This window comes from Pseudomonas sp. RC4D1, from assembly GCF_018390395.1.
In the GTDB taxonomy this organism is placed as follows: domain Bacteria; phylum Pseudomonadota; class Gammaproteobacteria; order Pseudomonadales; family Pseudomonadaceae; genus Aquipseudomonas; species Aquipseudomonas danubii.
The window spans coordinates 1-57,671 of the sequence record NZ_JAHBAW010000003.1; the positions used below are offsets into that span (position 1 = coordinate 1).

The 57,671-nt window shown below is 67.2% G+C and carries 28 protein-coding genes and 1 pseudogene (1 of these 29 running past the window's edge); 15 read left to right on the top strand and 14 right to left on the bottom strand.

The annotated features are described in order from the left end of the window. Positions 1-250: 250 nt before the first annotated feature. The 4 genes from KHO49_RS25065 to KHO49_RS25080 all read left to right on the top strand — a co-directional run bounded on the left by KHO49_RS25065 (position 251) and on the right by KHO49_RS25080 (position 31,347). Positions 251-13,366, top strand: coding sequence for a non-ribosomal peptide synthetase (locus KHO49_RS25065; protein WP_213666000.1), 13,116 nt, complete (start codon positions 251-253; stop codon positions 13,364-13,366). Then, entirely contained in the window at positions 13,363-28,086 is a 14,724-nt protein-coding gene (locus KHO49_RS25070) for a non-ribosomal peptide synthetase (protein ID WP_213666001.1), read from the top strand. Before KHO49_RS25065 ends, KHO49_RS25070 begins: the two co-directional genes overlap by 4 nt. Positions 28,087-28,234: 148 nt before the next feature. Then, entirely contained in the window at positions 28,235-29,386 is a 1,152-nt protein-coding gene (gene macA, locus KHO49_RS25075) for a macrolide transporter subunit MacA (protein WP_102882415.1), read from the top strand. Positions 29,387-29,388: 2 nt separating this feature from the next. Then, a complete protein-coding gene (locus KHO49_RS25080; RefSeq protein WP_102882414.1) occupies positions 29,389-31,347 on the top strand; it encodes a MacB family efflux pump subunit in 1,959 nt (652 codons plus the stop codon). A gap of 72 nt (positions 31,348-31,419) precedes the next feature. Here the strand turns inward: KHO49_RS25080 and KHO49_RS25085 are convergent, their stop codons facing one another. The 6 genes from KHO49_RS25085 to KHO49_RS25110 form a co-directional block, all read right to left on the bottom strand. Further along, on the bottom strand, positions 31,420-32,208 hold the full coding sequence (locus KHO49_RS25085) for a helix-turn-helix transcriptional regulator (RefSeq protein WP_123392671.1): 789 nt from the start codon (positions 32,206-32,208) through the stop codon (positions 31,420-31,422). A gap of 316 nt (positions 32,209-32,524) precedes the next feature. Continuing rightward, positions 32,525-33,991 carry a GDL motif peptide-associated radical SAM/SPASM maturase gene (locus KHO49_RS25090; protein WP_102863592.1) on the bottom strand — a complete coding sequence of 489 codons (1,467 nt, stop codon included), beginning with the start codon at positions 33,989-33,991 and terminating at the stop codon, positions 32,525-32,527. A 136-nt stretch (positions 33,992-34,127) separates the two neighbouring features. Then, entirely contained in the window at positions 34,128-34,736 is a 609-nt protein-coding gene (locus KHO49_RS25095) for a DUF1842 domain-containing protein (RefSeq protein ID WP_102863591.1), read from the bottom strand. Positions 34,737-34,788: 52 nt separating this feature from the next. Continuing rightward, entirely contained in the window at positions 34,789-35,418 is a 630-nt protein-coding gene (locus KHO49_RS25100) for a DUF1842 domain-containing protein (protein WP_102882411.1), read from the bottom strand. Between the two features lie 36 nt (positions 35,419-35,454). Then, positions 35,455-35,643, bottom strand: a complete 189-nt coding sequence (locus tag KHO49_RS25105) for a DUF1843 domain-containing protein (protein ID WP_102863589.1) — start codon at positions 35,641-35,643, stop codon at positions 35,455-35,457. A gap of 1,331 nt (positions 35,644-36,974) precedes the next feature. After that, the gene (locus tag KHO49_RS25110) at positions 36,975-37,595 is read right to left on the bottom strand and encodes an HAD family hydrolase (RefSeq protein WP_213666002.1); all 621 of its coding nucleotides are present in this window, start codon (positions 37,593-37,595) and stop codon (positions 36,975-36,977) included. A gap of 164 nt (positions 37,596-37,759) precedes the next feature. Here KHO49_RS25110 and KHO49_RS25115 point away from each other — a divergent pair, with 164 nt between their 5' ends. Continuing rightward, complete coding sequence (locus KHO49_RS25115) at positions 37,760-37,966, top strand: DUF6021 family protein (RefSeq protein ID WP_102880259.1); 207 nt, start codon at positions 37,760-37,762, stop codon at positions 37,964-37,966. A gap of 92 nt (positions 37,967-38,058) precedes the next feature. Beyond that, positions 38,059-38,244 carry a DUF2188 domain-containing protein gene (locus KHO49_RS25120; protein ID WP_110597080.1) on the top strand — a complete coding sequence of 62 codons (186 nt, stop codon included), beginning with the start codon at positions 38,059-38,061 and terminating at the stop codon, positions 38,242-38,244. Between the two features lie 67 nt (positions 38,245-38,311). Here KHO49_RS25120 and KHO49_RS25125 read toward each other — a convergent pair whose 3' ends face one another. From KHO49_RS25125 to KHO49_RS25145, 5 genes are all read right to left on the bottom strand, one after another. Further along, on the bottom strand, positions 38,312-38,926 hold the full coding sequence (locus tag KHO49_RS25125; protein WP_102880261.1) for a hypothetical protein: 615 nt from the start codon (positions 38,924-38,926) through the stop codon (positions 38,312-38,314). Between the two features lie 50 nt (positions 38,927-38,976). Next, positions 38,977-39,582: a hypothetical protein gene (locus KHO49_RS25130; protein ID WP_110597081.1), complete on the bottom strand. Its 606-nt coding sequence runs from the start codon at positions 39,580-39,582 to the stop codon at positions 38,977-38,979. 47 nt (positions 39,583-39,629) lie between these two features. Then, the gene (locus KHO49_RS25135; RefSeq protein ID WP_213666003.1) at positions 39,630-40,043 is read right to left on the bottom strand and encodes an LIC_13387 family protein; all 414 of its coding nucleotides are present in this window, start codon (positions 40,041-40,043) and stop codon (positions 39,630-39,632) included. Between the two features lie 120 nt (positions 40,044-40,163). Beyond that, positions 40,164-41,936, bottom strand: coding sequence for an acyl-CoA dehydrogenase C-terminal domain-containing protein (locus KHO49_RS25140; RefSeq protein ID WP_213666004.1), 1,773 nt, complete (start codon positions 41,934-41,936; stop codon positions 40,164-40,166). 258 nt (positions 41,937-42,194) lie between these two features. Next, positions 42,195-43,817: an acyl-CoA synthetase gene (locus KHO49_RS25145; RefSeq protein WP_110597082.1), complete on the bottom strand. Its 1,623-nt coding sequence runs from the start codon at positions 43,815-43,817 to the stop codon at positions 42,195-42,197. Positions 43,818-43,997: 180 nt separating this feature from the next. Here KHO49_RS25145 and KHO49_RS25150 point away from each other — a divergent pair, with 180 nt between their 5' ends. Further along, complete coding sequence (locus KHO49_RS25150) at positions 43,998-45,887, top strand: PAS domain-containing sensor histidine kinase (RefSeq protein WP_213666005.1); 1,890 nt, start codon at positions 43,998-44,000, stop codon at positions 45,885-45,887. Beyond that, the gene (locus KHO49_RS25155; RefSeq protein ID WP_102880268.1) at positions 45,884-46,519 is read left to right on the top strand and encodes a response regulator transcription factor; all 636 of its coding nucleotides are present in this window, start codon (positions 45,884-45,886) and stop codon (positions 46,517-46,519) included. The genes KHO49_RS25150 and KHO49_RS25155 overlap by 4 nt, the downstream gene beginning before the upstream one ends. Positions 46,520-46,522: 3 nt before the next feature. Here KHO49_RS25155 and KHO49_RS25160 read toward each other — a convergent pair whose 3' ends face one another. Further along, positions 46,523-47,119, bottom strand: coding sequence for a TetR/AcrR family transcriptional regulator (locus tag KHO49_RS25160; protein ID WP_213666006.1), 597 nt, complete (start codon positions 47,117-47,119; stop codon positions 46,523-46,525). Continuing rightward, on the bottom strand, positions 47,112-47,963 hold the full coding sequence (locus KHO49_RS25165) for a 3-hydroxybutyryl-CoA dehydrogenase (protein ID WP_213666007.1): 852 nt from the start codon (positions 47,961-47,963) through the stop codon (positions 47,112-47,114). The genes KHO49_RS25160 and KHO49_RS25165 overlap by 8 nt, the downstream gene beginning before the upstream one ends. A gap of 171 nt (positions 47,964-48,134) precedes the next feature. On the opposite strand from KHO49_RS25165, the gene KHO49_RS25170 reads away from it, so the two are divergent. Continuing rightward, positions 48,135-49,148 (top strand): AraC family transcriptional regulator, encoded by a 1,014-nt coding sequence (locus KHO49_RS25170; RefSeq protein ID WP_123392688.1) that lies wholly within the window; start codon positions 48,135-48,137, stop codon positions 49,146-49,148. A 145-nt stretch (positions 49,149-49,293) separates the two neighbouring features. On the opposite strand, the gene KHO49_RS25175 is transcribed toward KHO49_RS25170, so the two are convergent. Then, complete coding sequence (locus tag KHO49_RS25175) at positions 49,294-51,162, bottom strand: sigma-54-dependent Fis family transcriptional regulator (RefSeq protein ID WP_213666008.1); 1,869 nt, start codon at positions 51,160-51,162, stop codon at positions 49,294-49,296. Between the two features lie 355 nt (positions 51,163-51,517). On the opposite strand from KHO49_RS25175, the pseudogene KHO49_RS25180 reads away from it, so the two are divergent. The 6 genes and pseudogenes from KHO49_RS25180 to KHO49_RS25205 form a co-directional block, all read left to right on the top strand. Then, a pseudogene (locus KHO49_RS25180) lies at positions 51,518-52,593 on the top strand (ATP-NAD kinase family protein). A 2-nt stretch (positions 52,594-52,595) separates the two neighbouring features. Next, on the top strand, positions 52,596-53,573 hold the full coding sequence (locus tag KHO49_RS25185) for a thiamine pyrophosphate-dependent dehydrogenase E1 component subunit alpha (RefSeq protein ID WP_110597089.1): 978 nt from the start codon (positions 52,596-52,598) through the stop codon (positions 53,571-53,573). Positions 53,574-53,748: 175 nt separating this feature from the next. Continuing rightward, the gene (locus KHO49_RS25190; RefSeq protein WP_041117135.1) at positions 53,749-54,762 is read left to right on the top strand and encodes an alpha-ketoacid dehydrogenase subunit beta; all 1,014 of its coding nucleotides are present in this window, start codon (positions 53,749-53,751) and stop codon (positions 54,760-54,762) included. Next, a complete protein-coding gene (locus tag KHO49_RS25195; RefSeq protein WP_213666009.1) occupies positions 54,762-55,874 on the top strand; it encodes an acetoin dehydrogenase dihydrolipoyllysine-residue acetyltransferase subunit in 1,113 nt (370 codons plus the stop codon). Before KHO49_RS25190 ends, KHO49_RS25195 begins: the two co-directional genes overlap by 1 nt. 88 nt (positions 55,875-55,962) lie before the next feature. Then, positions 55,963-57,036, top strand: coding sequence for a 2,3-butanediol dehydrogenase (locus tag KHO49_RS25200; protein ID WP_249735900.1), 1,074 nt, complete (start codon positions 55,963-55,965; stop codon positions 57,034-57,036). A 142-nt stretch (positions 57,037-57,178) separates the two neighbouring features. After that, positions 57,179-57,671, top strand: partial view of a hypothetical protein gene (locus KHO49_RS25205; protein WP_170004158.1) — the 5' portion only. The gene runs 233 nt beyond the window's last position; only the first 493 of its 726 coding nucleotides appear in the window; its start codon is at positions 57,179-57,181; the stop codon falls past the right edge of the window.

A 57,671-nucleotide genomic window follows, 5' to 3' on the forward strand; every position in this document is an offset into this window, starting at 1 on the left:
TCGCCGTGGGCGCCACAGGACGGGGGCCGGGACAACGCCGGGGGCATGTCCCGGCTTCCCATGTCAGACACTCAAGGACGGATGTTTTAGCGTCTCCAGGCTGCCGGGAGCCCTGGCGGGATCAGTGTCTGCGGCGTTTGCCCGAGCCGCTGGCCGCTGAGCGCTCGGGCCCTGCGCCGCCTCTGAAAGGTTGCATCTGAAACAAGGACGTTCTCTTCAACCATTTCCGAATTCTCAGGCAGGTTACGACATGCAGTTCAGCGAATTGATGGCCGTTCTTTCGACCCTCGCGATCCGTCTTCAACGGGACGGCGAGGATCTGCTGGTGCAGGGCGATGACGAGGCCCTGGACGACGCACTCTGGGACAGCCTGATCCAGCACAAGGCGCAGCTTCTGCAGCAGGTGAGCGAACAGGGCGGCCACTGGCTGAGCCCGGCCTTCAGGATCACCCCGGACATGCTGCCCCTGGTGTCACTGGAGCAGCCGGCCATCGACCGCATCGTCGCCGGCGTGCCAGGCGGCGCCGCCAATGTGCAGGACATCTACCCCCTGGCGCCGCTGCAGGAGGGCATGCTCTATCACTACCTGTCCGCGCCCCAGGGCGATCCCTATGTGCTCCAGGCGCATTTCGCCTTTGCCGACCGGCAACGGCTGCAGGCCTTTGCCGAGGCCTTGCAATGGGTGATCGAGCGCCACGACATCCTGCGCACCGCGATCGTCTGGGAAAGCCTCGATGAACCGCTGCAGGTGGTCCTGCGCCAGGCGCCGCTGCAGTGTGAAGCGCTACCGCTGGACGCCGCCGGGGGCGATGCCCTGGCCCAGTTGCAGCAGCGCTACGATTCCCGGCATTTCCGCCTGGACCTGCGCCAGGCGCCGCTGTTGCGCCTGGTGCACGCCGAGGACCCGGTCAACTCGCGCCAGGTGGCGTTGCTGCTGTTCCATCACATGGCCCTGGACCACGCCGCCCTGGATGTGGTGCGCCAGGAAATCCAGGCCTGTCTGCTGGGCCAGCGCCAGCAGTTGCCGCTGCCGGTGCCGTTTCGCAACCACCTGGCCCAGGCCCGCCTGGGGCAGAGCGAGGAGCGCCACGCAGCCTTCTTCCGCGAGATGCTCGGGGATATCGATGAGCCGACCCTGCCGTTCGGCCTGGGGGATGTGCAGGGCGCAACCGGCCGCATTGAAGAACACCGGCTGCCTCTGGATCGCCAGCTCAGCCAGCGCCTGCGCAGCCAGGCCCGGCAACTGGGGGTGAGTGTGGCAAGCCTGATGCACCTGGCCCTGGGCCGGGTCCTGGGCCAGCTGTCCGGGCGCGAGGCGGTGGTGTTCGGCACCGTGCTGCTGGGGCGCATGGAAGTGGGCGAGGGCGGTGAGCGGGCCCTGGGCATGTTCATCAACACCCTGCCGCTGCGGGTGGATGTGGGAGCGCAAAGCGTGCGCGCCGGGGTGCTGGCGACCCATGCTCGGCTGAGCGCCTTGCTGGCCCATGAGCACGCCTCCCTGGCCCTGGCCCAGCGTTGCAGCGCAGTCAGTGCGCCGACCCCGCTGTTCAGCGCCATGCTCAATTACCGCCACAGCCACCGGGCCGATGGCGACCAGGTCCAGGAGCTGGTGCCGGGCATCCAGGTACTGGGTGCCCAGGAGCGCACCAACTACCCGCTGACCGTCAACATCGACGATCTGGGCGAGGACCTGCAGATCACCGCCCTGGTGGACGCCAGCCTGGGTGCCGAGCGCATCAGCGGCTACCTGCTGACCACCCTGGAAAGCCTGGCCCTGGCCCTGCAGGCAAACCCCGAGGCGCCGTTGTACAGCCTGGAAATGCTCCCGGCCAGCGAGCGGCGTTACCTGCTGCAGGGCCTGAACACGCCCCTGGGGCAGTACCCCGACAGCCCGCTGATCCATCAGCAGGTGGAGGCCCAGGCCCGGGTCCAGCCTGAGGCGCCGGCGCTGCTTTTCCAGGCACAGCGCCTGAGTTACGGCGAGCTCAACCGCCGCGCCAATCAGGTGGCCCATCGCTTGCTGGCGCTGGGGGTGCGTGCGGACCAGCGCGTGGCGATCTGCGTCGAGCGCGGCCTGGAAATGATCATCGGCCTGCTGGGCATCCTCAAGGCCGGTGGCGCCTACGTGCCCATCGACCCGGCCTATCCCCGGGAACGCATCGCCTACACCCTGGAGGACAGCGCCCCGGTGGCGCTGCTGGTGCAGGCCGATACCCAGGCCCTGGTGGCCGACCTGCGGGTGCCGCTGATCGACCTCGACAGCCGCACCCTGGCCCACGAGTCCCCGGACAACCCCGACGTGCCGGGGCTGACCCCGGCCAACCTGGCCTATGTGATCTACACCTCCGGCTCCACCGGCCTGCCCAAGGGCGTGATGGTGGAACACCGCAACGTCGCCCGGCTGTTTTCCGCCACCCGCGACTGGTTCGATTTCAACTGGCGCGACGTCTGGGCGCTGTTCCATTCCTTCGCCTTCGACTTCTCGGTGTGGGAGATCTGGGGCGCCCTGATCCATGGCGGCCAGTTGCTGGTGGTGCCCCAGGTCGTCAGCCGCTCCCCGCAAGCTTGCTACGCACTGCTGTGCGAGGCCCGGGTGAGCATCCTCAACCAGACCCCCAGTGCCTTCCGCTCGCTGATTGCGGCCCAGGACCAGAGCGGGCTCAAGCATTCCCTGCGCCAGGTGATCTTCGGCGGCGAAGCCCTGGAGCCGGGGATGCTCAAGCCCTGGTACGCCCGGCTGGAGAACGTCGGCACGCAACTGGTGAACATGTACGGCATCACCGAAACCACGGTGCACGTGACCTACCGGCCGTTGCAGGCGGCGGACGCGCAATGGGTGGGCAGCAGCCCCATCGGCCGACGGATTCCCGACCTGCAACTCTATGTGCTGGACGCACGCCGCGAGCCCTTGCCCACGGGGGTGGTGGGGGAGCTGTATGTGGGGGGCGCCGGGGTGGCCCGGGGTTACCTCAACCGTGATCAACTCAACGCCGAGCGCTTCATCGCCGACCCCTTCAGCAATCGACCGGGGGCGCGGCTGTACAAGACCGGCGACCTGGCCCGCTGGCGCACCGATGGCAGCCTGGAGTACCTGGGGCGCAACGACGATCAGGTGAAGATTCGCGGTTTCCGCATCGAGCTGGGGGAGGTCCAGGCGCGGCTGGCGGCGTGCGACGGGGTGGGCGAGGCGGTGGTGATCGCCCGGGAACAGAGCCCGGGAGACAAGCGCCTGGTGGCCTATGTGATTCCCCGGCCGGGAGCGGCCCCGGGCGCCGCGCAACTGCGTGAGCAACTGCGCCAGAGCCTGGCGGAGTACATGCTGCCCAGCGCCTTCGTGCTGCTGCAGGCCTGGCCCCTGACCACCAACGGCAAGCTCGACCGCAAGGCCCTGCCGGCGCCGGACAGCGCCGCGCTGGCCCGACGCGACTATCAAGCGCCCCAGGGCGAGGTGGAGCAGGCCATCGCGAAGATCTGGCAGGAGCTGCTGCAAGTGCCCCAGGTCGGGCGCCAGGACCATTTCTTCGAGCTGGGCGGCCATTCGCTGCTGGCGGTCAAACTGATGGAGCGCATGCGCCAGGTGGATCTGTGCGCCGATGTGCGGGTGCTGTTCGGCCAGCCAACCCTGGCCGCCCTGGCGGCCGCCGTGGGTGGGCAGCGCGAGGTGCAGGTGCCGGCCAACCGCATCGCTGCCGATTGCCGGCGCATCACGCCAGAGCTGCTGCCCCTGGCGGACCTCGATCAAGCGGCCATCGACCGGGTGCTGGCCCAGGTGCCCGGTGGCGCGGCCAACGTTCAGGATATCTATGCCCTGGCTCCCTTGCAGGCGGGCATCCTGTATCACCACCTGAGCAGCACCGAAGGCGACCCCTATGTGCTCCAGGTGCAGTTCGAGTTCACCAGCGACGACGTCTTGCAGACCTTTACCCTGGCCTTGCAGCAGGTGATCCAGCGCCACGACATTTTGCGCACCAGCGTGGTCTGGCAAGGCCTCGACGCGGCGGTGCAAGTGGTCTGGCGCCAGGCTCCCCTGGAGCTGGAAGTGCTGGAGCTAGACCCCGCCCGGGGGACGATCCTCGGGCAACTGCAGGCCGGTTTCGACCCCCGTCACTATCGCCTCGACCTGGGCCGGGCACCTTTGCTGCGCCTGGTCTGTGCCCGGGACGCTGACCCGCAGCGCTGGCTGGGCATCCTGTTGCTGCATCACCTGGCCCTGGACCACAGCTCCCTTGAGGTGCTGGTGCAAGAGATCAGTGCCGTGCTGCAAGGCCACGGCGCGCAGCTGCCGCCTGCCGTGCCTTACCGCAACTATGTGGCCCAGGCGCGCCTGGGGCTTGGCGAACCGGAACATCAGGCGTTCTTTCGCCAGATGCTGGGGGACATCGACGAGCCGACCCTGGCGTTCGGCCTGCAGGACGTCAATCGCGACGGCAGCGGCATCCGCGAGCAGCAACTGCGGCTGGAACCGGCACTGTGCCGGCGTTTGCGCCAGCAGGCGCGCAGCCTTGGCGTCAGTGTCGCCAGCCTGATGCACCTGGCCTGGGGCCGGGTCCTGGGGCCGCTGTCCGGCCGCGACGACGTGGTGTTCGGCACCGTGCTGCTGGGCCGCATGCACGGCGGGGCGGGGGCCGACCGCGCCCTGGGCATGTTCATCAACACCTTGCCACTGCGGATCGGCCTGGGCCCCCAGGGCGTGGCAGAGGCCCTGCGCCGTACCCATCAGCAACTGGCGCAACTGCTGGGGCATGAGCACGCCTCCCTGGCCCTGGCCCAGCGTTGCAGTGGCGTACCGGCGGCGCAGCCGCTGTTCAACAGCCTGCTCAACTACCGTCACAGCCCCCAGCAAGCCGCCGGGGACCAGGGGCCGGCGGCCTGGGACGGCATTCGCGTGCTGGCGTCCGAAGAGCGCAGCAACTACCCGCTGGCGCTGAACATCGACGATGACGGCGAGGGCTTGCGCCTGACCCTGCAGGCGGTGGCCCAGGTCAATGGCGAGCGGGTCTGCCGCTACATGGAATGCGTCCTGGAGCACCTGGCCCAGGCCCTGGAGCAGACGCCGGACATGGCCCTGCAACAGATCCCGCTGCTGCCCGCGGCCGAACGCCGGCAACTGCTGGTGGAGTTCAATGCCACGGCCCGTGACTATCCGCGCCGACAGACCCTGCACCAACTGTTCGAAGCCCAGGCCCAGGCCCATCCGCAGCGGGTGGCGGCGGTGGAGGGCGATGCGCTGCTCAGCTACGCCGAACTCAATACCCGGGCCAACCAGCTGGCCCACCATCTGCTGGAGCTGGGGGTACAGCCCGGGGATCACCTGGCGATTCTGTTGCCACGCTCCCTGGACCTGTTGCTGAGCCAGTTGGCCATCAGCAAGTGCGCCGCGGCCTATGTGCCCCTGGATATCCATGCCCCGGCCCAGCGCCAGGGCTTCATGGTCAGCGACAGCCGCAGCGTGGTCTTGCTGACCCGCAGCGACGAGGTGCTGGATTGCCCGGCCCGGCGCGTGGACCTGGATCGCCTGCAGCTGAATGCCTTGCCCACCCACAACCCGGACCTGCCCCAGTCCTCCGAGAGCGTGGCGTACATCATGTACACCTCCGGCTCCACCGGCACGCCCAAGGGGGTTCGGGTGCCGCACCGGGCCATCAGCCGCTTGGTGATCAACAACGGCTACGCCGATTTCAATCCCGAGGATCGGGTGGTCTTCGCCTCCAACCCGGCCTTCGACGCCAGCACCATGGACGTCTGGGGGGCCTTGCTCAACGGCGGGCGGGTGCTGGTCATCGATCACCACACCCTGTTGGACCCGGTGCGCTTCGGCCAGGCGCTGAGCACCTTGGGGGCCACGGTGCTGTTCGTCACCACGGCGCTGTTCAACCAGTATGTGCAGCTGATTCCCGAGGCCCTCAAGGGCTTGCGGATTCTCCTCTGCGGCGGCGAGCGTGCCGACCCGGCGGCCTTCCGCCGGCTGTTGGCGCACGCGCCGCAACTGCGCCTGGTGCACTGCTATGGCCCCACCGAAACCACCACCTACGCCACCACCCATGAGGTCCGGCAATTGGCGGTCGACGCCGAGCACGTGCCCATCGGCCGGCCGATCTCCAATACCCGGGTGTATGTCCTGGATCAGCACCAGCAGCCAGTGCCCCTGGGGGCCCAGGGCGAGATCGTCATCGGTGGCGATGGCGTAGCCCTGGGTTACCTCAACCGTCCCGAACTGAGCGCCGAGAAGTTCATCCGCGACCCTTTCAGCGACCAGCCGCAGGCGCTGCTGTACCGCACCGGGGACCTGGGTCGCTGGCTGGACAACGGTGTGCTGGAGTGCCTGGGTCGCAACGACGATCAGGTGAAGATTCGCGGCCTGCGCATCGAACCGGGCGAGATCGAGGCGCGTTTGCTGAGCTGTCCCGGGGTCAGGGAAGGCGTGGTCCTGGCCCGCGAGGATGAGCCCGGGGACAAGCGCCTGGTGGCCTACTACAGCGTGCAGGCCGACACCCCGGAGCCGTCCGCCGAATCCCTGCGCCAGGCGCTGCAACAGCAACTGCCGGATTACATGGTGCCCCTGGCCTATGTGCGCCTCGATGCGTTGCCCCTGACCAACAACGGCAAGCTGGACCGCAAGGCCCTGCCGGCGCCGGATCAGTCGGCCCTGCTCAGCCGTGGCTTCGTCGCCCCCGAGGGCGAGGTGGAGACGGCCCTGGCACGGATCTGGAGCGAACTGCTCAAGGTCGAGCGGGTCGGGCGTCACGATCATTTCTTCGAGCTGGGCGGGCACTCGCTGCTGGCGGTGAGCCTGATCGAGCGCATGCGCCAGATCGGCCTCAGCGCCGATGTGCGGGTGCTGTTTGGCCAGCCGACCCTGGCGGCCCTGGCCGCCGCGGTGGGCAGCGGTCGCGAGGTGCAGGTGCCGGCCAATCTGATCGGCGCCGATTGCCAGCGCATCACACCAGAGCTGCTGCCGCTGATCGAACTGGACCAGCAAGCCATCGATCGGGTGGTGGCCAGCGTCCCCGGGGGCGTGGCCAATGTGCAGGACATCTACCCCCTGGCGCCGCTGCAGGAGGGCATTCTCTATCACCACCTGAGTGCCGAACAGGGCGATCCCTACCTGCTGCAATCGCGCCTGGCCTTCGACAGCCTGGAGCGTTTGCAGCGCTTTGCCGGGGCCATGCAACAGGTCATCCAGCGTCACGACATCCTGCGCACCGCGGTGCTCTGGGAGGGCTTGCCGCAGCCGCTGCAGGTGGTCTGGCGGCAGGCCGAACTGCAGGTTCTGGAGCAGGTCCTGGACCCGGCCGACGGCGATCTGCTCGAACAACTGCAGCAACGTTTCGACGCCCGCCACTGGCGCCTGGACCTGACCCGCGCGCCGCTGATCCGCCTGGTCTATGCCCGGGTCCCGGGGCAGTCGCGGGTGCTGGCGATCCTGCTGTTCCACCACCTGGCACTGGATCACACCGCCATGGAGGTGATCGGCGAGGAAATGCGTGCGCTGCTGTTCAACCACCACGAGCGTCTGGGCACCCCGATGCCTTATCGCAACTACGTGGCCCAGGCTCGGCTGGGGGCCGGTCAGGCGGAGCACGAGGGGTTCTTCCGGCAGATGCTCGGTGATATCGACGAGCCGACCCTGGCCTTTGCCGTGGAGAATGTGCAGGGCGATGGCCGGGATATCGAAGAGGTCCGGGTGCCTGTGCCCGACGCCCTGAGCCTGCGCCTGCGCGAGCAGGCGCGGCAGTTGGGGGTCAGTGCCGCGGCGCTGATGCACCTGGCCTGGGGCCTGGTCCTGGGGCAGGTGTCCAATCGCCGGCAGGTGGTGTTCGGCACCGTTCTGATGGGGCGGATGCAGGGCGGTGAGGGCGCCGACCGGGCCCTGGGGGTGTTTATCAATACCTTGCCGCTGCGGGTGGATGTGGACGCCGGCAGCGTGCGGGCCGGGGTCCGTGCGACCCATGCCCGGCTCAGTGCCCTGCTGGCTCATGAACATGCGTCCCTGGCCCTGGCCCAGCGTTGCAGCGGGGTGCCGGCCAGCTCGCCGCTGTTCAGTGCCTTGCTCAACTACCGGCACAGCGTGGCGGACGCCGGACACGGCGCTGGCCTGGATATCTGGCAGGGGATTGAGCTGCTGGGGGGCGAGGAGCGCAGCAACTATCCGCTGAGCCTGAGCGTCGACGACCTGGGCCAGGGCTTCAGCCTGTCGCTGCTGGCGCTGCCGGCGATTGGTGCACAGCGCATGGCCGGCTACATGCTCCAGGTGCTGGAGCAACTGGCCGATGCCCTGGAATGGAGTCCGGACCTGGACCTGGTGCAGCTCTCGGTACTGCCGACGGCGGAGCGCCAGCAGTTGCTGGAAGGCTTCAACGCCAGCGCCGCCGACTATCCCCGTGGACAGACCCTGCACGGCCTGTTCGAGGCCCGGGTGCAGGCCGCGCCCGAGGCCGTGGCCCTGGTGCAAGGGCCATTGCGCCTGAGCTACCGGCAACTGAATCAGCGGGCCAATCAACTGGCCCGGCAACTGCTGGAGCTGGGGGCCGGCCCCGACGAGCGCGTGGCGCTGTGCCTGCCGCGGGGGCCGCAACTGCTGACGGCCATGCTGGCGATTCTCAAGGCCGGAGCCAGCTATGTGCCCATCGACCCGAGCCATCCGCCGGAGCGCATCGCCTACCTGCTGCAGGACAGCGCGCCCCTGGCGGTGCTGGTGCAGGGGGCTACCTGTGAGTTGCCGGAGATGCCCGGCCTGGTGCGGATCGACCTGGACGGCTGCGTCTGGCAGCAGGCGCCCCTGGACAATCCCCAGGTGCCGGGGCTGACCCCGGCGCACCTGGCCTATGTGATCTACACCTCCGGTTCCACCGGCCAGCCCAAGGGCGTGATGGTGGAGCACCAGAGCCTGGAGAACCTGGTGCAGTGGCACTGCGCGACCTTCGAGCTGGGGCCGGGGCGCCACAGTTCCAGCGTCGCCGGCCTGGGTTTTGACGCCATGGCCTGGGAGGTCTGGCCGACCCTGTGCAGCGGCGCCACCTTGCACCTGCCACCGGCCGAGGTCGGCAGCCAGGACCTTGACGCCTTGCTCGGCTGGTGGCGGGCCCAGCCCCTGGATATCAGCTTCCTGCCGACCCCGGTGGCCGAGTACGCCTTCAGCCAGGGCCAGGGTCACCCGACCCTGAGCACCTTGCTGATTGGCGGCGACCGCCTGCGCCAGTTCCCGGCCGATCCGGGGTTTGCCGTGATCAACAACTACGGGCCCACCGAAGCCACGGTGGTGGCCACGTCCGGCCCAATAGCAGTGGGCGGTTCCTTGCACATCGGCCGGCCCATGGCCAATGCGCGGATCTACCTGCTGGACGAACTGCAGCGCCCGGTGCCCCTGGGGGTAATCGGTGAGCTCTATGTAGGTGGCGCCGGGGTGGCCCGGGGTTACCTCAATCGCGACGCGCTGACGGCCGAGCGTTTCCTCGACGACCCGTTCTGCGCCGAGCCCCAGGCGCGCCTGTATCGCACGGGCGACCTGGCCCGCTGGCGTGCCGACGGCAGCCTCGACTACCTGGGGCGCAACGACGATCAGGTCAAGGTCCGTGGCATGCGCATCGAGCCGGGCGAAATCGAGGCGGCGCTGCTGAGCCATCCGGCCCTCAAGGAAGCCCTGGTGCTGGTGCGCGAAGGGCGTTTGCTGGCGTACTTCACCGAGCATGCCGAGGTTTCCAACCAGGAGCTGGATCTCCAGGATTTGCGCGACCACCTGCAAGGCCGGCTGCCGGACTACATGCTGCCGGTGGCCTATGTGCGCTTGCTGGCGCTGCCCCTGACCGCCAACGGCAAGCTTGATCGCAAGGCGTTGCCACAACCGGATCAGGACGCCTGGCTGAGCCGCGAATTCGAAGCGCCCCAGGGCGAGGTGGAAAACGCCCTGGCGCAGATCTGGAGCGAGCTGCTGCAGGTGCAGCAGGTCGGGCGCCACGATCACTTCTTCGAGCTGGGCGGGCACTCGCTGCTGGCGGTGAGCCTGATCGAGCGCATGCGCCAGATCGGCCTTGGCGCCGATGTGCGAGTGCTGTTCAACCAGCCGACCCTGGCGGCCCTGGCCGCTGCGGTGGGCAGCGGTCGCGAGGTGCAGGTGCCGGCCAATCTGATCGGCGCCGATTGCCAGCGCATCACCCCCGAGCTGTTGCCGCTGATCGAACTGGACCAGGACGCCATCGAACGCATCGTCGCCACGGTGCCGGGCGGGGTGGCCAACGTGCAGGACATCTACCCCCTGGCGCCATTGCAGGAGGGCATCCTCTATCACCACCTGAGCGCCCGCCAGGGTGATCCTTATCTGCTGCAATCCCATCTGGCCTTCGCCGACCGGCAGCGCCTGGAAGACTTCACCCAGGCCTTGCAGCGCGTGGGCGAGCGCCACGACATCCTGCGCACCGCGGTGCTCTGGGAGGGCCTGAAACAGCCGCTGCAGGTGGTCTGGCGCCGGGCCCGGGTGGCGGTGGAGGAGGTCATCCTCGACCCGGCCGAGGGCGACATCCTTGAGCAGTTGCAGGCTCGCTTCGATGCCCGGCATTGGCGCCTGGAGCTGACCCAGGCGCCGTTGATGCGCCTGGTCCATGCCCAGGACCCGGTCCGGCAACGCACGGTGGCGATCCTGCTGTTCCATCACATCGTCCTGGACCACACCGCCCTGGAGGTGGTCCGCGAGGAAATCCAGGCCTGTCTGTTGGGGCAGGAGCCTGCCGGCACGGCGATTCCCTATCGCAACTATGTGGCCCAGGCCCGCCTGGGGGGCAGTCGCGAGGAGCATGAGGCGTTCTTCCGCGAGATGCTCGGGGACATCGACGAACCGACCCTGCCGTTCGGCCTGCAGGACGTGCAGGGCGATGGTGAGGCCATTGAAGAGTTGCAGCGGGCGCTGGACGCCGACCTGAGTGCGCGCCTGCGGGCCCAGGCGCGGCTGCTGGGGGTCAGTGCCGCGAGCCTGTTCCACCTGGCCTGGGCCCGGGTCCTGAGCGTCACCTCGGGCCAGGAGCGGGTGGTGTTCGGCACCGTGCTGCTGGGACGCCTGCAAGGCGGACTGGGGGCCGACCGGGCCCTGGGCATGTTCATCAACACCTTGCCGTTGCGGGTCGACCTGGACCACAGCGGCACCCGGGCGGCGGTCAAGGCGACCCACGTCCGGCTCAGCGCCTTGCTGGGGCACGAGCATGCCTCCCTGGCCCTGGCCCAGCGTTGCAGCGCCGTGGCCGCGCCGCTGCCGCTGTTCAGCGCCATGCTCAACTACCGCCACGGCAGCGACGCAGCGCCGAGCCCGGCCATGCAACAGGCCTGGCAAGGCATCCAGACCCTGCGCAGCGAAGAGCGCACCAACTACCCCCTGAGCCTCAACGTCGATGACCTGGGCCAGGGCTTCCGGCTGACCGCCATGACCCTGGCGCGGATCGGCGCCGAGCGCATCTGCGGCTACATGGAGCAGGCCCTGCACGCCCTGGTGGACACCCTGGAGCAGGCGCCGCAGCGGCCCTTGCGCCAGGTGCCGATCCTGCCGCCGGAGGAGCGCCGGCAGTTGCTGCACGCCTGCAATGCCACGACCCGGGACTATCCGCTGGAGCAGACCCTGCATGGCTTGTTCGAGGCCCAGGTCGTGCGCACTCCCGAGGCATTGGCGGTGCAGGCCGGTGAGCAGCGCCTGAGCTATCGCCAGCTCAACCAGCGGGCCAACCAGTTGGCCGGGCACTTGCTGCAACTGGGGGTGGGGCCCGATACCCGGGTGGCGATCTGCGTCGAGCGCGGCCTGGAAATGGTCATCGGCCTGCTGGCGATTCTCAAGGCCGGCGGCGCCTATGTGCCCATCGACCCGGCGTACCCCGCAGAACGCATCGCCTACATGCTTGAGGACAGCGCGCCCCTGGCGGTGCTGGTGCAGGCTGGCGGCCGGTCCCTTCCGGGCGAGCTGGAAGTGCCTCTGGTGGAACTCGACCGCTGGGTCTGGAGCGAGGCGCCCCAGGCCAATCCGCAACACCCTGGACTGAGCCCGAGCCATCTGGCCTATGTGATCTACACCTCCGGTTCCACCGGCCAGCCCAAGGGCGCGATGAACGAACATCGGGCAGTGGTCAACCGCCTGCTGTGGATGCAGGAGCAGTACCGCCTGACGGCCGATGACGCGGTGCTGCAAAAGACCCCCTTCAGCTTCGACGTTTCGGTCTGGGAGTTCTTCTGGCCGCTGTTCACTGGCGCACGGCTGGTGATGGCCCGTCCCGAAGGGCACAAGGACCCGGCCTACCTGCGCCAGGTGATCCGCGATGAAGGCATCAGTACCCTGCATTTCGTGCCGTCGATGCTCGATGTGTTCCTGGCCCATGGTCAGGAAGTGGAGGACCTCGGCCTGCGCCAGGTGATGTGCAGCGGCGAGGCCTTGCCGGGCAGCCTGGTGCGGCGCTTCAAACAGCAGCTGCCCCAGGTCGGGCTGCACAACCTCTACGGCCCCACCGAAGCGGCGGTGGACGTCACTGCCTGGGATTGCGCCGGGCCGTTGCACAGCACCCCGGACAACACCCCCATCGGCAAGCCCATCGCCAACACCCGCATCTACCTGCTGGACGGGCACATGCAGCCAGTGCCTCGGGGAGTGGTGGGCGAGTTGTACATCGGTGGGGTGCAGGTGGCCCGGGGTTACCTCAACCGTGAACAACTGACCGCCGAGCGCTTCCTCAAGGACCCGTTCAGCGAGGCACCCGGCGCGCGCCTGTATCGCACCGGCGACCTGGGTCGCTATCGGGCCGACGGCGCTATCGAGTACCTGGGGCGCAACGACGATCAGGTGAAGATCCGCGGCCTGCGCATCGAGCTGGGGGAAATTCAGGCCCGCTTGACCCAGCTGGACGGGGTCAAGGAAGCGGTGGTGCTGGCCCGGGAAGACGTGCCCGGGGATCTGCGTCTGGTGGCCTACTACACCCGCCACGAAACGCACGGCCAACTGCCCATCGACAGCCTGCGGGCGCAGTTGCGCGAGCACCTGCCGGACTACATGGTGCCGGCGCTGTTCGTGCACCTGGAGGCGCTGCCCTTGAGCCCCAACGGCAAGCTGGCGCGCAAGGACCTGCCGGTTCCGGGGCGCGACGCGGCCCTGGTGCGCGAATACGAGGCGCCCATCGGAGACACGGAGATCACCCTGGCCCGGCTCTGGGCCGAGTTGCTCAATGTGGAGCGGGTGGGGCGCCACGATCACTTCTTTGAACTGGGCGGGCATTCGCTGCTGGCCGTGAGCCTGATCAGCCGGATGCGCGAAGAAGGCATGGAAGCCGATGTCAGGACGCTGTTCGAACAACCGACCCTGGCGGGCTACGCGGCAATGACCGAACGAATGGAGATCGTCCTGTGAGCGTGACCGAACTGTTGGCGACACTGAAGGAAAAAGACGTGCAACTGGTGCTCAAGGGCGAGCAACTGGTGGTCCAGGGCAACAAGCAGGCCTTGAGCGAACCGGCCCTGCTGGCCCGGCTGCGGGAATACAAACCGCAACTGATCGAGCTGATCAAGGCCGGGAAATACTCGGCCACCAAGGCCGGGCAGGTCCAGGTGCCGGGCAACGGCATCACCCCGGCGACCCGCCACATCACCCCGGACCTGCTGCCCCTGGCCGACCTCAGCCAGGAGGCCATCGAGCGCATTGTCGCCACGGTGCCGGGCGGGGTGGCCAACGTGCAGGACATCTACCCCCTGGCGCCGCTGCAGGAGGGGATTCTCTATCACCACGTCAGTGCCGTGCAGGGCGATCCCTATGTCATGCAGGCGCATTTTGCCTTCGCCAGCCGCGAGCGCCTGGAGGCCTTTGCCGAGGCCTTGCGCGGGGTCATTGCGCGCCACGATATCCTGCGCACCGCGGTGCTCTGGGATGGCCTGGAGCAGCCGATGCAGGTGGTCTGGCGCGAAGCCGCGCTGGTGCTCCAGGAGGTCGAGACCGACCCGGGCGCGGGCGACGTCATGGCCCAGTTGCATGGCCGTTTCGACGCCCGCCACTTTCGCCTGGACATCAGCCAGGCGCCGATGCTGCGCCTGGTGCATGCCTGGGACGCCGCCGGGCAGCGGATTGTCGCCATGTTGCTGTTCCATCACATGGCCCTGGATCACAGCGCCCTGGATGTGGTGCGCCATGAAATGCAGGCGTTGCTCATGGGCCAGGGCGAGCGCCTGGGGCCGGCCCTGGCGTTTCGCAACTACGTGGCCCAGGCCCGGCTGGGCACCCGTGAAGAGGAGCACGAGGCCTTCTTCCGGCAGATGCTCGGCGATATCGACGAACCGACCCTGGCGTTCGGCCTGCAGGATGTGCAGGGCGATGGGCGAGCCATCGAGGAAGCCAGCCTGACCCTGCCGGAGCCGTTGAGCCAGCACCTGCGGGCCCGGGCGCGGCAGGCCGGGGTCAGCGCCGCGAGCCTGTTCCACCTGGCCTGGGGCCGGGTGCTGGCGACCCTGGCGGGCAAGCGCAAGGTGGTGTTCGGCACGGTGCTGATGGGGCGCATGCAGGGCGCCGAGGCCACCGACCGGGCCCTGGGGATCTTCATCAACACCTTGCCGTTTCGCCTGGATGTGGACGAACGCCCCCTGGATGAGGCCCTCAAGGCCACCCATGCGCGCCTGACCACCTTGCTGCGCCATGAACACGCGGCCCTGGCCCTGGCCCAGCGCTGCAGTGGCGTGAGCGCGCCGACCCCGCTGTTCAGTGCCTTGCTCAACTACCGCCACAGCGGCGCCGCCGTCAGCACCGAGGCCCAGGCCGCCTGGGCCGGGATCAGCACCCTGCACTCCGAGGAGCGCACCAACTACCCCCTGACCCTGAGTGTCGACGACCTCGGCGCGGGCTTTGGCCTGACCTTGCTGGCCAGCACCCAGGTCGATCCGCGACCGATCCTCGACTACCTGCTGTGCACCCTGGAACACCTGGCCCAGGCCCTGGAACAGACGCCCGGGCTGGCCCTGGAACAACTGCCGATCCTGTCCCGGGACCAGCGCCAGCAGTTGCTCGAAGGCTTCAACCACAGCGCCGTGGATTACCCCCGGGGCCAGACCATCCATGAGCGCATCCAGGCCCAGGCGGCCCGTACCCCTGAAGCGGTGGCCGCCTGGTACCAGGGCCGGGCCCTGAGCTACGCCCAGCTCAACCAGCAGGCCAATGTGCTGGCCCGGCAATTGCGCGAGCTGGGCGTGCAGCCCGACGACCGGGTGGCCATCGTTGCCCGGCGCGGCCTGGAGACCCTGGTGGGCTTGCTGGCCATCCTCAAGTCCGGGGCCTGCTATGTGCCGATCGATCCGACTCATCCCGCCGAGCGCCTGGACTACCTGCTGCAGGACAGCGGCCCGCGGGCGGTGCTGACCCAGGCCGATCTGCTGGGGCGCCTGCCGCGCGTGTCGGTGCCGGTGATCGAACTCGACCCGCGTCTCTGGCAGGACTCGGCACAGGACAACCTTGAAGTGACGGGCCTGACCCCGGCCCATCTGGCCTATGTGATCTACACCTCGGGCTCTACCGGCCTGCCCAAGGGGGTGATGGTGGAACACCAGACCCTGTGCAACCTGGTGGACTGGCACTGCCAGGCCTTCGACCTGCACGCCGGCAGCCACACGTCGAGCCTTGCCGGGTTCGGCTTCGACGCCATGGCCTGGGAGGTCTGGCCGGCCTTGTGCGTCGGCGCCACCCTGCACCTGGCACCGGCCCATGAGGGTAGCGAGGACGTGGATGCCTTGCTCGCCTGGTGGCGTTCCCAGCCCCTGGAGGTGAGCTTCCTGCCGACCCCGGTGGCCGAGTACGCCTTCAGCCAGGAACTGCAACATCCGACCCTGCGCAGCCTGTTGATCGGCGGCGACCGCCTGCGCCAGTTCAGTCATCAGCAGTCCTTTGCCCTGATCAACAACTACGGCCCCACCGAAGCCACGGTGGTGGCAACGTCCGGCCCGATAGCGGCGGGCGGCTCCCTGGACATCGGCCGGCCCATCGCCAACGCGCGGATCTACCTGCTCGATGAGTTGCAGCGGCCGGTGCCCATCGGCGTGGCCGGCGAACTCTATGTGGGCGGCGCCGGGGTGGCCCGGGGTTACCTCAATCGCAACGAGCTGACGGCCGAGCGCTTCCTCGACGATCCCTTCAGCGACCAGCCCGGGGCGCGCATGTACCGCAGCGGTGACCTGGCCCGCTGGCTGGCGGACGGGCGCATCGAGTACCTGGGGCGCAATGACGACCAGGTGAAAATCCGTGGCGTGCGCATCGAACTGGGGGAAATCGAGAGCCGCCTCAACCCGTTCCCCGGGATCAAGGAAGCGGTGGTGCTGGTCCGCGAAGACCAGCCGGGCAACCCGCGGCTGGTGGCCTATTTCACTGCGCACGAGGGGGCTGCTGCGCTGTCGGTGGCGGACCTGCGGGCCCACTTGCTGGCGCAACTGCCGGACTCCATGGTGCCGATGGCCTATGTGCAGCTCGACGCCTTGCCCCTGACCGCCAACGGCAAGCTGGACCGCAAGGCGCTGCCGGCGCCGGATCAGGCGGCCTTGATCAGCCGCGAGTACCAGGCCCCTCGGGGGCCCACCGAAACCACCCTGGCGGATATCTGGCAAGAAGTGCTGCACTTGCCGCGAGTCGGGCGCCACGACCACTTTTTCGAACTGGGCGGCCACTCTCTGCTGGCCATGCGCATGGTGTCCCAGGTGCGTCAGCGCCTGGGGGTGGAGCTGGCCCTGGGCGAGCTGTTCGCCAATGCCGAACTCTGCGCGGTGGCGGCGGTGCTCGACCGGGCCGGACGCAGCCAGTTGCCGGAGATCTTCCCGGCGTCCCAGGACCATGACCTGCCACTGTCCTTTGCCCAGCAACGCCTGTGGTTCCTGGCGCAGATGGACGGCGCCGGCAGTGCCTACAACATCCCCATCGGCCTGGGCCTGCGCGGGCGCCTGGATCGCCCGGCGCTGCAACAGGCGCTGCAGGCCATCGTCGCTCGGCACGCCACCTTGCGCAGCCGCTTTGTCCTGGGTGAAGACCAACCCCAGGTGCTGATCGGTGCCATCGAAGAAGCCCTGGAACTGGGGTTCGAAGACCTGCGGGACGCACCCCGGAACCTGGCCGAACGGGTACGGGCCGAGGCGGCCCAGGCCTTCGACCTGGAACGCGGGCCAGTGATCCGCGGGCGCTTGCTGGCCCTGGCGGACGATCATCATGTGCTGCTGCTGACCCTGCACCACATCGTCGCCGACGGCTGGTCCATGGGGGTGCTGACCCGGGAACTGGTGGCCCTGTACCAAGCCTTCAGCCAGGGCCGCCCGGACCCGCTGCCGCCGCTGGCGGTGCAGTACAGCGACTTTGCCCTGTGGCAGCGCCGCTGGCTCAGTGGCGAGGTGCTGCAGCAGCAGGGCGACTACTGGCGCCAGACCCTGGCCGATGCCCCGACCTTGCTGACGCTGCCCTACGACCGGCCACGGCCGCCGCACCAGGACTTCAGCGGTGGCAGCGTCGAGATCCTCCTCGATGGGCCGCTGAGCGCCCAGCTCAAGCGCCTCAGCCAGCGCCATGGCTGCACCCTGTACACGACCCTGCTGGCGGCCTGGGGCTTGCTGTTGGGGCGCCTCTCGGGACAGACCGATCTGCTGATCGGCATTCCGGTGGCCAACCGCATGCGCGCCGAGGTGGAAGGGCTTATTGGCCTGTTCGTCAACACCCTGGCCCTGCGCCTGGACTTGGACGCCGAGCAGAGTGTTGCCGCCTTGCTGGCCCAGGTCCGCGCCCGCAGCTTCGCCGCCCAGGCCCACCAGGACCTGCCCTTCGAACAGGTGGTGGAGATCGTCCGGCCCCAGCGCAGCCTGTCCCACAGCCCGCTGTTCCAGGTGGTGCTGACCTGGCTCGACGATTTCGCCCAGGACCTGGTGCTCGATGAGCTGACGCTCGAAGGCGTGGCCGGGGCAACTCAGGTGGCCAAGTTCGACCTGACCCTGAGCCTGGGAGAAAGCCAGGGGCAGATCCGTGGCGCCCTGGACTACGCCACCGCCTTGTTCGATGCAGCGACCGTGCAGCGTTACGTCGGCTACCTGGTGCAGGTACTGCAGGCCATGGTGGCGGACGATCAGCAACGGCTGGCCCAGGTGCAACTGCTGGAGGAGGGCGAGCGTCGACAACTGCTGGAGGCCTTCAACGCCAGTACGCAGGACTACCCCAGGGGCATGACCCTGCACCAGCGCTTCGAGGTACATGCCAGGCAGCAAGCCGATGCCACGGCGCTGCAGGCTGGGGAGCAGAGCCTGAGCTACCAGCAGTTGAATACCCGGGCCAATCAACTGGCCCACCATCTGCGCGGGCTGGGTGTGGGCCCGGATAGCCGGGTGGCGATCTGTGCACCGCGAGGCCTGGAGCTGGCCGTCGGTCTGCTGGCGATCGTCAAGGCCGGTGGCGCCTACGTGCCCATCGATCCGAGCCATCCGCCGGAGCGTATCGCCTACCTGTTGCAGGACAGCGCACCGCTGGCGGTGCTGGTGCAGGGGGCAACCCGGGCCCTGGTGGGCGATCCGTCGGTTGCGGTGATCGATCTGCAGCAGCCGGACTGGCAGCAGCAGTCCTTGGCCAACCCCCAGGTGCCCGGGCTGTGCAGCGAGCATCTGGCCTATGTGATCTACACCTCCGGTTCCAGCGGATTGCCCAAGGGGGTGATGGTGGCACACGGCACCCTGGAGAACCTGGTGGACTGGCACTGCCAGGCGTTCGACCTGGGACCGGGGCGCCATGCTTCCTGTGTCGCCGGCCTGAGCTTCGATGCCATGGCCTGGGAGTTCTGGCCGACCCTGTGCGCAGGCGCCACCCTGCACCTGCCGCCGGCCAGCATCGGTCACCAGGACCTCGACCAACTGCTGCAGTGGTGGCGCGCCCAGCCCCTGGACCTGAGCTTCCTGCCCACGCCCGTGGCGGAATACGCCTTCAGCCAGTCGCTCGGGCATCCGACGCTGCGCACCCTGTTGATCGGTGGCGACCGCCTGCGGCAGTTCAGCCAGCCGCAGAGTTTTGCCGTGATCAACAACTACGGCCCCACCGAAGCCACGGTGGTGGCGACTTCCGGGCTGATGGAAGCCGGCGGGCCCCTGGACATCGGTCGGCCCATCGCCAACGCGCGGATCTACCTGCTCGATGAGTTGCAGCGGCCGGTGCCCATTGGCGTGGCCGGTGAACTCTATGTGGGCGGCGCCGGGGTGGCCCGGGGTTACTTCAATCGCCACGAGCTGACGGCCGAGCGTTTCCTCGACGATCCTTTCAGCGACCAGCCCGGGGCACGCATGTACCGCAGCGGCGATCTGGCTCGCTGGCGGGCGGACGGGCGCATCGAGTACCTGGGCCGCAACGACGACCAGGTGAAGATCCGTGGCGTGCGCATCGAACTGGGGGAGATCGAGAGCTGCCTCAAGCGGCTGCCCGGGATCAAGGAAGCACTGGTGCTGGCCCGGGAGGATCGACCGGGACAGACCCGCCTGGTGGCCTATTTCACCGCGACCGGCACCGTGGCATTGACCCCGTCGGCGTTGCGCAGCCAATTGCTCGGGCACTTGCCCGAGTACATGGTGCCGGCGGCCTACGTGGGCCTGGAGGCGCTGCCGTTGACCGCCAACGGCAAGCTGGATCGGCGGGCGCTGCCCCGGCCCGAGCTCGATGCACTGCTGACCCAGGACTACGTGGCTCCCCAGGGCGCCAGCGAGATCGCCCTGGCCGAGATCTGGAGCGAGCTGCTGCAGGTGCAGCAGGTGGGACGCCACGACCACTTCTTCGAACTGGGCGGGCATTCGCTGCTGGCCATGCGCATGCTGTCCCAGGTGCGCCAGCGCCTGGGGGTGGAGCTGGCCCTGGCCGAGCTGTTCGCCAATGCCCGGCTCAGCGCCGTGGCCCAGGCCCTGGAACGGGCCGAGCGCAGCAGCCTGCCGGACCTGCTGCCGGCGCCGCGCAATCAGCCGTTGCCCTTGTCCTTCGCCCAGCAGCGCCTGTGGTTCCTGGCGCAGATGGAGGGGGCCAACACCGCGTACAACATTCCCATTGGCCTGCGCTTGCGCGGGCAGTTGGATGGCGATGCCCTGCAACGGGCCCTGGAGCGTATCGTCGCGCGCCATGAAACCCTGCGCAGCCGCTTTGCTCAGTACGCTGATGAAGCCGAGGTGCTGATCGCGCCCGTGGAGGCGGGGCTGGGCCTGCTGCTGGAAAACCTGCGGGGCCATCCTCAGGCCGACAAAGCCTTGCAGGCCCTGGTGCAAGGAGAAGCCTCGGCGCCCTTCGACCTGCAGCGCGGGCCGCTGATCCGTGGGCGCCTGATCAGCCTGGCGGATGATCATCACGTGTTGCTGCTGACCCTGCACCATATCGTCAGCGATGGCTGGTCCATGGGCGTGCTGACCCGGGAACTGGTGGCGCTGTACGCCGCCTTCAGCCGCGGCCTGCCCGATCCGCTGCCGCCCTTGGCGGTGCAATACAGCGACTTTGCCCACTGGCAGCGGCGCTGGCTCAGCGGCGCGGTGCTGGAGCAGCAGGCGCAGTACTGGCGCCAGGCCCTGGAGGGCGCGCCGCCCTTGCTGATGCTGCCCGGCGACCGACCACGGCCGGCCCGCCAGGACTACGCCGGCAGCAGCGTCGAAGTCCGCCTCGATGCTGCCCTGACGGCCGGGCTGCGAGCCTTGAGCCAGCGCCATGGCACCACCTTGTACATGACCCTGATGGCGGCCTGGGGGCTGCTGCTGGGGCGGCTGTCCGGGCAGGCCGAAGTGGTGATCGGCACCCCGGTGGCCAACCGCATGCGCGCCGAAGTCGAAGGGCTGATCGGCCTGTTCGTCAACACCCTGGCCCTGCGCCTGGACCTGGGCGCCGCGCCACGGGTGGAGGCCTTGCTGGCTCAGGTCAAGGCCCGGACCCTGGAGGCCCAGGCCCATCAGCACCTGCCGTTCGAGCAGGTGGTGGAAATCCTGCGTCCGGTGCGCAGCCTGTCCCACAGCCCGCTGTTCCAGACCCTGCTGACCTGGCAGAACGGCGACGGGCCGCAACTGGTGCTGGGGGACCTGCGCCTGGAAGCCATTCACGAGGCCAGCCACTTCGCCAAGTTCGACCTGTCCCTGAGCCTGGGGGAGGTGCAGGACCGGATCGAAGGCAGCCTGGAGTACGCCACGGCGCTGTTCGATGGGTCGACCATGAGGCGTTATGTCGGTTACCTGAAGCGGGTGTTGCAGGCCATGGTGGCGGACGACCAGATGCTGCTGGAGCAGGTGCCGCTGCTGGACGCCGCCGAACGTCGGCAACTGCTGCACGGCGTCAACGCCACCGCCCGCGACTACCCCCTGGAACAGACCCTGCACGGCTTGTTCGAGGCCCAGGTACTGCGCACCCCCGAGGCACTGGCGGTGCAGGCCGGTGAGCAGCGCCTGAGCTATCGCCAGCTCAACCAGCGGGCCAACCAGTTGGCCGGGCACCTGCTGCAACTGGGGGTGGGGCCGGACAGTCGGGTGGCGATCTGTGTCGAGCGCGGGCTGGAAATGGTCATCGGCCTGCTGGCGATCCTCAAGGCTGGCGGCGCCTACGTGCCTATCGATCCGGCATACCCCGCAGAACGCATCGCCTACATGCTTGAGGACAGCGCGCCCCAGGCGCTGCTGGTGCAGGGTGCCACCCGGGCACTGCCGGGCAGCCCGACCGTGCCCCGGGTAGACCTGGACCAGCCACTCTGGGCGCGCCAGCCCCGGGTCAATCCCCGGGTCAACGGGCTGACCCCCGGGCACCTGGCCTATGTGATCTACACCTCCGGTTCCACCGGCCAGCCCAAGGGCGCGATGAACGAGCACCGGGCGGTGGTCAACCGCCTGCTGTGGATGCAGGAGCAGTACCGCCTGACGGCCGATGACGCGGTGCTGCAGAAGACCCCCTTCAGCTTCGACGTTTCGGTCTGGGAGTTCTTCTGGCCGCTGTTCACCGGTGCACGGCTGGTGATGGCCCGCCCCGAAGGGCACAAGGACCCGGCCTACCTGCGTCAGGTGATCCGTGATGAAGGCATCAGTACCCTGCACTTCGTGCCGTCGATGCTCGATGTGTTCCTGGCCTATGGCGATACCCGGGGTTGCAGCGGCCTGCGTCAGGTGATGTGCAGCGGCGAGGCCTTGCCGGGCAGCCTGGTGCGGCGCTTCAAGCAGCAGCTGCCCCAGGTCGGGCTGCACAACCTCTACGGCCCCACCGAAGCGGCGGTAGACGTCACTGCCTGGGATTGCGCCGGGCCGCTGCAGAACACCCCGGACAACACCCCCATCGGCAAGCCCATTGCCAACACCCGCATCTACCTGCTGGACGGGCACATGCAGCCAGTGCCTCGGGGAGTGGTGGGCGAGTTGTACATCGGTGGGGTGCAGGTGGCCCGGGGTTACCTCAACCGTGAACAACTGACCGCCGAGCGCTTCCTCAAGGACCCTTTCAGTGAGGCCCCCGGGGGGCGCCTGTACCGCACCGGCGACCTGGGTCGCTATCGGGCCGACGGCGCTATCGAGTACCTGGGGCGCAACGACGATCAGGTGAAAATCCGCGGCCTGCGCATCGAGCTGGGGGAAATCCAGGCTCGCCTGACCCAGCTGGACGGGGTCAAGGAAGCGGTGGTGCTGGCCCGGGAGGACGTGCCCGGGGATCTGCGTCTGGTGGCCTACTACACCTGCGCCGCCGGGCGTCCGGCCCTGGCGGTGGAACAGCTGCGCCAGGCGTTGCTGGAGCACCTGCCGGACTACATGGTGCCGGCCTTGTTCGTGCACCTGGAAGCGCTGCCCTTGAGCCCCAACGGCAAGTTGGCGCGCAAGGAGCTGCCGGCCCCGGGGTTGGCGGCGGCCAGTGTGCGTGAGTACGAGGCGCCGGTGGGTGAGGTGGAGATCCTGCTGGCCGGGCTCTGGGCCGAGCTGCTCAATGTGGAGCGGGTGGGGCGCCAGGATCACTTCTTCGAACTGGGCGGGCATTCGTTGCTGGCGGTGAGCCTGATCGGCCGCATGCGTCGGGCCGGGCTCTCGGCGGATGTGCGGGTGCTGTTCGGCCAGCCGACCCTGGCGGCCCTGGCCGCCGCCGTGGGGCGTGGCCGTGAAGTGCAGGTGCCGGACAACCTGATCTACCGCGACTGCCCGCGCATCACCCCCGAGCTGCTGCCGTTGCTGACGCTGGATCAGGCGGCCATTGACCGGGTGGTGGCCACGGTGCCGGGCGGCACCGCCAACGTCCAGGACATCTACCCCCTGGCGCCGTTGCAGGCCGGCATCCTGTTTCACCATCTGGCCGCCGGCCAGGGCGATCCCTATGTGTTGCAGGCGCAGTTTGCCTTCGACACGGCCCAGCGCTTGCAGACCTTCGTCCGGGCCTTGCAGGGGGTGATCGAACGCAACGACATCCTGCGCAGTGCCGTGCTCTGGGAAGGGCTGGACGAGCCGCTGCAAGTGGTCTGGCGCCAGGCGCCCCTGGAGGGCGATGAAGTCGTCCTCGACCCGGGCCAGGGCGACATCCTCGGCCAGTTGCAGGCGCGCTTCGACAGTACGCGCTATCGCCTGGACATTGCCCGGGCGCCGCTGTTGCGTCTGGTCTACGCCCGGGACCCGGTCAACCAGCGGCTGGTGGCGCTGTTGCTGTTCCATCACCTGGTGATGGACCACGTGGCCCTGGAAGTGCTGCAGCATGAACTGCAGGCCTTCCTCCTTGGCCAGCAGCAACGGCTGGGTGACCCCGTGCCCTATCGCAACTACGTGGCCCAGGCCCGACTGGGCATTGGTGAGGCCGAACATGAAGCCTTCTTCCGCGAGATGCTCGGCGATATCCGGCAACCGACCCTGCCCCTGGGCTTGCAGGACGTGCAGGGCGCCAGCGCGCCGCTCAACGAGGCGCGCCAACCCTTGGACCGCCTGCTGAGCCGGCGCCTGCGCTTGCAGGCGCGGCAGCTGGGGGTCAGCGCCGCGAGCCTGATGCACCTGGCCTGGGGCCGGGTCCTGGGCTGCCTGGCCAACCAGCAGCAGGTGGTGTTCGGCACCGTGCTGCTGGGACGGATGCAAGGCGGCGAGGGCGCCGAACGGGCCCTGGGGGTGTTCATCAACACCTTGCCGCTGCGGGTGGACCTGGGGGACCTGCCGGTGCGTCATGCGCTGCTGGCCACCCATGAACGCCTGGCGCAACTGCTGGGCCATGAACAGGCGCCCCTGGCCCTGGTGCAGCGTTGCAGCGCGGTGGAGGCGGGTACGCCGCTGTTCAGCAGCTTGCTCAACTACCGCCACAGCGCGCCGTCGGCCGGGCTGCCTGGGCAAGCCGACGCTGCCTGGGAGGGCATGCAGTTGCTCAATGCCCAGGAGCGCAGCAACTACCCCCTGACCCTGAGCATCGACGACCTGGGGGATGGCTTCATGCTCACCGCCGTGGTGGCGGGCATCGATGCCCAGCGCATTTGCCACTACCTGCACGAGGCCCTGGACAACCTGTTGCAGGCCCTTGAACAGACGCCCGATCTGGCCATCGGCCAAGTGCCGGTGTTGCCGGCTGCCGAGCGCCAGCAGGTGCTGGTGAACTTCAACGCCACCGCCCGCGACTATCCACGCCAGCAGACCCTGGATCAGCGTTTCGAGGAACAGGTGCAGGCCCGTCCCCAGCAGGTGGCGGCGGTCCATGGCGAGCAAGTGCTCAGCTACGCCCGGCTCAATACCCGGGCCAATCAGCTGGCCCATCACTTGCTGGGGCTGGGGGTGCAGCCCGGGGACAGGGTGGCGCTGCTGTTGCCACGCTCCCTGGATCTTTTGCTGGCGCAGTTGGCGGCCAGCAAGTGCGGCGCGGCCTACGTGCCGCTGGACATCAACGCCCCCGCCGAACGCCAGGTGTTCATGCTCCAGGACAGCGGCGCCAGGGTGCTGCTGGCGCACTCGGCGCAGGCCCTGGAGGGAGCGCTGCCGGAGGCACAGTTACTGCGGGTGGACCTGGATCGCCTGCGCCTGGACCGGCTGCCGGGGCACAACCCGGCCCTGGCCCAGTCCTCCGAGGCGGTGGCCTACATCATGTACACCTCCGGCTCCACGGGCGTGCCCAAGGGCGTACTGGTGCCGCACCGGGCCATCACCCGGTTGGTGATCAACAACGGCTACGCCGATTTCAACCCCGGGGACCGGGTGGCCTTTGCCTCCAACCCGGCCTTCGATGCCAGCACCCTGGACGTCTGGGGGCCCTTGCTCAACGGCGGCCGGGTCGTGGTGGTGGACCAGCAGACGCTGCTGGACCCCGAGGCCTTCGCCGAGTTGCTGAAGGCCTCGGGAGCCACGCTGCTGTTTCTCACCACCAGCCTGTTCAATCAGTACGTGCAGCTGATGCCCCAGGCGTTCAGCGGCCTGCGCATGCTCCTGTGCGGCGGTGAACGGGCCGACCCGGTGGCCTTCCGGCGGATGCAGGCCGAGGTGCCCGGCCTGCGTTTGGTCAATGGCTACGGACCGACGGAAACCACCACCTTTGCCGTGACTCATGAGCCCGAGGCACTGGCGGCCGACGCCGACAGCGTGCCCATCGGCCGGCCGCTGTCCAACACCTGCGTGTACATCCTCGATGCCCAGGGCCAGCCGCTACCCATCGGCGTAGTGGGGGAGATCTACATCGGCGGCCAGGGCGTGGCCAAGGGCTACTTGAATCGCCCTGAACTGAGCGCCGAGAAGTTCCTCCCCGATCCCTTCTGCAGCGCGGCCGCCAACCCTGGCTCCAAACCCCTGATGTACCGCACCGGCGACCTGGGGCGCTGGCAGGAGAACGGCCTGCTGGAGTACCTGGGGCGCAACGATCAGCAGGTGAAGATCCGTGGCTTTCGTATCGAACCGGGGGAAATCGAGGTGCGGCTGGCGAGCTTCCCCGGACTGCGCGATGGCGTGGTCCTGGTGCGCGAGGAGGCGCCCGGGGACTTGCGTCTGGTGGCCTACTACACCCTGCAGCCACAGGCGCCGGAGCCGGCCGTCGAAGCCTTGCGCAACCACCTGCTGGCGCAACTGCCGGAGTACATGGTGCCTCAGGCTTACGTGCGTCTGCCGGCACTGCCCCTGACCAACAACGGCAAGCTGGACCGCAACGCGCTGCCGGCGCCGACCCCCGCGGCGCAGGTCACCGCCTGTTTTGAAGCGGCGCAGACGCCCCTGGAGCAGACCCTGGCGGACCATTGGGCGCAGGTGCTGAAACAGGAGCAAGTGGGGCGCCACGAGCATTTCTTCGAACACGGCGGGCATTCGCTGCTGGCGATCCAGTTGGTCAACCGCCTGCAACAGGCCGGGCTCGACGTGAGCCTGGCGCAATTGTTCCAGCACCCCAGTGTGGCCGCCATGGCGCGTTTGCTCGAGGCGCGCCCGGCGACCCCGCAACAGGCCCCCGAGTGGGTCACGGTGCGCAGCGGCAGTGGCCCGGCGCTGTTCCTGGTGCACGAGTTCACCGGCCTGGATGCCTACTTCCCGGCGCTGGGGCAGCACCTGGAAGGGGATTTCCCCATCTATGGCCTGCCGGGCGTGGCCCTCGGCCAGCCGCAGTTGCGCACCCTGGAGTGCCTGGCCACCCGCTTGCTGGAGGTCATGCGCCGGGTCCAGCCCGAAGGGCCGTATCGCCTGGCGGGCTGGTCCTTCGGTGGGGTGCTGGCCTATGAGATCGCCCAGCAGTTGCTGGGGCAGGATCAGCAGGTGGCGTTCCTCGGCTTGATCGACAGCTACGTGCCGCGCCTGACCGACCAGGGCAAGGCGCGCTGGTCCGCAAGCGATCCCCGCAAGCAGCACCTGCTGTTGCAGTGCAGCGCCTACTGGAGCGCCCAGGGCCCGGCGGGCGTGCAACCGCTGGCGCTCGTCGAACAGCTGCGCCAGGCCCTGGACCGCCTGGACTTCCCCGAGCTGCTGCAACGCTGCCGGGAACAGGGCCTGCTGTTCGAGCAACTGGCAAGCGCGGCGCCCGAGACGCTGGGGCATTACCTGGACCGTGAGGTGGCTCACGGCCATGCACTGGCCCATTACCGCCTGCACCCGATCAGTGTGCCGGTGCACCTGTTCTGCGCCGCCCAGCGGCCCAGCGCATTGTCCCGGCGCAGCCCGACCCTGGGCTGGGGCGAGGTGCTGCCGGGGCCATGCCTGCACTGCATCAGCGTGCCCGGGGATCACCTGAGCATGATGAAGGCGCCGCATATCCATGAACTGGGCCAGGCCATGAGCCAGGCCATCGAGCAGGCCGGGGTCGCTGCCAGCACCGGAGCAACGTCCCACCAGCCCTTGCTGCGGATTCAGAGCGGGCGCTGCGGGCAGACGCCGATCTTCTGTGTGCCGGGGGCCGGCGACAGCGTTACCGGCTTTATCGGCCTGACCGAAGCCCTGGGGCCGGACTGGCCGATCTTCGGCCTGCAGGCCCGGGGCCTGGATGGCCAGGGCGTGCCCCACACCCGGGTGGAAGCGGCGGCGCGCTACTACCTGCAAGCCATCGAGCAGGAGTACCCCCACGGGCCGTTGCACGTGATCGGCCACTCCTTCGGCGGCTGGGTTGCCTTCGAAATGGCCGGGGCCCTGCAGGCCGCGGGGCGCGAAGTGGCGTCCCTGACCCTGATCGACAGCGAGGCCCCGGGCGGCCACGGCGTGGTGGGGCGGCCCTACACCAGCACGGCCGCGCTGTTGCGGCTGATCGAGTCCATGCAACTGGCGTGCGGCCAGAGCCTGGGCATCGATCCGCAGCTGTTTGCCGCCGAGGACGACGCCATGCAGATGCACCTGCTGCATGCCGGCATGGTCCGGGTTGGCCTGCTGTCCCAGCGTGCCGATCCTCGGGCGATGCAGGGGCCGGCGCGAACCTTCGCCAGTGCCCTGCGCACCCGCTACCAGCCGCAACGCCCTTACCGGGGACCGGTGCGCCTGGTGCTGGCGGACGATCCGCGCCTGGACGCCGCCGGCAACCTGCGCGAGCAGGAGGCGATGGTCCAGGGCTGGCGTGGGCAGGTGACGGAACTGGGGCTGTGGCAGGGGCCGGGCAACCACTTCAGCCTGCTCAAGGCACCCCACGTCCAGCATCTGGCGGCCTGGTGGCGTGACGGGCTGGCGCTGCCCCAGGGGGAGGCTGTGTCATGAGCCTGGATGCGGCGGCGGGCCGGGTGCCCGCCGCTGGCTGACAGCCTTTCATTCATCTGGAACACCGCTCACTACGGCAGCACGGTGTTCTGTAAGGGGGCTCGCCGCTGGCCGGTGGAGCCCGCCCTCAACGCACTTGTGGTCATCTATGGAAAAGTCGAAGTTTCGCAAAATCGGTATGGGGCTGTTGCTGGTGGTTGTGGCTGGATTGATTTTCTATACGGTGCGGGCGCCGGCAGAGCCGCCGCAGTACCTGACCGCCCGGGTCGAGCGGGGAGACATCGAGAACGCGGTCCTGGCCTCGGGCCTGCTGGAGGGCATCAAGCAGGTGGACGTCGGGGCCCAGGTTTCCGGGCAGTTGAAGTCGCTCAAGGTCAAGGTCGGGGACAAGGTGAAGAAGGGCCAGTGGCTGGCGGAAATCGATCCCCTGGTGCTGCGCAATACCCTGCGCCAGGCCCAGGTGGACGAGGAAAACCTGCAAGCCAAGCGCCGTGCCACCGCGGCCCAGCTCAAGGAAACCAAGGCCATCTACGAGCGCTACCGCGACCTGCAGTCGGACGCGTCGATTTCCCAGCAGGATTTCGAGACCGCCGAGTCCAACTACGAGGTGCAACGCGCCAACCTGCTGTCCCTGGACGCGCAGATCAAGAGCGCGCATATCCAGATCGACACCGCCAAGGTCAACCTGGCCTACACCCGCATCGTCGCGCCGATTGACGGCGATGTGGTGGGGGTGGTGACCCAGGAAGGCCAGACGGTGATCGCCAACCAGCTGGCGCCGGTGCTGCTGAAACTCGCGGACCTGGACACCATGACCGTCAAGGCCCAGGTCTCGGAGGCCGACGTGATCCATATCGCTCCCGGCCAGCAGGTGTACTTCACCATCCTCGGCGAGGCCGACAGGCGCTATTACGCCAAGCTGCGGGGCACTGAGCCGGCACCGCAGAACTTCCTCGAAACCCAGACCGCCGGCACCCCCAAGCAGAACACCGCGGTGTTCTACAACGCCCTGTTCGACGTGCCCAACCCGGACCACCGGCTGCGCATCTCCATGACCGCCCAGGTGCGCATCGTCCTCGACACCGCCAAGGATGTGCTGATGGTGCCGGTGGCCGCCCTGGGGCCGCGCAACGCCGATGGCAGCTTCGCGGTGCGGGTGCTGGACGCCAAGGGGCATGCCCAGGCGCGCAACGTCAGCACCGGGATCAACAACAACGTCAAGGTGCAGATCAAGGACGGCCTGGCGGAGGGCGACCAGGTGGTGATCGGTGATCCGCTGCCCGGCACGGCAGGGGCCTGACCATGACCCAGCCATTGTTGGAGCTCAAGGGCATCAGCCGCAGCTTCACCGCCGGGGAGCGGGAGTTCCTGGCCCTGAAACACATCGACCTGAGCATCCAGGCCGGGGAAATGGTGGCGATCACCGGGGCCTCGGGCTCGGGCAAGTCGACCCTGATGAACCTCCTCGGTTGCCTCGACTACGCCACGGCCGGCAGCTACAAGGTCAACGGCCAGGAAACCCGCGACCTGGACGATCAGGCCCTGGCGGAGCTGCGCCGGGACTATTTCGGTTTCATCTTCCAGCGTTATCACTTGCTGCCGCATTTGAGTGCCCTGCACAACGTCGAGATGCCGGCGATCTACGCCGGCACCCCGCAAGTCAAGCGCCATGGCCGGGCCCGGGAGCTGCTGGCGCGCCTGGGGCTGTCCGGGCACCTGGCGAACCGCCCCAACCAGTTGTCCGGCGGCCAGCAACAGCGGGTGAGCATCGCCCGGGCGCTGATGAACGGCGGCGAAGTGATCCTCGCCGACGAACCCACCGGGGCCCTGGACAGCCACAGCGGCAAGGAAGTGATGGGCATTCTCCAGGAACTGCATGCCCTGGGGCATACGGTGATCATCGTCACCCACGACCCTCAGGTGGCGGCCAACGCCGAGCGCATCATCGAAGTGCGCGACGGCGAGATCGTCAGCGACCGGGTCAATGCGCGCGGGGTGGACGAGGAGCCGGCGCAACCCCCGGTGAGCACCCGGCCGGGCGGAGCGCGACGCCTGGTGGCCAGCCTCGGGCTGTTCAAGGAAGCCTTCGTCATGGCTTGGGTGGCGCTGGTCTCGCACCGCATGCGCACCTTGCTGACCATGCTCGGGATCGTCATCGGCATCACCTCGGTGGTGTCCATCGTGGCCATTGGCGAGGGTGCCAAGCGCTACGTGCTCAAGGACATCCAGGCCATCGGCAGCAACACCATCGACATCTTCCCCGGGGCCAGTTTCGGCGACAGCCGGGCAGCGGCAATCCAGACCCTGATGCCCGCCGACGTGACGGCCCTGAACCAGCTGTACTACGTCGACAGCGCCACGCCGATGGTGGGCCGCAGCCTGTTGCTGCGCTACGGCAATATCGACCTCAATGCCACGGTCAACGGCGTCAGCCACCTGTACTTCAAGGTTCGCGATCTCAAGCTGGCGGCGGGTATCGCCTTCAGCGAGAACGATGCCCGGCGCCAGGCCCAGGTGGTGGTGATCGACCACAACACGCGCAACCGCCTGTTCGGTCCCGATGTGGACCCCCTGGGGCAGGTGATCCTGGTGGGCAACCTGCCGTGCACGGTGATCGGGGTCACGGCCGAGAACAAGAACATGTTCGCCGCCAGCAACCTGCTCAACGTCTGGCTGCCTTACGAGACGGCGGCGGGGCGGGTACTGGGCCAGCGCCACCTGGACAGCATCAGCGTGAAGATCAAGGACGGCCAGCCGAGCAAAGTGGTGGAGGAGCATGTGAAGAAGCTCATGGAGCAACGCCACGGCACCAAGGACTTCTTCACCAACAACCTCGACAGCATCATGCAGACGGTGCAGCGCACCAGCCGCTCCCTGGCCTTGCTGTTGTCGCTGATCGCGGTGATTTCCCTGGTGGTCGGCGGCATCGGGGTGATGAACATCATGCTGGTGTCGGTCACCGAACGTACCCGGGAGATCGGCATTCGCATGGCGGTGGGGGCGCGGCAGTCGGACATCCGCCAGCAGTTCCTGGTGGAGGCGGTGATGGTCTGCCTGATTGGCGGGGCCATCGGCATCGCCCTGTCGTTTGCCATCGGCTACCTGTTCACCCTGTTCATCAAGGAATGGGAGATGGTGTTTTCCATGGGCTCGATCGTCACCGCGTTCGCCTGTTCGACCCTGATCGGCATCGTCTTCGGCTTCGTTCCGGCGCGCAACGCCGCCCGGCTGGACCCGATCGAGGCCCTGGCCCGGGATTGAGCGGCCCACAGACAGAACCGCCGGCTCAGGGGCCGGCGGGGGCGGGGTTACGGGATCAAGGCCAGTGGCGGATCAGGCCGGCGCGTCATCGCGGGTGCCTGGCGCCTGTGCCTGGGGCGAGTACATCCAGCGCAGCAGGGAGTGGCGACCACTGATGCCGAGCTTGATGGCGGCGCGCTTCAAGTAGCTTTCGACGGTATTGACCTTGAGCTTGAGCTGCTCGGCCAACTGCGGTGCGGTGCGCCCGGCCAGCAGCCCGACACAGACTTCCAGCTCGCGGTTGGACAGGCGCAGCCCGGACTGCTCCAGGCGCTCGGCAAAGCGCAGGCGCACGGTCGCCAGGCCCTCGATGGCGGCGCGGTCCTGCTCGGCAGAGTCGCTGCGCGGCTGCAGGGCGCTGATGTGGTTTTCCACCATGGGCAGCAGCAGCGGCGAGATGTCCTCCAGCAGCAGGCGTTCCTGGGGGGAAAAGCTCTGCTCCTGGCTGCTGCGGTACACCGACAGCACGAAGTGGTACGAATCCTTGCGACCGGTCAGGTGCAGTTGCGCCGGGTCCGCGTTGCCCCGGTGGCGCAGCAGTGGCGGGCTGCCGCAGGGCTCGTCGGGCTGCTCGGGAAAGCCTGTGTGCAGCAGCGGGTCATTGCTGGCATGCAGATCGCTGTACAGCGGGTGACGGCTCTGCATCAGGGTATTGCCGGTTCTGCCAGCGGCTGGTTCCGGGGCGGTGCGCAGTTGGGTGATGTGTGTGGCGTCCACAGCCAGTTGGGTGAGTATCAGGTCATGCAGCATGCGCGGGAAACTGCGGCTGCCGGTGCTGGCGATGACCTTGCCAATATGTGGAAACAGTACTTGTGAGTTCATCATTTCATCCATGAATGTGAAGGTGTGGAAGGACTGCCTTATAACAACGAGTTTGGGTCGCGCGTGATTTACCTCCTGTTTGCGCTGACCGACAAAGGGTCGCCTCGTATCCTAGTACAGGGTGGCGACTGCTGTTTGATGAAGTGCGCAAAAACTTGCACCGCCGGCGCGCAGGCGCTCGGGCCTGTGGACGAACTGCCATGGCAAAGCCCTTACCGGCCTTGCCCGGAGTTTTTTTGGATGGCTGTTCCCTGCTTGCCAGAGCCGCCATGACCGCCGCCGCGCCTGGGGTTGGCGCGGTGGCGGCTGGCGCAGGTTACAGGCGCGGTTGCTCCTGGGGCATGCCCAGCAACTGGTGCAGGGTGTTGATCAGCGCCTGCTGGCGCAGGCGGTCTTGCTGGTGCCGGGCCTCGGCTGCGGCGACATCGGCGTGGCAGTGGGGGCAGGTGCTTTCATGGGCGTGGATGTACTCCAGGCAACTGCGGCACAGGGCCAGGCGCGGCGGGATGCGGCCTTCTTCGGGGGAGGCGTGGCCCTGGTTGGCCCAGGCCAGCTTGATCACCTGGCCGCTGTCGCTGACGCTGGAGACCGCCTCGCCGGTGTCGATGCGCTCGGTGATCAGGTCGAAGCGGCCCACCGAAAAAGAGGCGGGGCCGGCGTCTTCGAGTTTGACGATGCGCTCGCGCAGGCCTTTTTTCTGCAGGTCCAGGGTTCGGTAATGGCAGTAGGGGTTGTTCCCCGGCTTGCCCAGCAGCGAATGCGAGGTCCAGGTGCAGCCACCGCGGCACACATCGTTGTAGTAGCAGGTGCGGCAGTAGCCCCACAGATCGTCCACCGAGCGCAGGCGGCCGAAGTGCATGCCTTCGCTGTAGTGCCAGATGTCGTGCAGGCTCATGCTGCGCACATTGCCGCCGGAGAATCCGACGGTGGCCAGGGACGGACAGCCCTTGACCGTGCCGTCGGCTTCCAGGGCCAGCACTGTTTGCCCGGCGGCGCAGCCGCTCCAGTGCACGCGGTCGTCGCCAAAACCGCGCCACATGTGTTCGTAGGGACCGTAGTAGCCGATGTTGTTGCCCACATTCATCAGCAAGCCGCGTTCTTCGCCTTCGCGATACAAGCGGGCCAGCAGCGGCATCACTTCCAGCAGTTGATAGGGTTGCAACAGCAGCTCGGGGTGATCCACGGCGTTGCCCATGGCCACCGTCAGTTGGATCTGCCAGTGGCTGGCGCCGGCGTCGATGATCAGCTCCATCAGGGCCGGCAGGTCGGGCAGGGTGGCGGCGCCGATCTGGGTGTTGACGCTGACCTTGAGCCCGGCCTGCTTGGCCCGGCGCAGGGTGTCCAGGGCCTTGTCGAACGAGCCGGGCACATTGCGCACCGCGTCGTGCAGCGGCGCCAGGCCGTCCAGGGACACGCCGACGCCATTGAGCCCGGCGTCCACCGCGGCCTGCATCTTGGCGGGGGTCAGGTTGCGTCCGCCGGTCTGGATCGCCACGTACATGCCGTGGTCGTGGATGGCCTGGATCAGCCGCGTCCAGTCCTTGCGCAAATAGGCTTCGCCGCCGATCAGGGTGACCTCCCGAGTGCCCAGGGCGGCGATGGAGTCGATCACCGACAGGCATTCCTGAGTGTTCAATTCGCCGGGGCGCCGATGCCCGGCCCGGGAGCCGCAATGCAGGCACTTGAGGTCGCAGGCGAGGGTGATTTCCCAGACCACGTGCACCGGCACATAGCGCTTGAGGTCGGTTTCGCTGAGGTAGCGGGCGGGGAGACTGTCTGACATGAAAGATCCTTGCGCACCCAGCGGTGCGCGGCACCAACCCATCGAAATAGGCGCGCCTTCCTTGTGCGGCAATGGCGCGATCGGTTTACCGCAACCCTGGGGCCGACCTTTGTCGGCCGGCCCCGGGTGCCTGGACTCAGCGACGTTCCAGGCGGCTGATTTCCGCCTGTAACTGCTGCACCGCCTGGCTCAGGTTGTCACTGTTGGCCAGTTGCTGCTCGCCCTGAGCCACCAGCGCCTTGAGCCGTGTCAGATCGCCGCTGCTCTGGGCCTGTTGCAGCGCCACGGCATACAGCGGCTGCGGATACAGATGCCGTTGATCGTCCTTGGGCGCCAGATCGGCGTTGGCCGCTTGATCCACCGGCGCCTGGCTCACGGCGGCATGCTGAACCACATGCCAATGGCCCTGGTACTGGTAGCGATAGCTGGCGAAACCGCTGGCCCAGTCGAGGCCGAGAATGCCCTGCAGATGGAAGGTTTCGGCAATCTGGCTGGTGGGGCCGCTGGGGTTGCCGGTCAGGTTGAGGATGATATGGCCTTCACTGGAGGGGTCCAGTTTGACCTGGGAATAGTCGCCCCAGACATCCGCGAGGAAGTGCATCGGTGGCGAGGTGCTCTGAGTCACCCGGGCCACGCCGCTGACTTTCTTCTGCGGCGTGTTGACCAGCAGATCGAGGGTCAGCACCGGCCCTCCGATCACAGGGTTGGCGACGATGAGGCGGGTATGGAACAGTCCGATTGTCATGCTGCAACTCCTTATCTTGTGGAAGACATCAGGTTCGCTGGACGGTCGCCAGTCAGCGCCGCTCGTGCTTGCTGATCTCGGCCTTGGCCGCCTCCAGCGCCGTGCGGATCAACGGCAGCTGCTCCAGTTGCTGGGTGGCCACCTTGTGCAGGCTCTTCATCTGCGACAGGTCGCCGCTGGCGATGGCGCCGTGGATCGGTGCCGCGTACAGCGCCGAGATCGGCGGCAGCGGACGGTTGGGCTGGCCATGGTGGGGGGCCGAGAGGGTGCTCGACTGCACGGGTTCCTGCAGATGGGCGGGGACCTGATTGACCGTTACCCAGCTGTGTCCGTTGTAGTACTGGTAGTTGGCCACGCCTTCCTTCCAGTCATCGCTGACCACCAGATGCAGCTTGAAGTTGATGATGGAGTTGGAACCGGGTCCGCCCTGATTGCCCTGGGCGGTGATGAGGATCTTGCTGGAGCTCGGTGGCATGACCGTCAGGTAGGTGTACTGACCCCAGACATCGCTGTGCAGGTCCAGGGGCGGATTGACCGCCTGAGTGATGGACGAAGTGCCGCGCACGCTGTGCTCGGGGGTGTAGACCAGCAGATTGAGAATCAGGGTCGGGGCCCCGGGTTGCGAGGTACCGATGCGGTAGCTCAGGGGGAACAGGCCTTCTTGGGAGATAGAACCAGACATTTGCTTTGCCTCCATTCAATGACGGGGAAACAGCGATTAGTGCTGTTCCAGGCGGGCGACTTCCTTGGCCAGTTTTTCGTAGGCGGCTTTCAGATCCTTGGGCTCGTCGTGCTTCGGATCGCGCTTGGCCAGCAGGGCTTTCATCTGGGGTAGCTGGCCTTCGGCGATGGCCGACTGGATCGCGACTCCGTAGGGGACAACCGTGTGTTGCGAGGTGGGGCTCATGGTGTGTGCCTTCCTTGGGGGTTAGGGGGGCTGCGGTACTTGGCAGCTTTTGCAGTTAAGCAGCGCGGGGGGAATTGGCGGGGTAATGGCACATTGATTTTGTGGGTTTCCGACAGGTGGATTCACGGGGGTAAGGGGGGATTTTTGGGGTATTCCATGGGGCGATATGGAGGGGTGGGGGTGATTGCGGATGGCGATAGAGGGGGTGTTTTTTTTCGTGGCAGGTGGGGGGAGCAGGTGTTGCAGGGGGGGCGGTTTGGGGGCGTTTTTATGGCGGGTTTGGGGTACATATCTATTTCTGCGGGAGTGGCGGCTGGTGGTTTCGCTTTTACAGCGGGGGGGTGGGGTACATATCCATTCCTGCGGTAACGGCCGCTTAGGGTTTCGCCCTTACGGCGAGTCCCTTTTTTTCAAACGCCAAAAAAAGGAACCAAAAAACGCTTGCCCCTCCATGGGCCCCTCGCTGGGGCTCGGGGTTCCCTCTCTCCGGCATTGCTCCGGGGGCCCGCCGCCAACCGGCCATCCATGGCCGGGTGGCGGCTAGCTCGGCATCCATGCCGAGCTGCCCCCTACGCAACGCCTACGCTCGGCCGGCTGGGAAGGGGCCTGAAGATCAAGATCAAGATCAAGATCAAGATCAAAAGCCAAAGCCAAAGCCAAGGTGCGCAGGCCGGCTCTTTGTAGCCGCTGCCGAAGGCTGCGAAACCAGGCGACGCGATATGTCAGGAATATCGGGGAGGCAGGTTTAGCGTCTCCTGCGGAGCCGGTCGCAGCCTTCGGCAGCGGCTACATGTAACGCGAACGGCAATGAAACAGGCCGGCCGGCAGGCCGCCGTCAGATTTTGATCTTGCTTTTGATCTTGATCTGAACGCCCCGTTAACCACGATGGCCGAACGCAGGCATTGAGCCGTGGGTAACCCGGCAGGACGCCGGGTTAGCCGCCACCCGGCCATGGATGGCCGGTGGCGGCGGCCCACGGATCAATGCCGGAGTGAGGGCATGCCGAGCCTAGGCGAGGCACCGAGTGGAGGGGCAGAAGCGTTTTGCTTACTTTTGCGCTCTTCAAAAGTGAGCCGCTGTAAGAGCGGAACCGCCAGCGGCCGCACCCGCAAGAACGGATATGTACCCAAAGCCGCTGTAAGAGCGGAACCGCCAGCGGCCGCACCCGCAGGAACGGATATGTACCCAAACCCGCTGCAAAAGCGGAACCGCCAGCGGCCGCACCCGCAAGAACGGATATGCACCCAAACCCGCTGTAAGAGCGGAACCGCCAGTAGCCACACCCGCAGCACCGGATATGTCCCCCCCCCCCAAAAAAAAGCCCCAGGACTCAAACCACCCCCAACTCCCCCAACTGCCGCCGCGTCTCCCCCGCGGCTACATGATGAATCGCCCGCCACCCCAACGCTCTGGCCGCGACGATGTTCGGCGCATGATCATCAATGAACACCAACTCCTCAGGCGCCACCCCCGGCAAATGCGCACGAATGCGCCCCAAGGCCGTGTGATAGATCTCGGCATCCGGCTTGATCTGCCGCTCCTGCCCCGACACCACAATGTCGCGAAACTTCTGCAAAAACGGGTAATTCTCCCAGGCATAGGGAAAGGTTTCCTGCGACCAGTTGGTCAGCCCGAACAGCGGCATCTGCGCCTGGTGCAGGTCCTCCAGCAGGGCCACGCCGTCTTCCAGCGGTCCCTTGAGCATCTCCGGCCAGCGCCCGTAATAGGCTTCGATCAGCGGCGCATGCTCGGGATGCTCGGCCACCAGGCTGCGGGTCGCTTCGGCCAGGGGCCGGCCGGCGTCTTGCTGGGTGTTCCAGGCCTGGGTGCAGACGGTGTCGAGGAACCACTGGCGACGGGTGTCGTCAGGGATCAGCTGGCGGTACAGGTGGTGCGGGCTCCAGTCGAACAGCACGCCACCAAAATCGAAAACCACGGCACGAATTGTCATCAACACTTCCTTTTGAGCGGTTGTGGGCCAGGGCGTCATCCTGCGACGCTGCGCAGCGCAATGCAATTTGCCGGTGGCCATTGGTCCGTTTGCCGGCACCCTCGGAGCAGATCGCAATCCAAAGGCTGTACCCGCCCTGTTGCGGGCTAGCACAGGAGCTGACCATGGCTGCCAAGAACCCAACAGGGCCGCGCTCGTCCGAGCACGCCTCGAATCCCCATGACCCGGGTTTCGACCCCGATTCGCCGGACCTCGCCGACCCCCAGGTCGATCCGGTGGGCCCGGCCAGGGCGCCCCTGGATCAGCCCGAACCCGAGCATCAGCGCAAGCGTTCGCGCGCCTACGACCCTCTGGCCAACCTGAGGAAATGACCGAGCGCCGACATGCGGCCGTCGCCGGATCGTTCTGCGGGTGTAAGGTAAAACGGCCAAGCACCAGGCACGCTGACAAAAAGGAGGTGTCCATGAGTACGCCACTGTTGAACAAGTTGCAGATCAACGGTTATCAGGTATTGAGCGTCAACCACGGCCCCTGGAAGGTCTGCACCCCGGGTGACCGGCTTGCCACTTTCGGCACCCGGGAAGAGGCCCTGGCCTTTGCTGCCGCCTTGCCGGTGCGCAGGGAAGCACCGGCCACCAAGCTTCGATAGCACCCGGCAGAAAAAAGCCCCGATCGGTTCGGGGCTTTTTTGTGTCCGGGCTGCTGCAAGCGCCGGGTCAGTCGACAATCACCGGCTCGTTCGGATCATCGCTCAGGCACACGGTCAATTGCTCCCCGGCCTTGTTGAACGCGCAGCGGGGCAGGGATTGCTGCTTGATGAAGCTCAGCGGCGGCAGGATGAACGCCGCCGCCAGCACCAGCGCCCACAGGGTCTGCAGAAACAGCACATCGGCGCTGTGGGCGGCGGGCCGTGAGACGAGGCGGCGGCGCCAGTACAGGTACAGGCCGCTGATGAAGAGTACGCCGACGACGCCCATCATGTAGTCCAGCTCCCAGGCCTGGGGGCTGAACGCACGGCTGCCATCCTCATCGTCCGGGTAGGTGAGCCGCCACCACACCCCCAGCAGCAACGGCACCAGCCCGGCCATCAGCCAGGCCATACGCGCACCGGGCATCCGGGTCAGCAGGGCCAGGGCCAGGCCGATCAGGCACAGCACCCAGGCAAACAGGTACAGCTGAAAACCCATGGCGCCGCCGAACAGCGTGCCGCTGACATCCCGCGGTTGCATCATTTGCACGTCGCACAACAGCATCACCGACAGCGGGATGGCGACGACGATCCAGCACAGGGGGCGGTACAGCCACAACCACAGGGTAAACAGGCGAGACATGGTCACACTCATCAAGGTAGAGAACAGGTAGAAAGAAGCCGGGGTGACGCTCAGTCGACAATCACTCGGGTGTCCGGACCCAGGCATACGCTCAACTGATTGCCGGCTCGGTCGAAGGCGCAATAGGGCAGGGGTTTGCGGGTGATGGCCAGCAGCGGTGGGAGCATGAAGGTCGCCGCCAGCATCAGGGCCCACAGGGTGCGCAGCGCGAGCAGATTGCCAGTGGCGGGCGGACGCGGCTTGAGCCGCTGCTGACGCAACAGGTAGACGCCGCTGTAGACCAGGGCGAAGCCGAACACCATCACATAGTCGAGCTCCCGGGGCTGGATGCTGAAGATCAGATTGCCGTCGAAATCATCCGGGTAGTTGATCCGCCACCACAGGCCCAGCAGCCCTTGCACCAGCCCGGCGACGATCAAGGCCAGACGCGCGCCGGGCACCCGGGTCAGCAGCGCCAGCACCAGGCCCAGGACGCTGAGGGCCCAGCCGCCCAGGTACATCACAAAGCCCATGGAGCCGCCGAACAGGGTGCCGCCGACCTCCCGGGGCACGATCAGGTTCAGGTTGCAATGGATCATGCTGGCCAGGGGCGCGGCGACGGCGATCCAGCACAGCGGGTAGTAGAGCCGGGACCAGAGGGTGTACAGGCGGGACATGAAGGAACTCGAGAGTAACAGGGACGATGAGGGAGGGCGGCTCAGGTTCAAACCAACAGCAAACCGCAGGCAGCCGCGAACAGCACCAGGGCGAGGCTGATGCCCACCAGGGGAATGCGGAACCAGTAACGGATCGCCAGCACCCACAGGCTGGCAAGAAACCCCAGGCCGATCAGCAACAAGCCACGGGCCTCCAGCAGCAGGGCCGGGTGCAGCCAGGCGAGGTAGCCATAGACCAGGCCGAACAGCATGGCCCCCAGGCTGTGGCTGGCATTGAAGCCGACCCAGGCCCGCCACAGGCTGGTCTGGCGGGTGATCATCGGCGACACCTGGCGCATGCGTTCGGCCAGGGCCGGGTCACGGGGCTGGAATTTGTCGCTGGCGAAGGTGTAGATCAGGTGCAAGGTGCCGAGCAGCAGCACGATGGCTGAGCTGGCGATGATCAGGGCGGGGGCCAACACGTTTCTTCCTTGGGCGGTGCTCGGGTGCGCGGAGTATGCAGCGGCGCCCGAGGTTTTGCACCTGCGGGCGCGGCTTTTTTACCGGCACGGGGCAGGGCGGCGGGCGCCCTGCCCAGGCCCTCAGAAGTGCTCGGCGTCGAGGCCGAACAGCGAGTCACTGCCGGCGCGGATGCTCTGCTCCAGGCTGAGGATGCGCGGCAGCAGGCGGCTGAAGTAGAAGCGCGCGGTGGCCAGCTTGGCGCCGTAGAAACCGTCGTCCTCGGAGCGCTTGTGCTCGGCCACCTGGGCCATGCGCGCCCACAGATAGGCATAGGCCACGTAGCCGAACAGTTGCAGGTACTCGACGCAGGCGCTGCCCACCGCGTGGGTGTTGTGCGCCGCCTGTTCGCGCAGCCAGTCGCTGAGGTCTTCCAGGCGCTGCACCGCGTCCAGCAGCTCGGCGGCGTAGGCGGCGCCGGGCAGGTAGGCGTAGTCGCGGATCTCGCCGGTGAACAGGCGCAGGGCCACACCGCCATTGCCCACCACCTTGCGCCCCAACAGGTCCAGGGCCTGGATGCCATTGGTGCCTTCGTAGATCTGGGCGATGCGCACATCACGCACCAATTGCTCCTGGCCCCACTCGCGGATGTAGCCGTGGCCGCCGAAGACCTGCTGGCCGAGCACGCAGCTGTCCAGCCCGGTGTCGGTGAAGAACGCCTTGGCCACCGGGGTCAGCAGCGCCACCAGGGCCTCGGCGTTTTGGCGCTCAACGGGCTGGTCGGCGAACTTGGCCAGGTCCAACTGCTGGCCGACGTAGCTGGCAAAGGCCCGGCCGCCTTCGGTCATGGCCTTCATGCTCAGCAGCATGCGCCGCACATCGGGGTGGACGATGATCGGGTCGGCGATCTTGTCCTTGGCCACCGGGCCTGCGGGGGAGCGGCTCTGGATGCGTTCGCGGGCATAGGTGCGGGCGTTCTGGTAGGAGTTCTCGGCGCAGCCGATGCCCTGGATGCCGATGGACAGGCGCTCGTAGTTCATCATGGTGAACATTGCCGCCAGGCCCTTGTTGGCCTCGCCGATCAGCCAGCCGCTGGCGCCGTCGAAGTTCAGCACGCAGGTGGCCGAGGCCTTGATGCCCATCTTGTGTTCGATGGAGCCGCAGCTCACCGCGTTGGCCGCGCCGAGGTTGCCGTTGGCGTCCACATGGATCTTCGGCACCAGGAACAGCGAGATGCCCTTGGGCCCGGCCGGGGCGTCCGGCAGCTTGGCCAGCACCAGGTGGATGATGTTCTCGGTCAGGTCCTGCTCGCCGCCGGTGATGAAGATCTTGCTGCCGCTGATGCGGTAGCTGCCGTCGGCCTGGGGTTCGGCGCGGGTGCGGATGATCCCCAGGTCGGTGCCGGCGTGAGCCTCGGTCAGGCACATGGAGCCGGCCCAGCGGCCTTCGTACATCGGCGGCAGGTACAGCTGCTTGAGCGCTTCGCTGGCGTGGGCGTCGATGGCCAGGCAGGCCCCGGAACTCAGGGCCGAGTACAGGGCGAAGCTGGAGTTGGCGGCGTAGAGCATCTCTTCGAACTGCACCGCGAGCATCTTCGGCATGCCCATCCCGCCGTAGGCCGGGTTGCCGCTCAGGCCGACCCAGCCGCCCTGGATATAGGTGCTGTAGGCCTCCTTGAAACCGGCCGGGGTGCGTACCTGCCCGGCGTGCCAGCTGGCGCCTTCCTCGTCGCCGCTGCGGTTGAGCGGGGCGATCAGATTGCCGGTGACCTTGGCCGCTTCTTCGAGAATGGCGTCGGCGGTGTCACCGTCCACGGTATCGGCCAGGGCCGGCAGACGGGCCCAGAGCTTGGGTGCGTTGAACACTTCATGCAGGACAAAGCGCATATCGCGCAGCGGAGCATTGAATTCGGGCATTGCAGGAACCTCGGGCAAAAGGGGAGGTTGAACGGCCGTAGCCGCATGAATCGAAAACGCCAAGCCCGCCCCCTTGTAGGAGCCGGCTTGCCGGCGAAGAGGCCCGCGAGCCATGTATCGACCTGGCCGACGCCTTCGCCGGCACGCGGAGCGCCGCCCGGCCAGCTCCTACGAGGGATGGGCCGGTGAGAGCGCCTTCGCTGGCAAGCGGAGCGCCGCCCGGCCAGCTCCTACAGGGGCTGGGTCGGTGTATTCAGGCTAGAGGTTTTTCGCCATGTCGCGCAGGACGAACTTCTGGATCTTGCCGGTGGAGGTCTTGGGCAATGTGCTGAAGACCACGGTGCGCGGCACCTTGAAGCCCGCCAGGTGTTCGCGGCAGAAGGCGATGATCTCGGCTTCGCTCACGTCCTGGTGATCGGCCTTGAGGGTGATGAAGGCGCAGGGGGTTTCGCCCCATTTTTCGTCGGGCCGGGCCACCACCGCTGCTTCCAGCACCGCCGGGTGGCGATAGAGCACGCCTTCCAGCTCGATGGTGGAGATGTTCTCGCCGCCGGAAATGATGATGTCCTTGAGTCGGTCGCGGATTTCGATGTAGCCGTCGGGGTGGGTCACCCCCAGGTCGCCGGTATGGAACCAGCCGCCCTCGAAGGCTTCGGCGGTGGCCGTGGGGTTCTTCAGGTAGCCCTTCATCACGGTGTTGCCGCGCATGAAGATCTCGCCGATGGTCTGGCCGTCCCGGGGCATGGGTTCGAGGGTTTTCGGATCGGCCACCATCACCCCTTCCAGGGTCGGGTAGCGCACGCCCTGGCGCGACTTGATCTGCGCCCGCTGCTCCAGCGGCAGCTCGTCCCAGGCCGCGTGCCAGGCACACAGGGTCACCGGACCATAGACCTCGGTCAGGCCGTAGACGTGGGTCACCTTGATGCCCATTTCCTCCACGGCGCCGATCACCTTGGCCGGTGGCGCGGCCCCGGCCACCATGGCGTTGACCGGGTGGTCGATGGCCGCCTTGGCCGAGTCCGGCATGTTCACCAGGGCATTGAGCACGATGGGCGCGCCGCACAGGTGGGTGACCTGATGCTCGCGGATCAGGTTGAGGATCTTCTGCGGGTCGACCCGGCGCAAAAACACATGCACCCCGGCCAGGGCGGTGACGGTCCAGGGGTAGCACCAGCCATTGCAGTGGAACATCGGCAGGGTCCACAGGTACACCGGGTGGTTGCCCATGGCCCAGGTCATCTGGTTGCCCAGGGCATTGAGGTAGGCGCCGCGGTGGTGATAGACCACGCCCTTGGGGTTGCCGGTGGTGCCTGAGGTGTAGTTCAGGGCGATGGCCTGCCACTCGTCGTCCGGCCACTGCCAGGCAAACTCCGGATCGCCCTCGGCGAGAAAGGCCTCGTAGTCCAGATCGCTGACCGGCTGGCCTTCGCCGTATTCCGGGTCGTCAAGGTCGATCACCAGGGGCGGGTGGTCGAGCATGGCCACGGCGGCGTGGATCACCTCATGGAACTCGCGGTCGGCGATCAGCACCTTGGCTTCGCCGTGGGCCAGCATGAAGGCGATGGCCTCGGCGTCCAGGCGCACGTTGAGGGCATTGAGCACGGCGCCGATCATCGGCACGCCAAAATGCGCTTCAAGCATCGCCGGGATGTTCGGCAGCATCACCGCCACCGTGTCGTTCTTGCCGATACCACGCCCGGCCAGGGCCGAGGCCAGACGCCGGCAGCGGCTGTAGGTCTGGGCCCAGGTGCGGCGGATCGAACCGTGGATCACCGCCGGATAATCGGGGTAAACCGCAGCGGTGCGTTCGATGAAGCTCAAGGGGGAGAGGGCGATATGGTTGACGGCAGACGGCGCCAGGCCTTGCTCGTAGATGGACATGGTTCGGGTACCCGGTGGCTGATTATTAGCTCTATTGGCCGAGGCTTTTTACAGGCGCTCGGTGACTTATCCGGGGTCTTTTATATACTGTTTGTCGATTGATATGGAAGTACTACCTGAGTTGTATAGTAGTTGTACTATATTGAATCTTTGCTGTTGCCACCCACAGGTTGATCGACCATGCCCACCTCCACCCACCTGAGCCGCTGGCTGCAGCTCCAGCGTGAAGGCCGCTTGCCGGACTCGCCCTGGCTCGGCCACGACCCGCAACCGAGCCTGCTGCTGGACGCCCGGGCGCAGCCGCTGGACCTCAACCCGGCGCTGCGCCAGTGGCTGGACGATGCGGCCACTGGCGATCTCGCGGCCCTGCTGCCGATCAACCACCCGGCCCTGGTACGGGCCTGCCTGGAGCAGCAGCGCGCCATCGAACAGGTGGAGGCCCAGTGGGGCGAACGCATCCTGCTCTGGAGCTTTATCCCTGACCCGCACCGGCAGCGGGTATTGGCCCGCTGCCAAGAGGCCACGACCCAGGTCCAGGCCGAGCGCGAGTCGGCCAGGGCCCGGCGCCTGTATCGGCTGATCACCGAAAACACCACCGACCTGATTTCCCGGCACACCCCGGACGGCACCTTCCTCGACGCCTCGCCGGCGTCCTGGACCCTGTTGGGCTACTGGCCGGAACAACTGCGCGGCCTGCTGGCCCGCAGCCTGTTCCACAGTCAGGATCTGGCCGGGCTGATGCAGCGCACTCAGGACGCCCTGGAGCAGGACGGCTACCACACCATGACCTACCGCATCCGCCATCGCGACGGTCATTACCTGTGGTTCGAAACCGCCTGCCGCGGCATCCGCGACACCTACACCGGGACCGTGGTGGAAGTGGTGGCGGTGTCCCGGGACATCACCGCCCGGGTCCAGGCCGAGGAGAACAAGCGGCGCCTGGCCGAAGTGGTGGAAGCCAACCCCGACCCGGTGCTGTTCATCCAGCCCGGCGGCGCGGTGACCTACCTCAACCCGGCCGCGCGGCGCACCCTGGGGCTCGGGGCCGATCAGGCGATGCCCAGCCTGGCCTCGATACTCAGCACCGAAGTGCTGGACAGCCTGCAACGTGAGGGCTGGGAGCGCGCCGAGCGCAGCGGCCGCTGGAGCGTCGAGACGCGCCTGCAACCCCCGGCCGGCGGCGGTTCGGTGCCGGTATCGCTGATGCTCCTGGCCCATCGCGCCGCCAGCGGCGAGCGTTTCTATTCCCTGGTGGCCCACGACCAGAGCGAGCGCGAACTGCGCGAGGCCCAGCAGCGCCATCACCAGGACGAACTGGCCCACACGGCGCGTCTGGTGACCCTGGGCGAACTGGCCTCGGGCATCGCCCACGAGATCAACCAGCCCCTGGCGGCGGTGGTCAATTACGCCAATGCCAGCCAGCGCTACTTGCAGGCCCTGGACACTCAGCCCGACGCCGCCCGCAAGGTCGCCCAGGGCCTGGAGCGGATCGCCGAACAGGCGACCCACGCCGCCGAAGTGATCAAGCGCCTGCGGGCCTTTCTGCGCAAGGGCGGGCGCCGGGTGCAGGCCCTGGACCTCGCCGAAGTGGCCCGGGAAACCGTGCGCCTGTGCGCCTGGGAAGCCCAGGCCAGCCAGGTGACGATCGACTTGCAGCTGGCGGATAATCTGCCGCCGGTGTACGCCGACCGGGTGCTGCTGGAACAGGTGCTGCTGAACCTGCTGCGCAACGCCATCGAAGCCAATCGCGAAGTGCATCCACAGCAAGGCTCGCACATTGTGCTGGGTGCCGAAGCGGCGGCCGAGGGCGGGGTGCGGATCAGCGTCAGCGACCAGGGCCCCGGGGTGTCTGCCGAGCAGTTGCCCCAGCTGTTCACCCCGTTCTACACCAGCAAGGCCAACGGCCTGGGGCTCGGACTGTCCATGAGCCGCAGCATCGTCGAAGGCTTTGGTGGCGACTTGCAGGCTCAGCTCCAGGAGCGTGGCTTGACGATGTGCTGCCACCTGCCGGCCACGGCCCCGGCCGATCCCGATTCAGCTTCCCACCCGACAACAGGAGCAAGGCAATGACAAGTGAGGCGCAGCAGCTGGTGTACGTGGTCGACGACGACCCGGGCATGCTCGACTCCACCGTCTGGCTCCTGGAGTCGGTGGGCCTCAAGGCGCTGCCGTTCACCAGCGGCCGCGAGTTTCTCGAACACTGCGACCCCAGCCTCAATGCCTGCGTGCTGCTGGATGTGCGCATGCCCGGCATGGGCGGGCTGAATGTTCAGGAAGAGTTGCGCCAGCGCGATATCCACCTGCCGCTGATCTTTGTCAGCGGCCACGCCGACGTGCCCATCGTGGTCCGCGCCTTCAAGGCCGGGGCGGTGGATTTCATCGAGAAGCCCTACAACGAACAGCTGCTGCTGGACAGCGTGCAGCAGGCCCTGAGCCGCGCCGACCGCCATCAGCACCAGAGCGCCGGGCAGGCCCGGGTGCAAGGTTTGCTGGAGAGCCTGACGCCACGGGAGAAGGACGTGTTGCTGCCGCTGGTGCAGGGCTATAGCAACCGCGAGATCGCCGAGCAACTGGGGGTCAGCATCAAGACCATCGATCTGTACCGCTCACGGGTGATGAAGCGCATGCAGGCCGAGCACCTGCCGCAGCTGGTGGGCATGGCGATTGCCGCCGGGCTGGTGGACCCGCTACAACTGCGCTGAGGCTCAGGCCACCGCGCTGTGCAGCGGCGCGCCACCCAGCAGGCGCTCGATGGCGCCGCTGAGCAGGTTTTCCAGCAGCGCTTCGCGTTCACGCTCGGCCAGCGGTTGCTCGCTGAACCAGCTGGGGGCGCTGTTGAGCAGGTTGGCCAGGGCATGGGCGGCGGCGCGCTGGGCTTGCGGACCTAGACCGGGCGGGGTGCCCAGCAGTTGCAGCAGCTGTTGCTCGTAACGCTCGCGCAATTGCCCGACCCGCAACTGCTGGTCGGGATTGAGGCAGCCGCTGTCGCGCTCCACCAGACGAAAATGCCGCGGCAATTCCCGGTGCAGCTTCAAGTGGGCGCGGATCAGCGCCGGCAGGCAGTCACCCTGCATCTTGCGCCGTTGCAGGCGCTTGAGGGTGCTGTGCAGCTCATCGAAGAACTCTTCGATCAGGTCCAGCAGCAGGTGCTGCTTGCTCGGGTAATGGTGGTACAGCGAGCCCGGGGTCAGCCCCAGATGGCTCGCCAGCTCACGCATGCCGACCTGGCCGAAGCCCTTGCTGGCGAACAGCTCCAGGGCCTTGTCGCGGCTGTCGGCAAAGCGTGAGCAGCGCTCAGCCATAGGTATGGAAACCCCGACCGGTCTTGCGCCCCAGGTAGCCGGCGGCAACCATTTCCTTGAGCAGCGGCGCGGGGCGGTACTTGCTGTCGTTGAAGCCGTCGTAGAAGGCTGCAAGGATCGCCAGCAGGGTGTCCAGGCCGATCAGGTCGGCCAGGGCCAGCGGGCCGATGGGCTGGTTGCAGCCCAGGCGCATGCCGGCGTCGATGTCCTCGGCGCTGGCCAGGCCTTCCTGGAACACCAGGATCGCCTCGTTGATCATCGGCACCAGGATGCGGTTGACCACAAACCCCGGGCGGTTGCCGGCGGTGATCGCGGTCTTGCCCAGGCGCTCGGCCATGTTCATGGCCAGGGCGTGGGTCGCGTCGCTGGTCTGCAGGCCGCGGATCACCTCGATCAGGCCCATCACCGGCACCGGGTTGAAAAAATGCAGGCCGATAAAGCGCTCCGGCGCGCTGACGCTGGCCGCCAGCTGGGTGATCGACAGCGACGAGGTGTTGGAGGCAATCACGCACTCGGCGCTGACCTGGGCGGCGATCTGCTGCAGCACCTTGAGCTTGAGGCCGAGGTTCTCGGTGGCGGCTTCGATCACCAGTTGCGCGTCCTTGAGCACGCTGTAGTCGGTGCTGATGCGGATCTTGTCCAGGGCGGCGCGCTTGTCGTCTTCGCTCAAGGTGCCTTTGCTCACCTGACGGTCGAGGTTCTTGCCGATGGTGGCCAGGGCTTTTTCCAGGGCGCCCTGGGCGATGTCCAGCAGGGTCACGTCGAAGCCCGCCTGGGCGCAGACCTGGGCGATGCCGTTGCCCATGGTGCCGGCGCCGATCACCCCGATATTTGCAAGATTCATCTTCAGCTCTTCCTTTGTTCATGGCCTTCGCGGAGCATGGCGCGGTTGCCTTGCCCTGCGGGTTATCCAGCGCGAGTCTAGAGCCGCACACGGTGGCCGGCCTATGCCGAAAGCGGTCAAGGGTGCTGGCGTTTTTTGCCATAGGTCCAGCTACGGGAGCACAGCCTCTACATGCGTGAAACGGATTCGGTCGCGGTCTATTTTGTCCGGGTGATGACCCACGCCCTGCGCCAGCAGCCGCAGCGGCTGGCGGCGGTACTGAGGGAGGCCGGCATCGACCCGGCGCTGCTCGACCAGCCCCGGGCGCGGGTGCCCGGCAGCGCCTTTGCCGCGCTGTGGCTGATCCAGATCCGCGAGTTGCAGGACGAATTCTTCCAGCTCGACTCCCGGGGCATGCCGCCGGGGGCTTTCGCCCTGATCTGCCGCGGGCTGATCCAGGAGCCCAACCTGGAAAAGGCCCTGCGCCAGTGCCTGAACAACTTTGGCCTGTTTTTACGGGACGTCGGCGCCAGCCTCAGCCTGCGGGGCAAGCGCGCGGTGATCAGCCTGGACAGCCGCTGCGACGATCCGCTGCGCAGCCATTACGCCGAGGAAACCCTGCTGGTGCTGATCATCAGCCTGTTGTGCTGGCTCGGCGGGCGGCGGATACCCATCGACCGCGCTGATTTTCGTCATTCACGCCTGAGCCTCAGCGACGACCCGCTGCTGTGGGGCAGCAACCTGACCTGGAACGCCGGGCGCACCGAGATCGAATTTGCCAGCCGCTTTTTGCGCCTGCCGGTGGTCCAGGATTTGGCCTCGCTCAAGGTGTTCCTGCGCAGCGCCCCGCAGTGGCTGGTGATCCGCTTTCGCAACCAGCACGGCCTGACCCGCCAGGTGCACCAACGCCTGCGCAGCTGCCACTACAGCCAGTGGCCGACCCTGGAAGCCTTCGCCCGCGAAGTGCAGATGAGCGCCAGCACCCTGCGCCGGCGCCTGGAGCGCGAGGGCGGCTCCTATCAAGAGATCAAGGACGAAGTACGCCGCGGCGTGGCCGTCGAACTGCTACGCCGCACCAGCGTCAGCATCAGCGAGATTGCCGAACTCACCGGCTTCCAGGAGCCCAGCGCCTTCCACCGCGCGTTCAAGAAATGGACCGGCGAAAGCCCCGGGCGCTACCGCGCCCGCCTCAACCCCACCCTGTAGCCGCTGCCGCAGGCTGCGCACGGCTCCGCAGGAGACGCGGGGATTTTGAAGGCGCTGAAGATTCGGCGGGAGATCGCCAAGCAAGGCCCTGCGGGCCTTTGCGCAGCTTCGCGGGCTCAGCAGCGGCTACAGGTTTTCATTGGGGTTAGACCGGGCTGCGGCCGGGCATCTGGATGCCGTGCTGCTGCACGCGGCGGTACAGGGTGGCGCGGGAGATGCCCAGGGCCTTGGCCGCCGCGACGGGTTTCCAGCGGTGGCGCACCAGGGCATCCAGCAGGGCCTGGCGCTCGGGGCTGGTGGCGGTTTCCAGGGCGGGCAGGGCGCCTTCGGCGGCTGTGCCGCGCAGTTGTTCTGGCAAGTCATGCAGTTGGATCAGCGGCCCTTCGCATACGGCGCAGGCGTAGCGCAGCACGTGGCGCAATTGCCGCACGTTGCCCGGCCAGCGGTAGCCCAGCAGGCATTCCAACGCCGCATTGCCCAGTTGCACCGGCGCGCCGCAGCGCTTGGATTCTTCTTCGACAATCTGTGTGATCAGTGCCAGCCGGTCGCTGCGTTCGCGCAGCGGCGGCAGCTGAAAGCGCGCGCCACCGAGGCGGAAATACAGGTCTTCGCGAAAGCTGCCCTCGGCCACCAGCGCTTCCAGGTCGCGGTGGGTGGCGCAGATCACCTGGATATCCACCGCCTTGCGCTGCGCGGCCCCCAGCGGCGCCACTTCACCCTCGGCCAGCACCCGCAGCAGGCGGGTCTGCAAGGCCAGGGGCATGTCGCCGATTTCATCGAGGAACAGGGTGCCGCCATCGGCCTGTTGCAGTAGCCCCTGCATGCCCTTGCTCGAGGCACCGGTAAAGGCTCCGGCGACATAGCCGAACAGCTCGCTCTCGATCAGGTTCTCGGGAATCGCCGCGCAGTTCACCGCGACAAAGGGCCGGTCCCGACGTTGGCTGGCCTGGTGCAGCTGGCGGGCGAAGACTTCCTTGCCGGAGCCGGTCTCGCCCTGGATCAGCACCGGTAAATGCCGGTCCTTGACCCGCACCGCCAGGCGCAGGCTCTGTTCCACTCGCGGGTCCAGCGGTTCGCCGGCCAGGCTCAGGCGCGGGCGACTCTGGGGCCGGCGCGGCGCCTGCAAGCGGCCGTGCAGCTCGGCGGACAGCGGGCACAGGGCTTCGTCCCGGGCGCGCTGCAACAGCTGCGGGTCGAACACCTGGGTGATGTGCTGCGGCAAGCGGCCATAGCGGCGCAGCAGGTAATGGCGCGCCGCCGGGTTCAGGGCCCGCAGGCAACCCTCGTCGTCCCAGGCCAGCAGGTAATCGGGCTGGCTGTCGACATAGCCCGGGCTGGCATGGACCCGCAGCACCCAGTAGCCCTGGGCGCTGTTCATGAAGAACGCCTGTTCGATCTCCCGCGCGCTCTGCACCACCATCTGCCGGATCAGGTGCTGGGAACGGCGGTCATCCGGGGAGCGCACCGCCGACACGTCCAGCACCCCCAGCAGCTCGCCCTGGGGGTCGAACACCGGCGCGGCGGAGCAGGTCAGGCCGATGAAGGCGGCGCGGAAATGGTCGCGCTTGTGCACGGTGATCGGCGTGCGCGCGGTGAGCACCGCCGCCACGCCGCAGGTGCCTTCTTCACCCTCCGACCAGCAGGTGCCCAGGTACAGCCCGGCCTTGCGGCAGTCGTTGCGCAAGGTGGATTCCACCCGGTAGTCGATGGTCTGGCCCTGGGCGTCGGTGAGCAGCACGCAGTAGTCGGCGTCGCGCACCCGGCCATGCAGGCGCGCCACTTCTTCGCTGGCAATGCGCAGGAACAGCTCGGAGCGCTCACGGCATTCCTTGAGCACGTTCTCGGACAGGATGCGCGGCCCCTGCAGCGAGCCGGGGTCCAGCTGGTGCTGCTCCATGGAGCGCCGCCAGGAATCGAGGATCAGGCTCGGCACCGGCGCCTGGGGCAGGTGCGCGGCGTTTTTCAGGACCCGGCTGACGCAGTCCACATGGGCTTTGGAATGTGCGGAAAGCATGAAGGCCTCCGGTTGCAGCTTCTTATCGTTGTCGGCGCATTAAGCGCCGATCCGCCGCCCTCGACAAGCACCGAACGCCGCCGGGACGGCAGTGAGACGCAACGTCTCAAGGTCTCGCCCAGGCCCCGTGCAGCCTGACATGCAACGTCTCACGGGCGGCTGGCTTCAACGCGCCGCAGCAAGCACGTCAGCCGCTCTGGAACAGCCTTTTGCAGAGGTTTTCCGACACCTGGCACCGGCCTTGCTCTGGCCCTTGGCAACCAGTCTCCGGCAACCCGCGTCGACTGGCCCATCGAAGAATAAGAACGAGGTGCCCGATGTTTTCTCCTGCCTGTGCTCCGCCCGCGGTGAGCCCATGAACCGCCGCCCCCTGACCGTTGGCATTATCGCCAACCCGGCCTCGGGCCGTGATGTGCGCCGCCTCACCGCCAACGCCGGGCTGTTCTCCAGCACCGACAAGGTCTCGGTGATCCAGCGTCTGCTGGCGGCCTTTGGCGCCACTGGCATCACCCAGGTGCTGATGCCCACCGACATGACCGGAATCGCCGCCGCGGTGCAGAAAAACAGCCGCAGCCGCCAGGCCCGGGAGCAGCACTGGCCGGCCTTGGAGTTCCTCGACCTGACCCTGCGCCAGAGCGTCGAGGACACCCGTCAGGCCGCGCGCTGGATGGCCGAGCGCGAGGTGTCGCTGATCGCCGTGCTCGGTGGCGACGGCACCCACAAGGCGGTGGCCGCCGAGGTCGGTGACATTCCGCTGCTGACCCTGTCCACCGGCACCAACAACGCCTTTCCGGAACTGCGCGAAGCCACCAGCGCCGGGCTTGCCGGCGGGCTCTACGCCAGCGGCCGGGTGCCCGCCGAGATCGCCCTGCGGCGCAACAAGCGGCTGCTGGTGCGCGAGCCGTCCCGTGGCCTGTGCGAAGTGGCCCTGGTGGACGTGGCGGTGTCGCCCCTGGCCTTTGTCGGCGCCCGGGCCATCAGCCGCGCCAGCGATCTGGCCGAGGTCTTCGTGACCTTCGCCGAGCCCCAGTCCATCGGCATTTCCGCCCTTTGCGGGCTGTGGCTGCCGGTGACTCGCCAGGAACCCCACGGCGCCTGGATGCGCCTGGACCCGCAATCCCCCGAAGCGCTGCTGGTGCCCCTGGCCCCCGGCCTGCTGCAGGGCTGCGGCGTGCTGGAGTCCGGTTACCTGCAACCCAACGAGCCCCAGCCGCTGTGCCTGAGCGCCGGCACCCTGGCCCTGGATGGCGAGCGCGAGATCGAATTCAACCCCCACGACCGGCCCACGGTCACCCTGGATGCCGGCGGCCCGCTGAGCATCGACGTCAACGCGGTCCTGGCACACGCGGCGCGCCAGCGCCTGCTGGCCATCGACCGCGATCACCGGCAACACCCCGTGAACCTTCAGTCCGAAGACACCCTGGAGAATAAAAATGTCGACACCCCTGACCACTGACCAGTTGCTCCACGCCTACCGGGTAATGCGCACCATCCGCGCATTCGAAGAACGCCTGCACGTGGAATTCGCCACCGGCGAGATCCCCGGTTTCGTCCACCTCTACGCCGGGGAAGAAGCCTCCGCCGCCGGGGTCATGGCCCACCTGCGGGACGATGACTGCATCGCCTCCAACCACCGCGGCCACGGCCATTGCATCGCCAAGGGCGTGGACGTCTTTGGGATGATGGCGGAGATCTACGGCAAGAAGACCGGGGTCTGCCAGGGCAAGGGCGGCTCCATGCACATCGCCGATTTCGAGAAGGGCATGCTCGGCGCCAACGGCATCGTCGGTGCCGGGGCGCCGCTGGTGGTGGGCGCGGCCCTGGCCGCCAGGCTGCAAGGCACCGACGGCGTGTCGGTGGTGTTCTTCGGCGACGGCGGTTCCAACGAAGGCGCGGTGTTCGAGGCCATGAACATGGCCTCGGTGTGGAACCTGCCGTGCCTGTTCATTGCCGAGAACAACGGCTACGCCGAGGCCACTGCGTCCAACTGGTCGGTGGCTTGCGATCACATCGCCGACCGCGCCGCCGGTTTCGGCATGCCCGGGGTGACGGTGGACGGCTTTGATTTCTTCGCCGTGCACGAAGCTGCCGGCGCCGCCGTAGAGCGCGCCCGGGCCGGGGAGGGGCCGTCGCTGATCGAGGTCAAGCTGACCCGCTACTACGGCCACTTCGAGGGCGACGCCCAGACCTACCGCGCCCCGGATGAGGTCAAGCATTACCGCGAGCACAACGACTGCCTGATGCAGTTCCGCGAACGCACCACCCGTTCGGGCCTGGTGCAGGCCAGCCAGCTGGAGCAGATCGATGCCGACGTGGAAGCGCTGATCGAAGACGCGGTGCGCAAGGCCAAGTCCGACCCCAAACCGAGCCCCGCCGACCTGCTCAGCGACGTGTACGTCGCTTACCCATAAGAACCTGCTCACGATCTGCTGCGCTTAGCTCATGCGGCGTTAAAAATGGCTTCGAAATGCTCATTTAGGGCCCTAAATTCCGCTTTCTCAGCCATTTTTGCCTTGCCTGAGCGTCGCTCGCTAGATCGTGAACAGGTTCTACAGCCTCCTCCAAGAACAACAAGAGACCACCATCATGGCGAGAAAAATCAGTTACCAGCAGGCCATCAACGAAGCCCTGGCCCAGGAAATGCGGCGCGACCCCAGCGTGTTCATCATGGGTGAAGACGTGGCGGGCGGTGCCGGCGCCCCCGGCGACAACGACGCCTGGGGCGGTGTGCTCGGGGTGACCAAGGGCCTCTACCATCAATTCCCCGGACGGGTGCTGGACACACCGCTGTCGGAAATCGGCTACGTCGGTGCCGCGGTCGGCGCCGCCACCCGTGGCGTGCGCCCGGTGTGCGAGCTGATGTTCGTCGACTTCGCCGGCTGCTGCCTGGACCAGATCCTCAATCAGGCGGCGAAGTTTCGCTACATGTTCGGCGGCAAGGCCCAGACTCCGCTGGTGATCCGCACCATGGTCGGCGCCGGCCTGCGCGCTGCGGCCCAGCACTCGCAGATGCTGACCTCGCTGTGGACCCACATCCCCGGGCTGAAAGTGGTCTGCCCCTCGTCGCCCTACGACGCCAAGGGTCTGCTGATCCAGGCCATCCGCGACAACGACCCGGTGATCTTCTGCGAGCACAAAATGCTCTACAGCCTGCAGGGCGAAGTGCCGGAAGAGTCCTACGCGATTCCCTTCGGCGAGGCCAACTTCCTGCGCGACGGCAAGGACGTGACCCTGGTGTCCTACGGGCGCACGGTGAACACCGCCCTGGACGCGGCGCGCAGCCTGGCCGGGCGCGGCATCGATTGCGAGGTGATCGACCTGCGCACCACCAGCCCGCTGGATGAAGACAGCATCCTGGAAAGCGTGGAGAAGACCGGGCGCCTTGTGGTGATCGACGAAGCCAACCCGCGCTGCTCCATGGCCACCGACATCTCGGCCCTGGTGGCGCAAAAAGCCTTCGCCTCCCTCAAGGCGCCGATCGAAATGGTCACCGCGCCCCATACGCCCGTGCCGTTCTCCGACGCCCTGGAAGACCTGTACATCCCCGACGCGGCGAAGATCGAAAAAGCCGTGCTCACTGTGATCGAGTGGAGCCGCTGATGAGCCAGATCCATACCCTGACCATGCCCAAGTGGGGCCTGTCGATGACCGAGGGCCGGGTCGATGCCTGGCTCAAGGAAGAAGGCCAGAGCATCAGCAAGGGCGATGAAGTGCTGGACGTGGAGACCGACAAGATCTCCAGCAGCGTCGAGGCGCCGTTCTCCGGCATCCTGCGTCGGCAGATCGCCCGCCAGGACGAGACCCTGGCGGTGGGCGCGCTGCTGGGCATCGTGGTCGAAGGCGAAGCCAGCGACGCCGAGATCGACGCGGTGATCGAGCAGTTCCAGGCCAGCTTCGTGCCCGGCGACAGCGCCGACGAAGACAGCGGCCCGGCGCCGCAGAAGGTCGAACTGGGCGGCCGGCTGATCCGCTATTTCGAGCGCGGTGAAGGTGGTACGCCGCTGGTGCTGGTGCACGGCTTTGGCGGCGACCTCAACAACTGGCTGTTCAACCACGAAGCCCTGGCTGCCGGGCGCCGGGTGATTGCCCTCGACCTGCCGGGCCACGGCGAATCGACCAAAGCCCTGCAACGCGGCGACCTCGACGAATTGAGCGAAGTGCTGCTGGCATTACTGGATCACCTGGAGATTCCCGTGGCCCATCTGGTCGGCCATTCCATGGGCGGCGCGGTGTCCCTCAACACCGCGCGGCTGGCGCCGGACCGCGTGCGCACCCTGACCCTGATCGGCAGCGCCGGGCTGGGCGCTGAGATCAACGGCGACTACCTGCAAGGCTTCGTCGAGGCCAGCAACCGCAATGCGCTGAAGCCGCAGCTGGTGCAGCTGTTCTCCAATGCCGAGCTGGTGAACCGGCAGATGCTCGACGACATGCTCAAGTACAAGCGCCTGGAAGGGGTGCAAGCGGCCCTCGGGCAACTGGCCGGCAAGCTGTTCGCCGATGGCCGCCAGCAGGCCGACCTGCGCCCGGTGGTGCAGGACGGCGCACAGCCGGTGCTGGTGATCTGGGGCAGTGACGACCGGATCATTCCGGCGAGCCACAGCGCCGATCTCAAGGCGCAGATCGAGGTGCTGCCGGGGCAGGGGCACATGTTGCAGATGGAAGCGGCGGAGCAGGTCAACCGCCTGATCCTCGACTTTATCCGCCAGCACTGAGGTGTGCTGCGGCGGCCAGGGGGCCGTCGCAGCTCTACAAGAATATGGAGAAGCCAAGATGAGTGTTTCCCTCAAATCCGTTCCGAGCATGCGCGCCGCGGTCTGGCACGGCCGCCACGATATCCGCGTCGAAGATGTACCGCTGCCCGACGCGCCGCCCGCCGGCTGGGTGCAGATTCGCGTCGACTGGTGCGGCATCTGCGGTTCCGACCTGCACGAATACGTGGCCGGGCCGGTGTTCATTCCGGTGGACGCGCCGCATCCGCTGACCGGGATCAAAGGCCAGTGCATCCTCGGCCACGAGTTCTGCGGCGAGATCGTTGCCCTGGGCGAAGGGGTCCAGGGTTTCAGCCTCGGTCAGCCGGTGGCCGCCGACGCCTGCCAGCACTGTGGCACCTGCTACTACTGCACCCACGGCCTGTACAACATCTGCGAAAACCTGGCCTTTACCGGGCTGATGAACAACGGTGCCTTCGCTGAATTGGTCAACGTGCCGGCCAACCTGCTGTACGCCTTGCCGGCCAACTTTCCCGCCGAGGCCGGAGCGCTGATCGAGCCGCTGGCGGTGGGCATGCACGCGGTGAAAAAAGCCGACAGCCTGCTGGGGCAGAACGTGGTGGTGGTCGGCGCTGGCACCATCGGCCTGTGCACCATCATGTGCGCCAAGGCCGCAGGTGCGGCCCAGGTGATTGCCCTGGAAATGTCCGGCGCGCGCAAGGCCAAGGCTCGGGAAGTGGGCGCCACCCACGTGCTCGATCCCAAGGAATGCGACGCCCTGGCCGAGGTCAAGCGCCTGACCGGCGGATTGGGCGCCGATGTCAGCTTTGAGTGCATCGGCAACAAGCACACCGCCAAGCTGGCCATCGACCTGATCCGCAAAGCCGGCAAATGCGTGCTGGTGGGGATCTTCGAAGAGCCCAGCGAGTTCAACTTCTTCGAACTGGTGGCCACCGAGAAAACGGTGCTGGGGGCCCTGGCCTACAACGGTGAATTCGCCGATGTGATCGCCTTTATCGCTGATGGCCGGCTGGACATCGCGCCGCTGGTGACCGGGCGCATCCAGCTGGAAGAGATCGTTGGCCGGGGCTTTGAGGAACTGGTCAACAACAAGGAACACAACGTCAAGATCATCGTTTCCCCCGGTCAGTTGCGACGCTCGTAAGCGAGCGATTTGGCGATGGTCGGCAGCGGCCATCGCACTTTTTTACAGTTTTGCGTTCTATCACCAGGCCTGGCCGCGCCGATCCCCGCCGCAGCCCGTGAATTTCGACCCGGTGCCGATGGCCTACGCTCCCTCTTCTTGCATGATGCAAACCCGCTTTCAGCGCCTGTTCCTGGTGGTGCTGCTGATGCTTGGCGCCACGGCCTGCACCCAGCAGCAAGGGCGCGATATCGCCAAACAGTTTCGTGAAGGCAAGCCTGACGAATTCTTCCAGACCAGCGTCGATCGCATGGCCACCATCGGCATGCGCGACAACCTGCAGAGCCTGTACCTGCTGATGGGCAAGCTCTATCTGCGTAATCCCAGCCAGTGGCGCAAGTCGGGGTTCCCCGATGGCACCACGGCCCAGCGCGAGATTCGCAATGCCATCGAAAAGCGCCAGCCATTGCCGGCCCTGGGGGATCGTCGTGATCTGGCGGCCTTGAGTTATTCCTTGAGCCCGGAGTTTCAGGGGGATCGGGTCGGGGCCTTTATCTATGCCATTGGCAGCATGTTGGTGACGGCCCATGGCGGGCGGACCGAGTTCTACATGACCGATACCATCGACCCGCAGTTCATCAGCAATGCGGCGCGCA

Coding starts and splice junctions, on each gene's coding strand:
- KHO49_RS25065 (WP_213666000.1), top strand. CDS start 251: ATGCAGTTCAGCGAATTGATGGCCGTTCTTTCGACCCTCGCGATCCGT.
- macA (WP_102882415.1), top strand. CDS start 28,235: ATGGAAAAGTCGAAGTTTCGCAAAATCGGTATGGGGCTGTTGCTGGTG.
- KHO49_RS25080 (WP_102882414.1), top strand. CDS start 29,389: ATGACCCAGCCATTGTTGGAGCTCAAGGGCATCAGCCGCAGCTTCACC.
- KHO49_RS25085 (WP_123392671.1), bottom strand. CDS start 32,208: ATGAACTCACAAGTACTGTTTCCACATATTGGCAAGGTCATCGCCAGC.
- KHO49_RS25090 (WP_102863592.1), bottom strand. CDS start 33,991: ATGTCAGACAGTCTCCCCGCCCGCTACCTCAGCGAAACCGACCTCAAG.
- KHO49_RS25095 (WP_102863591.1), bottom strand. CDS start 34,736: ATGACAATCGGACTGTTCCATACCCGCCTCATCGTCGCCAACCCTGTG.
- KHO49_RS25100 (WP_102882411.1), bottom strand. CDS start 35,418: ATGTCTGGTTCTATCTCCCAAGAAGGCCTGTTCCCCCTGAGCTACCGC.
- KHO49_RS25105 (WP_102863589.1), bottom strand. CDS start 35,643: ATGAGCCCCACCTCGCAACACACGGTTGTCCCCTACGGAGTCGCGATC.
- KHO49_RS25110 (WP_213666002.1), bottom strand. CDS start 37,595: ATGACAATTCGTGCCGTGGTTTTCGATTTTGGTGGCGTGCTGTTCGAC.
- KHO49_RS25115 (WP_102880259.1), top strand. CDS start 37,760: ATGGCTGCCAAGAACCCAACAGGGCCGCGCTCGTCCGAGCACGCCTCG.
- KHO49_RS25120 (WP_110597080.1), top strand. CDS start 38,059: ATGAGTACGCCACTGTTGAACAAGTTGCAGATCAACGGTTATCAGGTA.
- KHO49_RS25125 (WP_102880261.1), bottom strand. CDS start 38,926: ATGTCTCGCCTGTTTACCCTGTGGTTGTGGCTGTACCGCCCCCTGTGC.
- KHO49_RS25130 (WP_110597081.1), bottom strand. CDS start 39,582: ATGTCCCGCCTGTACACCCTCTGGTCCCGGCTCTACTACCCGCTGTGC.
- KHO49_RS25140 (WP_213666004.1), bottom strand. CDS start 41,936: ATGCCCGAATTCAATGCTCCGCTGCGCGATATGCGCTTTGTCCTGCAT.
- KHO49_RS25145 (WP_110597082.1), bottom strand. CDS start 43,817: ATGTCCATCTACGAGCAAGGCCTGGCGCCGTCTGCCGTCAACCATATC.
- KHO49_RS25150 (WP_213666005.1), top strand. CDS start 43,998: ATGCCCACCTCCACCCACCTGAGCCGCTGGCTGCAGCTCCAGCGTGAA.
- KHO49_RS25155 (WP_102880268.1), top strand. CDS start 45,884: ATGACAAGTGAGGCGCAGCAGCTGGTGTACGTGGTCGACGACGACCCG.
- KHO49_RS25160 (WP_213666006.1), bottom strand. CDS start 47,119: ATGGCTGAGCGCTGCTCACGCTTTGCCGACAGCCGCGACAAGGCCCTG.
- KHO49_RS25165 (WP_213666007.1), bottom strand. CDS start 47,963: ATGAATCTTGCAAATATCGGGGTGATCGGCGCCGGCACCATGGGCAAC.
- KHO49_RS25170 (WP_123392688.1), top strand. CDS start 48,135: ATGCGTGAAACGGATTCGGTCGCGGTCTATTTTGTCCGGGTGATGACC.
- KHO49_RS25175 (WP_213666008.1), bottom strand. CDS start 51,162: ATGCTTTCCGCACATTCCAAAGCCCATGTGGACTGCGTCAGCCGGGTC.
- KHO49_RS25185 (WP_110597089.1), top strand. CDS start 52,596: ATGTCGACACCCCTGACCACTGACCAGTTGCTCCACGCCTACCGGGTA.
- KHO49_RS25190 (WP_041117135.1), top strand. CDS start 53,749: ATGGCGAGAAAAATCAGTTACCAGCAGGCCATCAACGAAGCCCTGGCC.
- KHO49_RS25195 (WP_213666009.1), top strand. CDS start 54,762: ATGAGCCAGATCCATACCCTGACCATGCCCAAGTGGGGCCTGTCGATG.
- KHO49_RS25200 (WP_249735900.1), top strand. CDS start 55,963: ATGCGCGCCGCGGTCTGGCACGGCCGCCACGATATCCGCGTCGAAGAT.